Annotated in this window: 46 protein-coding genes (1 of these 46 running past the window's edge); 32 read left to right on the top strand and 14 right to left on the bottom strand. The window is 64.6% G+C overall.

Annotated features, from left to right (window positions below; all coding sequences use genetic code 11):
- Positions 1–60 precede the first annotated feature (60 nt).
- The 6 genes from cysG to ftsK form a co-directional block, all read right to left on the bottom strand.
- Positions 61–1,449, bottom strand: coding sequence for a siroheme synthase CysG (gene cysG, locus FIV02_RS11630; protein ID WP_152488677.1), 1,389 nt, complete (start codon positions 1,447–1,449; stop codon positions 61–63).
- A 108-nt stretch (positions 1,450–1,557) separates the two neighbouring features.
- On the bottom strand, positions 1,558–2,838 hold the full coding sequence (gene serS, locus FIV02_RS11625; RefSeq protein ID WP_047589197.1) for a serine--tRNA ligase: 1,281 nt from the start codon (positions 2,836–2,838) through the stop codon (positions 1,558–1,560).
- A gap of 79 nt (positions 2,839–2,917) precedes the next feature.
- Positions 2,918–3,298 carry a fluoride efflux transporter CrcB gene (gene crcB / locus FIV02_RS11620; protein ID WP_037055922.1) on the bottom strand — a complete coding sequence of 127 codons (381 nt, stop codon included), beginning with the start codon at positions 3,296–3,298 and terminating at the stop codon, positions 2,918–2,920.
- The gene (locus tag FIV02_RS11615) at positions 3,295–4,620 is read right to left on the bottom strand and encodes a replication-associated recombination protein A (protein WP_152488676.1); all 1,326 of its coding nucleotides are present in this window, start codon (positions 4,618–4,620) and stop codon (positions 3,295–3,297) included. Before FIV02_RS11615 ends, crcB begins: the two co-directional genes overlap by 4 nt.
- 3 nt (positions 4,621–4,623) lie before the next feature.
- Positions 4,624–5,250: an outer membrane lipoprotein chaperone LolA gene (gene lolA, locus FIV02_RS11610; protein ID WP_037055916.1), complete on the bottom strand. Its 627-nt coding sequence runs from the start codon at positions 5,248–5,250 to the stop codon at positions 4,624–4,626.
- Positions 5,251–5,374: 124 nt separating this feature from the next.
- Positions 5,375–7,783 (bottom strand): DNA translocase FtsK, encoded by a 2,409-nt coding sequence (ftsK, locus tag FIV02_RS11605; RefSeq protein ID WP_371923254.1) that lies wholly within the window; start codon positions 7,781–7,783, stop codon positions 5,375–5,377.
- 194 nt (positions 7,784–7,977) lie between these two features.
- Between ftsK and trxB the strand changes: the two genes are divergently transcribed.
- From trxB to infA, 4 genes are all read left to right on the top strand, one after another.
- Entirely contained in the window at positions 7,978–8,928 is a 951-nt protein-coding gene (gene trxB, locus FIV02_RS11600; protein ID WP_037055914.1) for a thioredoxin-disulfide reductase, read from the top strand.
- 54 nt (positions 8,929–8,982) lie between these two features.
- The gene (aat, locus tag FIV02_RS11595) at positions 8,983–9,663 is read left to right on the top strand and encodes a leucyl/phenylalanyl-tRNA--protein transferase (protein WP_152488675.1); all 681 of its coding nucleotides are present in this window, start codon (positions 8,983–8,985) and stop codon (positions 9,661–9,663) included.
- Positions 9,664–9,717: 54 nt separating this feature from the next.
- On the top strand, positions 9,718–10,425 hold the full coding sequence (locus FIV02_RS11590; RefSeq protein WP_152488674.1) for an arginyltransferase: 708 nt from the start codon (positions 9,718–9,720) through the stop codon (positions 10,423–10,425).
- Between the two features lie 138 nt (positions 10,426–10,563).
- Positions 10,564–10,782: a translation initiation factor IF-1 gene (gene infA / locus FIV02_RS11585; protein ID WP_002553999.1), complete on the top strand. Its 219-nt coding sequence runs from the start codon at positions 10,564–10,566 to the stop codon at positions 10,780–10,782.
- Between the two features lie 93 nt (positions 10,783–10,875).
- Here infA and clpA read toward each other — a convergent pair whose 3' ends face one another.
- Positions 10,876–13,146 (bottom strand): ATP-dependent Clp protease ATP-binding subunit ClpA, encoded by a 2,271-nt coding sequence (clpA, locus tag FIV02_RS11580; RefSeq protein WP_152488673.1) that lies wholly within the window; start codon positions 13,144–13,146, stop codon positions 10,876–10,878.
- A 29-nt stretch (positions 13,147–13,175) separates the two neighbouring features.
- Positions 13,176–13,538: an ATP-dependent Clp protease adapter ClpS gene (clpS, locus tag FIV02_RS11575; protein ID WP_037055907.1), complete on the bottom strand. Its 363-nt coding sequence runs from the start codon at positions 13,536–13,538 to the stop codon at positions 13,176–13,178.
- 231 nt (positions 13,539–13,769) lie between these two features.
- On the opposite strand from clpS, the gene cspD reads away from it, so the two are divergent.
- The gene (gene cspD / locus FIV02_RS11570; protein WP_037055906.1) at positions 13,770–14,039 is read left to right on the top strand and encodes a cold shock domain-containing protein CspD; all 270 of its coding nucleotides are present in this window, start codon (positions 13,770–13,772) and stop codon (positions 14,037–14,039) included.
- Between the two features lie 74 nt (positions 14,040–14,113).
- Here cspD and icd read toward each other — a convergent pair whose 3' ends face one another.
- Positions 14,114–15,370 (bottom strand): NADP-dependent isocitrate dehydrogenase, encoded by a 1,257-nt coding sequence (gene icd, locus FIV02_RS11565; RefSeq protein ID WP_037055905.1) that lies wholly within the window; start codon positions 15,368–15,370, stop codon positions 14,114–14,116.
- A gap of 360 nt (positions 15,371–15,730) precedes the next feature.
- Between icd and FIV02_RS11560 the strand changes: the two genes are divergently transcribed.
- From FIV02_RS11560 to FIV02_RS11500, 13 genes are all read left to right on the top strand, one after another.
- The gene (locus FIV02_RS11560; RefSeq protein WP_152488672.1) at positions 15,731–17,959 is read left to right on the top strand and encodes an NADP-dependent isocitrate dehydrogenase; all 2,229 of its coding nucleotides are present in this window, start codon (positions 15,731–15,733) and stop codon (positions 17,957–17,959) included.
- 95 nt (positions 17,960–18,054) lie between these two features.
- Positions 18,055–18,495, top strand: a complete 441-nt coding sequence (locus FIV02_RS11555; protein ID WP_152488671.1) for an NUDIX hydrolase — start codon at positions 18,055–18,057, stop codon at positions 18,493–18,495.
- A gap of 109 nt (positions 18,496–18,604) precedes the next feature.
- Positions 18,605–19,717, top strand: a complete 1,113-nt coding sequence (mnmA, locus tag FIV02_RS11550; protein WP_152488670.1) for a tRNA 2-thiouridine(34) synthase MnmA — start codon at positions 18,605–18,607, stop codon at positions 19,715–19,717.
- Complete coding sequence (hflD, locus tag FIV02_RS11545) at positions 19,714–20,334, top strand: high frequency lysogenization protein HflD (RefSeq protein ID WP_152488669.1); 621 nt, start codon at positions 19,714–19,716, stop codon at positions 20,332–20,334. The genes mnmA and hflD overlap by 4 nt, the downstream gene beginning before the upstream one ends.
- A 2-nt stretch (positions 20,335–20,336) precedes the next feature.
- Entirely contained in the window at positions 20,337–21,200 is an 864-nt protein-coding gene (locus FIV02_RS11540; RefSeq protein ID WP_152488668.1) for a DMT family transporter, read from the top strand.
- 149 nt (positions 21,201–21,349) lie between these two features.
- Positions 21,350–22,720, top strand: coding sequence for an adenylosuccinate lyase (gene purB / locus FIV02_RS11535; protein WP_150609537.1), 1,371 nt, complete (start codon positions 21,350–21,352; stop codon positions 22,718–22,720).
- Between the two features lie 78 nt (positions 22,721–22,798).
- Positions 22,799–23,965, top strand: a complete 1,167-nt coding sequence (locus FIV02_RS11530; RefSeq protein WP_150609535.1) for a cupin domain-containing protein — start codon at positions 22,799–22,801, stop codon at positions 23,963–23,965.
- A complete protein-coding gene (locus FIV02_RS11525) occupies positions 23,958–24,383 on the top strand; it encodes a GNAT family N-acetyltransferase (RefSeq protein ID WP_037055889.1) in 426 nt (141 codons plus the stop codon). Before FIV02_RS11530 ends, FIV02_RS11525 begins: the two co-directional genes overlap by 8 nt.
- Before the next feature lie 8 nt (positions 24,384–24,391).
- Positions 24,392–25,033: a hypothetical protein gene (locus tag FIV02_RS11520; protein ID WP_037055887.1), complete on the top strand. Its 642-nt coding sequence runs from the start codon at positions 24,392–24,394 to the stop codon at positions 25,031–25,033.
- Positions 25,030–25,839, top strand: a complete 810-nt coding sequence (locus FIV02_RS11515) for a secretin N-terminal domain-containing protein (protein ID WP_152488667.1) — start codon at positions 25,030–25,032, stop codon at positions 25,837–25,839. Before FIV02_RS11520 ends, FIV02_RS11515 begins: the two co-directional genes overlap by 4 nt.
- A gap of 559 nt (positions 25,840–26,398) precedes the next feature.
- Positions 26,399–27,994, top strand: coding sequence for an isocitrate lyase (locus tag FIV02_RS11510; RefSeq protein WP_152488666.1), 1,596 nt, complete (start codon positions 26,399–26,401; stop codon positions 27,992–27,994).
- 225 nt (positions 27,995–28,219) lie between these two features.
- Complete coding sequence (locus FIV02_RS11505; RefSeq protein WP_152488665.1) at positions 28,220–30,223, top strand: PhoX family phosphatase; 2,004 nt, start codon at positions 28,220–28,222, stop codon at positions 30,221–30,223.
- A 122-nt stretch (positions 30,224–30,345) separates the two neighbouring features.
- Complete coding sequence (locus FIV02_RS11500; RefSeq protein WP_152488664.1) at positions 30,346–31,002, top strand: hypothetical protein; 657 nt, start codon at positions 30,346–30,348, stop codon at positions 31,000–31,002.
- A 43-nt stretch (positions 31,003–31,045) separates the two neighbouring features.
- On the opposite strand, the gene FIV02_RS11495 is transcribed toward FIV02_RS11500, so the two are convergent.
- Positions 31,046–32,443 carry a pectin acetylesterase-family hydrolase gene (locus FIV02_RS11495; RefSeq protein ID WP_152488663.1) on the bottom strand — a complete coding sequence of 466 codons (1,398 nt, stop codon included), beginning with the start codon at positions 32,441–32,443 and terminating at the stop codon, positions 31,046–31,048.
- A 585-nt stretch (positions 32,444–33,028) separates the two neighbouring features.
- Between FIV02_RS11495 and FIV02_RS11490 the strand changes: the two genes are divergently transcribed.
- The 13 genes from FIV02_RS11490 to nuoN all read left to right on the top strand — a co-directional run bounded on the left by FIV02_RS11490 (position 33,029) and on the right by nuoN (position 47,903).
- Complete coding sequence (locus tag FIV02_RS11490; protein ID WP_037055877.1) at positions 33,029–33,442, top strand: NADH-quinone oxidoreductase subunit A; 414 nt, start codon at positions 33,029–33,031, stop codon at positions 33,440–33,442.
- A gap of 10 nt (positions 33,443–33,452) precedes the next feature.
- Positions 33,453–34,130 (top strand): NADH-quinone oxidoreductase subunit B family protein, encoded by a 678-nt coding sequence (locus FIV02_RS11485; RefSeq protein ID WP_037055875.1) that lies wholly within the window; start codon positions 33,453–33,455, stop codon positions 34,128–34,130.
- Positions 34,131–34,193: 63 nt separating this feature from the next.
- On the top strand, positions 34,194–35,975 hold the full coding sequence (gene nuoC / locus FIV02_RS11480; RefSeq protein WP_152488662.1) for an NADH-quinone oxidoreductase subunit C/D: 1,782 nt from the start codon (positions 34,194–34,196) through the stop codon (positions 35,973–35,975).
- A complete protein-coding gene (gene nuoE, locus FIV02_RS11475; RefSeq protein WP_172979214.1) occupies positions 35,972–36,472 on the top strand; it encodes an NADH-quinone oxidoreductase subunit NuoE in 501 nt (166 codons plus the stop codon). The genes nuoC and nuoE overlap by 4 nt, the downstream gene beginning before the upstream one ends.
- Positions 36,469–37,815 carry an NADH-quinone oxidoreductase subunit NuoF gene (nuoF, locus tag FIV02_RS11470; RefSeq protein WP_152488660.1) on the top strand — a complete coding sequence of 449 codons (1,347 nt, stop codon included), beginning with the start codon at positions 36,469–36,471 and terminating at the stop codon, positions 37,813–37,815. The genes nuoE and nuoF overlap by 4 nt, the downstream gene beginning before the upstream one ends.
- Before the next feature lie 58 nt (positions 37,816–37,873).
- On the top strand, positions 37,874–40,582 hold the full coding sequence (nuoG, locus tag FIV02_RS11465; RefSeq protein WP_152488659.1) for an NADH-quinone oxidoreductase subunit NuoG: 2,709 nt from the start codon (positions 37,874–37,876) through the stop codon (positions 40,580–40,582).
- Positions 40,579–41,571, top strand: coding sequence for an NADH-quinone oxidoreductase subunit NuoH (nuoH, locus tag FIV02_RS11460; RefSeq protein WP_037055871.1), 993 nt, complete (start codon positions 40,579–40,581; stop codon positions 41,569–41,571). Before nuoG ends, nuoH begins: the two co-directional genes overlap by 4 nt.
- Positions 41,572–41,582: 11 nt before the next feature.
- Positions 41,583–42,131 carry an NADH-quinone oxidoreductase subunit NuoI gene (nuoI, locus tag FIV02_RS11455; RefSeq protein ID WP_037055870.1) on the top strand — a complete coding sequence of 183 codons (549 nt, stop codon included), beginning with the start codon at positions 41,583–41,585 and terminating at the stop codon, positions 42,129–42,131.
- Positions 42,132–42,195: 64 nt separating this feature from the next.
- Entirely contained in the window at positions 42,196–42,705 is a 510-nt protein-coding gene (gene nuoJ, locus FIV02_RS11450) for an NADH-quinone oxidoreductase subunit J (protein WP_037055868.1), read from the top strand.
- Positions 42,702–43,010 carry an NADH-quinone oxidoreductase subunit NuoK gene (gene nuoK / locus FIV02_RS11445; RefSeq protein WP_037055867.1) on the top strand — a complete coding sequence of 103 codons (309 nt, stop codon included), beginning with the start codon at positions 42,702–42,704 and terminating at the stop codon, positions 43,008–43,010. Before nuoJ ends, nuoK begins: the two co-directional genes overlap by 4 nt.
- Complete coding sequence (gene nuoL, locus FIV02_RS11440; protein WP_150609524.1) at positions 43,007–44,857, top strand: NADH-quinone oxidoreductase subunit L; 1,851 nt, start codon at positions 43,007–43,009, stop codon at positions 44,855–44,857. Before nuoK ends, nuoL begins: the two co-directional genes overlap by 4 nt.
- Before the next feature lie 13 nt (positions 44,858–44,870).
- On the top strand, positions 44,871–46,400 hold the full coding sequence (nuoM, locus tag FIV02_RS11435; protein WP_037055864.1) for an NADH-quinone oxidoreductase subunit M: 1,530 nt from the start codon (positions 44,871–44,873) through the stop codon (positions 46,398–46,400).
- A gap of 18 nt (positions 46,401–46,418) precedes the next feature.
- Positions 46,419–47,903 carry an NADH-quinone oxidoreductase subunit NuoN gene (nuoN, locus tag FIV02_RS11430; RefSeq protein WP_152488658.1) on the top strand — a complete coding sequence of 495 codons (1,485 nt, stop codon included), beginning with the start codon at positions 46,419–46,421 and terminating at the stop codon, positions 47,901–47,903.
- Between the two features lie 93 nt (positions 47,904–47,996).
- Here the strand turns inward: nuoN and tam are convergent, their stop codons facing one another.
- Positions 47,997–48,758 carry a trans-aconitate 2-methyltransferase gene (tam, locus tag FIV02_RS11425; protein WP_134675887.1) on the bottom strand — a complete coding sequence of 254 codons (762 nt, stop codon included), beginning with the start codon at positions 48,756–48,758 and terminating at the stop codon, positions 47,997–47,999.
- 321 nt (positions 48,759–49,079) lie between these two features.
- On the opposite strand from tam, the gene FIV02_RS11420 reads away from it, so the two are divergent.
- The gene (locus tag FIV02_RS11420; RefSeq protein WP_152488657.1) at positions 49,080–50,087 is read left to right on the top strand and encodes a TRAP transporter substrate-binding protein; all 1,008 of its coding nucleotides are present in this window, start codon (positions 49,080–49,082) and stop codon (positions 50,085–50,087) included.
- Between the two features lie 48 nt (positions 50,088–50,135).
- On the opposite strand, the gene FIV02_RS11415 is transcribed toward FIV02_RS11420, so the two are convergent.
- The 3 genes from FIV02_RS11415 to FIV02_RS11405 all read right to left on the bottom strand — a co-directional run.
- Complete coding sequence (locus FIV02_RS11415; RefSeq protein WP_306085266.1) at positions 50,136–51,629, bottom strand: efflux transporter outer membrane subunit; 1,494 nt, start codon at positions 51,627–51,629, stop codon at positions 50,136–50,138.
- Positions 51,626–54,730, bottom strand: a complete 3,105-nt coding sequence (locus tag FIV02_RS11410; RefSeq protein WP_152488656.1) for a multidrug efflux RND transporter permease subunit — start codon at positions 54,728–54,730, stop codon at positions 51,626–51,628. Before FIV02_RS11410 ends, FIV02_RS11415 begins: the two co-directional genes overlap by 4 nt.
- Before the next feature lie 94 nt (positions 54,731–54,824).
- Positions 54,825–57,671, bottom strand: partial view of an MdtB/MuxB family multidrug efflux RND transporter permease subunit gene (locus FIV02_RS11405; RefSeq protein WP_152488655.1) — the 3' portion only. It continues 246 nt past the right edge of the window; the window shows 2,847 of its 3,093 coding nt (coding positions 247–3,093); its start codon lies beyond the right edge, outside the window; its stop codon occupies positions 54,825–54,827.

Raw genomic sequence — 57,671 nt, 5'->3', positions numbered from 1 at the left:
CTGTTTTCATCCACCGAAACCCAGCCACGGTGGATCGATGAAGCGCGATCCACCCCAGTATCAGACGTGGCCCTGCGCGCCCTCGAACCAGGCCAGCTTGTCACGCAAGGTGACCACCTCGCCGACGATGACCAGAGTCGGTGCATGCACTTCATGCTCGGCCACCAGTTGCGGCAAGCTGTCCAGGGTGCCGGTGAACACTCGCTGATTCTGCGTGGTGCCCTGCTGCACCAGAGCCGCCGGCGTTGCGCCCGAACGACCGTGGGCAATCAGTTGCTCGCAGATGGCGGGCAACCCCACCAGGCCCATGTAGAACACCAGCGTCTGCCCTGGGGCCACCAGGTCCTTCCATGGCAGATTGCTGCTGCCATCCTTGAGGTGCCCCGTGACGAAGCGGACCGACTGCGCATGATCGCGGTGGGTCAACGGAATGCCCGCATAGGCGGCGCAACCCGACGCGGCGGTGATGCCTGGCACCACCTGGAAGGGAATGTCCTCCGCGGCCAGTTGCTCGATTTCCTCGCCGCCACGGCCGAAGATGAACGGGTCGCCCCCTTTCAGGCGCAACACGCGCTTGCCCTGCCTGGCCAGGTCGATCAGCAGCTGGTTGATCTGCTCCTGCGGCACCGCATGATCGGCGCGGCGCTTGCCCACGTAGATGCGTTCGGCATCGCGGCGGCACAATTCGATGATGGCTGGCGCCACCAGGCGGTCGTAGAGCACCACATCGGCCTGCTGCATCAGGCGCAGCGCACGGAAGGTCAGCAGGTCCGGATCACCGGGGCCGGCACCGACCAGATAGACCTCGCCCAGCGCTCGCGGCGCGGCGCCAGCCAGGCGCTCCTGCAGAAGACGCTCGCCCGCCTCCGGTTTGCCAGCGAAGACGCTCTCGGCAATCGGCCCCTGGAAGACATCCTCCCAGAACACCCGGCGCTGCTGCACATCGGGAAACATCTGTTTGACCCGCTCGCGAAAGCGCTTGCCCAGGTTGGCCAGCAGCCCATAGCTGGCAGGAATCCAGGTCTCGATCTTGGCTCGGATCAGTCGCGCCAGTACCGGCGCATCACCACCACTGCTGACGGCAACGATCAGCGGCGAACGATCGACGATCGCCGGGAAGATCACACTGCACAGCGACGGCGCATCGACGACGTTGACCGGGATACCGAGCGCCTGGGCTTCGGCGGACACCTGCGCGTTGAGCGTTTCGTCGTCGGTCGCCGCGATGACCAGGGCCACGCCCTGCAGGTCGCTGCTCGCATAGCCACGCAGGAAGATGCCGGCCGAGCCAGCCAGCTCCTGCAGCTCGCTGCGCACCTCGGGCGCAACGACGCGCAGGCGCGCACCGGCATCACTGAGCAGGCGCGCCTTGCGCAGCGCGACCTCACCACCGCCGATCACCAGTACCGGGCGATCCTGCAGCTTGTGGAACAGCGGAAGAAATTGCATCAGGTCAGCCTCAGCGAAGGTCGGTTCGCAGAATGCGTCGTGCACACCCTGCCGCCATTGAAAACGGGGCAGCCGTGCCGCCCCGTTCCATGCATCGCGATGACCGGCTCAGCCGATCACTTCGATACCACCCATGTAGGGCTTGAGTACCTCAGGCACGCGAATGCTGCCGTCGGCCTGCTGGTAGTTCTCCAGCACCGCGACCAGGGTGCGGCCCACAGCCAGGCCGGAACCATTGAGCGTGTGCAGCAGCTCCGGCTTGCCGGTTTCCGGGTTGCGGTAACGCGCCTGCATGCGGCGCGCCTGGAAGTCGCCACAGTTGGAGCAGGAGGAAATCTCGCGGTACTTGTCCTGGCTCGGCACCCAGACTTCCAGGTCGTAGGTCTTGACCGCAGAGAAGCCCATGTCGCCGGTGCACAGTGCCAGCTTGCGATACGGCAGCTCGAGCAACTGCAGCACGCGCTCGGCATTGGCCGTCATGCCTTCCAGCGCTTCGAAGGAGGTCGACGGTTCCACGACCTGCACCATCTCGACCTTGTCGAACTGGTGCTGGCGAATCATGCCGCGCGTATCGCGGCCGGAGGCCCCTGCCTCGCTGCGGAAGCACGGCGTGTGGGCGACGAACTTCAGCGGCAGCTGCTTGGCGTCGAGGATTTCGCCGGCGACGATATTGGTCAGCGACACTTCGGCGGTCGGAATCAGGTACAGATCGGCCTGATCTTCACGGGCGATCTTGAACAGGTCTTCCTCGAACTTCGGCAGCTGGCCAGTGCCCTGCAGCGCCGGTGCCTGTACCAGATACGGGGTGTAGGCCTCTTCGTAGCCGTGCTCGCCGGTGTGCAGGTTGATCATGAACTGCGCCAGGGCACGGTGCAGGCGCGCGATGGGGCCGCGCAGCAGGGCGAAACGGGCACCGGAGAGCTTGGCGGCGGTCTCGAAGTCCAGCCAGCCGTGCTGCTCGCCCAGGGCGACGTGATCCTTGATCTCGAAGTCGAAGCTGCGCGGCGTACCCCAGCGCGCGACCTCGACGTTCTCGTCCTCGTCGGCGCCGACCGGCACGGATTCGTGCGGCAGGTTGGGGATGTTCAGCAGCAGGTTGTCCAGCTCGCTCTGGATCGCGTCCAGCTCGCGCTTGCCGGCTTCCAGGTCGCTGCCCATCTGGTCCACTTCCGCCAGCAGCGGCGCGATGTCTTCACCGCGCGCCTTGGCCTGGCCAATGGACTTGGAACGACTGTTACGCTCGGCCTGCAATTGTTCGGTGCGCACCTGCACCGACTTGCGCTGACTCTCCAGGGCCTCGAAGCGGGCGACGTCGAGTGCGAAGCCACGGGTGGCGAGGCGCTCGGCGATTTCGGTGAGTTGCGTGCGGACGAGTTTGGAGTCGAGCATGTTCGGGTCTCAATACATCGGCGAAATGGTTAATGACCAGCAAGCTGGCGCGGGTTGTGGAGTGTAAAGCCTTAACGGGTCAGGATGCCAATCGGGCCAGGCTCAGGCCGGCCCAGGCTGCCAGCAGACCGCCAAGGATGCTGAAGGCCAGATAGCCGAAGGCTTCGGGCGCGCGCCCACCCTCCATCAGCTTCATGATCTCCAGGCTGAAGGACGAAAACGTGGTGAAGCCACCCAGCACGCCGGTAATCAGCCCGGTGCGCAGCTCCAGTGGCAGATCGGTACGGGTGAGGAACAGGCCGGACAGCAGACCGATCAACAGGCAACCCAGCACGTTGACGGTGAGCGTGGCCAGGTAGAAGTGCCGCGGCCAGTTGCCGGCGACCCAACTGGCCACCAGAAAGCGCATCAGCGAACCGACAGCCCCCCCTGCCGCCACGGCAAGCGCCACACGAATCATCTCTTTCTCCTTTGTCGGGTGCTGCTGGAATCCAGGCTGCGCAGGTGCTTGAGCTTCTCGCGAATCTTCGACTCCAGACCTCGCGGCACCGGCTGGTAATACTCGCGCGGCTCCATTTCATCCGGGAAATACACTTCGCCAGCGGCGTAGGCATTGGGCTCATCGTGGGCGTAGCGGTATTCCTCGCCATAACCGAGCTGCTGCATCAGCTTGGTCGGCGCATTGCGCAGGTGCAGTGGCACCTCCAGCGAGCCGAACTCGGCGACATCCTGCTTGGCTGCCTTGATCCCCAGATACACCGCGTTGCTCTTGGCTGCGCAGGCGAGGTAAGTCACCGCCTGCGCCAGCGCCAGGTCACCCTCGGGACTGCCCAGGCGCTTGACCGCATCCCAGGCTGCCAGACACAACGGCAACGCACGCGGGTCGGCATTCCCGACGTCTTCACTGGCCATGGCGACAATGCGCCGGCAGATGTAGGCCGGGTCGCAGCCGCCGTCGAGCATGCGCGCCAACCAATACAGCGCGCCATCGGGGCTGGAGCCGCGGACGGACTTGTGCAGCGCGCTGATCTGGTCGTAGAAGGCTTCGCCGCCCTTGTCGAAACGCCGGCGGGTATCGCCCAGCAGGTTGTGCAGCGAGGCCACGGCGATCTCGCCACCATCCTCGGCCAGGTCGGCGGCGTTCTCGAGGAAGTTGAGCAGGCGCCGGCCATCGCCATCGGCGGCGGCCATGAGCATGGCGAAGCTTTCCTCGGGCAGGCTCAGGTGACGCTCGCCCAGGCCTTTCGGGTCGCTCAGCGCACGCGTCACCAGCTTGCGCATGGCTGCCTCGTCGAGGCTCTTGAGCACATAGACGCGGGCGCGCGACAGCAGCGCGTTGTTCAGTTCGAACGAAGGGTTCTCGGTGGTGGCGCCGATGAAGATCAGCGTGCCGTCTTCGACGTAGGGCAGGAAGGCATCCTGCTGGCTCTTGTTGAAGCGGTGCACCTCGTCGACGAAGAGGATGGTGCGACGGCCATATTGCGCGGCATGCTGCTGCGCCACCTCGACCGCCTGGCGAATCTCCTTGACCCCGGAGAGCACCGCCGAGATGGTCTCGAAGTGCGCATCGCTGACCTTGGCCAGCAGGCGCGCCAGGGTGGTCTTGCCCACCCCTGGCGGCCCCCAGAAGATCATCGAGTGCAAGGCGCCCTGTTCCAGCGCTTCGCGCAGCGGCTTGCCAGGCCCCAGCACATGCTCCTGGCCGACGTATTCATCCAGGCTGGTAGCACGCAAACGCGCAGCCAGGGGCTGCGCGACGGGTTGGCGAGCGAACAGGTCCACCACTTACTCCTGGATGACGTCCGCACCTTGCGGGATGTCGAAGCTGAACAGGCCGTCGTCGACCGGCTCGTTCATCTTCACATTGAGGAACAGGATATTGGTGCGCTGACCAATGCTGTCGATCAGCTGCATGTCGTTGAGCACGCGATTGCGGAACGACAGGCGCAGGCTGTCGAACAGGCTGTCCTTGGCCTTGGGCTTGAGGATGAAGTCGACCACGTTGCCGCCTTCCTTGTAGTCGATATCGAAGTTCTCGCGAATCTGCGACACGTCACCGGAGAGCAGCAGCGCCGGGGTGTGGGTCAGACGCTGGTCGAGGGTCTGCACGGTCACCTGCTCCAGGTCCGGGTCGTACAGCCAGACCTTCTTGCCGTTGGACACCAGCAGCTGCTCCATCGGCTGGTCGGTATGCCAGCGGAACAGCCCCGGGCGCTTGAGCACCAGTTGCCCGGCGGTTTCCTGCAACTGGGTGCCGCTGGCATCGAGCGTCAGTTGCGAAAAGCGCGCACTGATGGTCTGCGCCTGGTTGAGCAGCTCGGTCAGGCGCTGGGTGGCCGCCTCTTCGTCAGCCTGGGCAGTCAGCAGGGTAAAACTCAGAACAGCCAGCATCAGCAGGCGAATAACACGCATAGGAACCCCTTTAGTCCGTGTGAGGATGGCGAGGTGACTCCGCACCTCGCATTGCTCGGCCGCATGAACGACCGTGGAATCTTGTAGACCGCGAATCGGGCGGTTTGTCCGTGAGATGCCGAAGTCAGTCGCGCGACGGCCCGGGCGCAATGACCTCGCGTGAACCGTTGGTGTTCATCGAACTGACCACGCCGGCCATCTCCATCGCCTCGATCATCCGCGCCGCGCGGTTGTAGCCGATCTTCAGCTTGCGCTGCACTGCAGAGATGGAAGCACGACGGCTTTCCAGCACGAAGTTGACGGCTTCGTCGTACAGCGGATCTTCCTCGCTGCCCTCGCCGCCTTCGCCACCACCGCCTTCGAAGCCGCTGCCACCGCCCTCCTCGACGCCCGCGAGGATGTCCTCGATGTAGTCGGGCGAGCCGCGCTGCTTCCAGGCCTCGACCACACGGTGCACTTCATCGTCGGAGACGAAGGCGCCATGCACGCGGATCGGCAGGCCGGTGCCGGGCGGCAGATAGAGCATGTCACCATGCCCCAGCAGCTGCTCGGCGCCACCCTGGTCGAGAATGGTGCGCGAGTCGATCTTGCTCGACACCTGGAACGCCATGCGGGTCGGAATGTTGGCCTTGATCAGACCGGTGATCACGTCCACCGAAGGGCGCTGGGTCGCCAGGATCAGGTGAATGCCCGCGGCCCGCGCCTTCTGGGCGATACGCGCGATCAGCTCTTCCACCTTCTTGCCGACGATCATCATCATGTCGGCGAACTCGTCGACCACCACCACGATGGTGGGCAACGGCTTGAGCAGCGGCGGCTCGTCTTCCATGCTTTCGCGACGGAACAGTGGATCGGTCAGCGGCGTGCCGGCCTCGATGCCGTCCTTGACCTTGCGGTTGAAGCCCGCCAGGTTGCGCACGCCCATCGCCGCCATCAGCTTGTAACGGCGCTCCATCTCGGCCACCGACCAGCGCAGCGCATTGGCGGCCTCCTTCATGTCGGTCACGACCGGGCACAACAGGTGTGGAATGCCTTCGTAGATCGACAGCTCGAGCATCTTCGGGTCGATCATGATCATCCGCGCCTCTTCCGGCGTGGACTTGAACAGGACCGACAGGATCATCGCGTTGACCCCCACCGACTTACCGGAACCCGTGGTACCGGCCACCAGCAGGTGCGGCATCTTGGCCAGGTCGGCGATCACCGGACGTCCGCCGATGTCGTGCCCGAGGGCCAGGGTGACCGGCGACTTGGCATCGTCGTACTCGCTCGACGACAGCACTTCGGAGAAGCGCACGATCTGCCGGTCTTCGTTGGGTATCTCGATGCCCACGGTGGTCTTGCCGGGAATCACCTCGACCACGCGTACGCTGACCATGGCCATCGAGCGTGCCAGGTCCTTGGCCAGGTTGGAGATGCGGCTGACCTTGACGCCGGCAGCGGGCTGAATTTCGAAACGGGTGATCACCGGGCCCGGATGCACGGACTCCACCACCACCTCGACGCCGAATTCCTTGAGCTTGATTTCCAGCAGGCGCGACATGGCCTCGAGCGACTCGGGCGAATACTGCTTCTGCTTCTTCTCGGCGACATCGAGGATGGAAATCGGCGGCAGGCTACCCTCGATGGCGCTATCGACGAACAGCGGCGCCTGTTTCTCCTTGAGCACGCGCTTGCTCGGCTCCGCCGCCTTGGGCGGCGCAGGCGGCGTGATCACCGGTGCCGGGCGCTTGTCGCGCTCGCTCATGTGCTTGCTCAGCGACTCTTCGCGTTCGAGCAGGCGCTCCTTGACCTTGGCCTGTTCGCGGCGGTCAGCGACCACGGGCGCGGCCACTTCGATGACGCGGTCGTCCAGTTCACGCAGTTGCGCGACCATCTGCTTGCGTTCGCTGCGGGCATTCCACCAGCCGGTGATGGCGCCATGGATCAGCTCGATCAGATCGAGGGTGATCTTGCCGGTCAGGTCCATCACGCGGAACCAGGACAGGTCGGTGAACACGGTCAGGCCGAAGAGGAACAGGGCCAGGAATACCAGGGTGCTGCCTTGCACGTTCAGCGCATGCACGGCCAGATCGCCCAGGCTGGCGCCCAGCATGCCGCCACCGGAGCCCTGCATGCCGGCATCCGCCGCGAAATGGATGTCACCGAGCGCGGCGCCAGAGAGAATCAGGAACACCAGGCCGATGCTGTGCCAGGAAAACAGCCAGCCATTCCAATGCCAGGGTTGGTTACGGGTGCGGAACACCTGCCAGGTCTTGGCCGCCAGCAGCAACGGGAAGATGTAGGCGAAATAGCCCAGCGCACCGAACAGCGCGCTGGAGAGCCAGGCGCCGATGCTGCCACCTGCGTTGATGATGCGCTCGACCTGCACGCTGTTGTCCCAGGCCGGATCGGCGGCGTTGTAGGTCAACAGTGCCATCAGCAGGTACAGGCACATAGCGCCCAGGGCGATCAAGGCGCCTTCCTTCAGTCGATACTGAAGTTTCTGACGCCAATCGATAGTCTGGGTGGTGGAATTCTTCAAAACAGCCATTTCCTGCGCCCTGGGCGCGTCCATCTGATGATTGATCGCGGAAGCGGCCTATTGTAGGGCCTGCCTGGTGCTCAGGCCAATTGCCAAGCTCCCGCACTTGCCCTGCTTCGGTGTAGCATAGCCGCCAGCAGCTTCCATGCGGCTCAATTGGAGCACGCATTCTCTTTTGTGACAAAGGCTTATGGGGTTTTTTTATGAGCGAAGTCAAGCATTCACGCGTGATCATCCTGGGTTCCGGCCCTGCCGGTTATAGCGCCGCCGTGTACGCCGCGCGCGCCAATCTCAAACCCGTGGTCATTACCGGCATCCAGCCTGGCGGTCAGCTCACCACCACCACCGAAGTGGACAACTGGCCGGGTGACGTCGAAGGCCTCACCGGCCCGGCCCTGATGGAGCGCATGCAGAAGCATGCCGAGCGCTTCGACACCGAGATCATCTACGACCATATCCACACCGCAGAGTTGCAGAGCCGCCCCTTCGTCCTCAAGGGCGACAGCGGCACCTATAGCTGCGACGCACTGATCATCGCCACCGGTGCCAGCGCCCAGTACCTCGGCCTGCCGTCGGAAGAGGCATTCTCCGGCAAGGGCGTTTCCGCCTGCGCGACCTGCGACGGCTTCTTCTACCGCAACCAGGTGGTCGCAGTGATCGGCGGCGGCAACACCGCCGTGGAAGAGGCGTTGTACCTGTCGAACATCGCCAAGGAAGTGCACCTGGTGCACCGCCGCGACAAGCTGCGCTCGGAGAAGATCCTGCAGGACAAGCTGTTCGACAAGGTCGAGAACGGCAACATGCGCCTGCACTGGAACCACACCCTCGACGAAGTGCTGGGCGACCAGACCGGCGTGACCGGCGTGCGCCTGAAGAGCACCCAGGACGGCAGCACCCAGGACCTGGCCCTGGCCGGCGTGTTCATCGCCATTGGCCACAAGCCGAACACCGAGCTGTTCGTCGGCCAGCTGGACATGCATGACGGCTACCTGAAGATCAAGGGCGGCAGCGAAGGCAACGCCACCGCCACCAGCATCGAGGGCGTGTTCGCCGCCGGCGACGTGGCCGACCACGTCTACCGCCAGGCCATCACTTCGGCCGGCGCCGGCTGCATGGCCGCGCTGGACGTCGAGAAGTTCCTCGACAGCAACTGATGGCACCAGGGCGAGCACCCCGCTCGCCCTCCCCTGCCCCGCGGACGGACGCGCATGCTGACCTGGCTGCAACGTGATTCCCTGCAGTTCCCGCCACTGGCCAAGGCCATGCGCGAACCGAACGGCCTGCTGGCTGCGGGCGGCGACCTCAGCGCCGATCGCCTGATCAGCGCCTATCGCCACGGCTGCTTCCCCTGGTTCCAGGACGGCCAGCCGATCCTCTGGTGGTCACCGGATCCGCGCACCGTGCTGTTCCCCGACGAGCTGCATGTTTCGCGCAGCCTGGCCAAATTGCTGCGTCAGCAACGCTACCGCGTCAGCTTCGACCAGGATTTCGCCGCAGTGATCAACGCCTGCGCAGGGCCACGCAGCTACGCCGACGGCACCTGGATCACCCAGGGCATGCAGGATGCCTACCTGCAGTTGCATCAGCGCGGCATCGCCCACTCGGTCGAGGTCTGGCTCGACGACGAACTGGTCGGCGGCCTCTATGGCCTGGCCATGGGGCAGCTGTTCTTTGGCGAATCCATGTTCAGCCGCGCCGACAACGCCTCGAAAGTCGGTTTCGCCACCCTGGTGGGCAAGTTGCATGAATGGGGCTTCGCACTCATCGACTGCCAGATGCCCACGCAGCACCTGCACAACTTCGGCGCCAGGGCCATACCGCGCGCCACGTTCGCCGAATACCTGCAGCGCCACCTCGACCTGCCCAGTGCAGCGGACTGGCTCGCCTAGTCGACTGGCCAACCCTGACATACACTCTTAGTCAGGTTTTCCCGAGACACCGCCATGACCGAGCTGGCCCGCCTGAAGTTCTATGCCACTCAGCCACATCCATGCAGCTACCTGCCGGAAGAACAGGCGACGACCCTGTTTCTCGACCCCAGCCAGCCCATGGACGTGCTCGTCTACGCCGAACTTTCGGAAATGGGCTTTCGCCGCAGCGGCGATCACCTGTACCGCCCGCACTGCCAGCAGTGCACCGCCTGCATTCCGGCACGCATCCCGGCAGCGCTGTTCACGCCGAACCGCCAGCAGCGGCGCATCCTCAAGCGCAACGAGGACGTCAGCGTGCGCTCGGTGCGCCCGGCATTCACCGAAGAGTATTACGCCCTCTACGTTCGCTACATCGAGCAGCGCCATGCCGATGGTGACATGTACCCGCCCAGTCGCGACCAGTTCTCGACCTTTCTCGTCCGGGACCTGCCATTTTCTCGTTTCTATGAATTCCGCCTGCGCGGCAAACTGGTCGCCATCGCGGTCACCGACGTGCTGCCGAACGGCCTTTCGGCGGTCTACACCTTCTATGATCCGGATGAGGAGCGCCGCAGCCTCGGGCGCTTCGCCATTCTCTGGCAGATCGGCGAGACCGCGCGCCTGGGCCTCGAAGCCGTCTATCTGGGCTACTGGATCAAGAACTGCCGGAAGATGAACTACAAGACCCAGTACCGCCCGATTGAGCTGTTCGTCAATCAGCGCTGGACACAGCTGACCTAGCGCCCCTCCCGCCCCCTCAGCCCCGGGCAAAGCACCAAGCCACTTGGCGCAGCCCCCTGTTTTCGGGCACAATGCACGCCGCTTTTGCCTGGGGCCAGTCGCGCCGGGCCATTTCCTGGATACCGAGGGCTTTACTGCATGTCGAAAGAAGACAGCTTCGAAATGGAAGGCACTGTCGTCGACACCCTGCCCAACACCATGTTCCGCGTGGAGTTGGAAAACGGGCACGTCGTTACCGCGCACATCTCCGGCAAGATGCGCAAGAACTACATCCGCATTCTCACTGGTGACAAGGTGCGCGTCGAGCTGACACCTTATGACTTGAGCAAGGGCCGCATCACCTACCGCGCCCGCTAAGCCAAGCACCAAACGAAAACGCCCGGCGACTGCCGGGCGTTTTCGTTTGTGCGTGTGGCGCAGGCCTCCCTGGCCTGCGCCGGCGCATCTCGATCAAGCGACTTCCGCCGTCGTCTCGAACTCGAAGCTTGGCTCGCCATCGCGGATGTCGATGTGCACCACACCGCCATGCTCGGCCAGCTCGCCAAACAGGATTTCCTCCGCCAGCGGACGCTTGATCTTGTCCTGGATCAGTCGCGCCATCGGCCTGGCCCCCATCATCACATCGTAGCCACGTTCGGCCAGCCAGCTGCGCGCCGCGTCGCTGACTTCGAGCGTAACCCGCTTGTCCTCCAGCTGCGCCTGCAGTTCGGTGAGGAACTTGTCGACGATGCTCTTGATCACTTCGTGGCTCAGGCGGCCGAACTGGATGATGGTATCCAGCCGGTTGCGGAACTCCGGCGTGAAGCTCTTCTTGATGACTTCCATGGCATCGGTGGAGTGATCCTGCTGCGTGAAGCCGATCGACGCACGCGATGCGGTTTCCGCACCGGCATTGGTGGTCATGATCAGGATCACGTTGCGGAAATCCGCCTTGCGCCCGTTGTTGTCGGTCAGCGTGCCGTGGTCCATCACCTGCAGCAGCAGGTTGAAGACTTCCGGATGCGCCTTCTCGATCTCGTCGAGCAGCAGCACGCAATGCGGCTGCTTGGTGATCGCCTCGGTCAGCAGGCCACCCTGATCGAAACCGACGTAGCCGGGCGGCGCGCCAATCAGGCGCGACACGGTATGCCGCTCCATGTACTCGGACATGTCGAAGCGCACCAGCTCGATCCCCATGGCCTTGGCCAGTTGTCGCGCGGCCTCGGTCTTGCCCACCCCGGTGGGGCCGGCAAACAGGAAGGAGCCGACCGGTTTGTCCGGCGCCTTGAGGCCGGCCCGCGACAGCTTGATCGCGGTGGCCAGCGAGTCGATGGCAGCATCCTGACCGAATACGGTGAGCTTGAGGTCGCGCTCCAGGTTGCGCAGCAGCTCCTTGTCGGAGCTGGACACGTGCTTTGGCGGAATCCGCGCGATCTTGGCGACGATGTCCTCGACTTGCGCCACGTCGATACGCGCCACACGTTTGTCTTCCGGCTGCAGGCGCTGGTAGGCGCCCGCCTCGTCGATCACGTCGATGGCCTTGTCCGGCATGTGGCGGTCGTTGATGTAGCGCGCCGCCAGCTCGGCCGCCGCACGCAGCGCCTCATCGCTGTATTCGATGTGGTGATGCTGCTCGAAACGGGCCTTGAGCCCCTTGAGGATGCCGTAGGTGTCATCCACCGAGGGCTCGACCACGTCGACCTTCTGGAAGCGCCGCGCCAGTGCGCGATCCTTCTCGAAGATGCCGCGAAATTCCTGGAAGGTGGTCGAACCGATGCAACGGATCTCGCCGGAGGACAGCAGCGGCTTGAGCAGGTTGGAGGCATCCATCACCCCGCCGGATGCGGCCCCAGCACCGATGATGGTGTGGATCTCATCGATGAAGAGGATGGCGTGCGGACGCTTGCGCAGCTCGTTGAGCAGCGATTTGAAGCGCTTCTCGAAGTCACCACGGTACTTGGTGCCCGCGAGCAAGGCGCCCAGGTCCAGTGAGTAGACCACGCTGTCGGCGAGCAGGTCAGGCACCTGTTCGTCAACGATGCGCTTGGCCAGGCCCTCGGCGATGGCGGTCTTGCCGACGCCGGCCTCACCGACCAGCAGCGGGTTGTTCTTGCGCCGACGCGCAAGGATCTGCGCCACGCGCTCGACCTCGTGCTCGCGTCCCACCAGCGGATCGATCCGCCCCTGGCGCGCAAGCTCGTTGAGGTTGCTGGCATAGGCATCGAGCGGATTGCCGGAGGTGGCGGAATCACCGCCTTCCTCATCCTGCATGTCCTGATCGCTTTCGTGGTGATCACCATGTCCCGGCACCTTGGAAATGCCATGGGCGATGTAGTTGACCACGTCGATACGGGCAACGCTCTGCTGCTTGAGCAGGAACACGGCCTGGCTTTCCTGCTCGCTGAAAATCGCCACCAGCACATTGGCGCCGGTGACTTCACGCTTGCCGGAGCTCTGCACGTGGAACACCGCGCGCTGCAGCACGCGCTGGAAGCCCAGGGTCGGCTGAGTCTCGCGTTCCTCGTCGTGCTGAGGAATCAACGGAGTGGTGGAGTCGATGAATTCCTGCAGGTCATGGCGCAGCTTGTCGAGGTTGGCCCCACAGGCCCTTAGAACACTGGCGGCGGCCTCGTTATCCAGCAGGGCCAGCAGCAGGTGCTCGACCGTCATGAACTCATGACGTTTTGCACGGGCCTCCTTGAAAGCCAGATTGAGGGTGACTTCGAGCTCTCGATTCAACATAGCTTCACCTCATACCCAAGTGGCCGGCGTTAACCGTCCTTCTCTATTTCACAGAGTAGCGGATGCTGGCTCTCACGCGCATATTGGTTGACCTGCATGGCCTTGGTCTCCGCAATGTCGCGCGTGTAAACCCCACACACCGCACGTCCTTCTGTATGGACGGTCAGCATGATCTTGGTCGCCAGCTCCCGGTTCATGCCGAAAAAGGTTTCAAGTATTTCGACGACGAAGTCCATCGGTGTGTAGTCGTCATTGAATAGGACCACCTTGTACATCGGTGGTGCCTGCAGTGCTGGCTTGGATTCCTGAACAGCGATACCAGAGGAGTCATCCTCATGCTCTGCCGGGTGATCCTGATTGAATGTTAGTCGAATCTGGCTACTTGCATGCATGCTGAATTCAGAGGTTCAGGGCTGGGCGAACTGGGATGCTAGAGGGAGTTTGACTGAGTTCTCAGCCATCCGCCGTATAGCCTTGACTATCGGCAAAAGGGTGTTACAACCAATGAATACCCACTAGTGGGTATCAGGGGTTCCACGCCTTCGCCCAGCCTGGTCGGTTATCGCGCGGAATCGAAGTGGATGATACTCCAGAGATGGAGTCCTTTGCAGAGGGATATCAGCATGCTCAGCGGTAAGGTCAAGTGGTTCAACAACGCCAAAGGCTATGGATTCATCCTGGCCGACGGCCGAGATGAGGACCTGTTCGCCCACTACTCGGCCATCCAGATGGACGGTTATAAAACGCTCAAGGCCGGCCAGCCGGTCCGCTTCGAGATCGTGCAGGGTCCCAAAGGACTGCATGCCATCAATATCAGCGCGGTGACCGCCACTCAGGACGCCCCAGCGGCCGTACCCCAGGCGCAAGATATCGCGAGCACTGTCGAAGTCTGAGCATCCTGGCAAATCGCCACAAGAAGGCCGGTCATGTGACCGGCCTTTTTTTCATGCGCTGATCGAGTATCCAATCACATGTGGCTGATCATCGCGTCACCGAACTCGGAACACGACAGCAGGGTCGCGCCCTCCATCAGGCGCTCGAAGTCATAAGTGACAGTCCTGGCCGCGATCGCGCCATTGGTGCCCTTGATGATCAGGTCGGCGGCCTCGCCCCAGCCCATGTGGCGCAGCATCATCTCAGCCGAGAGGATGACCGAACCCGGGTTGACCTTGTCCTGGCCGGCGTACTTCGGCGCAGTACCGTGAGTGGCCTCGAACATTGCCACCGAATCCGACAGGTTGGCCCCCGGCGCGATGCCGATGCCCCCGACCTCGGCCGCCAGGGCGTCGGACAGGTAGTCACCGTTGAGGTTGAGCGTGGCGATCACGTCATACTCGGCCGGGCGCAGCAGGATCTGCTGCAGCATGGCGTCGGCAATCACGTCCTTGACCACGATGTTCTTGCCGGTCTTCGGATTCTTGAACTGCATCCACGGGCCGCCATCGAGCAGTTCGGCGCCGAACTCCTCACGGGCGATCTCGTAGCCCCACTCTTTAAAGGCCCCTTCGGTGAACTTCATGATGTTGCCCTTGTGCACCAGGGTCACCGAACCACGATCGTTGTCGACCGCATACTGCAGTGCCTTGCGCACCAGACGCTTGGTGCCCGCCTCGGAAACCGGCTTGATGCCGATGCCGCACATGTCGGTGAAGCGGATCTTCTTGACGCCCATTTCCTCGGTGAGGAACTTGATGACCTTCTCCGCCTCGGCGCTGCCGGCCTTCCATTCGACACCGGCATAGATGTCTTCGGAGTTCTCGCGGAAGATCACCATGTCCACGTCGCCCGGCTTCTTCACCGGGCTGGGCACGCCCTCGAACCAGCGCACCGGGCGCAGGCAGACGTACAGGTCGAGCTCCTGGCGCAGGGCCACGTTGAGCGAACGGATGCCGCCACCGACAGGCGTGGTCAGCGGCCCCTTGATCGAGACCACGTAATCACGCACGGCCTCCAGGGTTTCTTTCGGCAGCCAGGTGTCCTGGTCGTAGACCTGGGTGGCCTTCTCGCCGGCGTAAACTTCCATCCAGGAGATCTTGCGGGTGCCGCCATAGGCTTTCTCGACGGCCGCGTCGACGACCTTGATCATCACCGGAGAAATATCGACGCCGATGCCATCACCCTCGATGAACGGGATGATGGGGTTGTTCGGTACATTCAGTGACATATCGGCGTTGACGGTGATTTTGTCACCGCTGGCTGGCACCTGGATCTTTTGGTATCCCATGCTGGACTCCATCTTGTGGTTAGACAGTGTGCATCCCCGAGAGTAGCGCAAACCGCTTGGCGAGACACATGTGCGAAGGTCTTATTCAACTGGGCATTCTGCGGCGAGGTGCCGCAGTGGTATACTGCTTAGGTGACTAACGAGTCATAAGGGGCGACCTGACTGGAACCAGACAGCAGCCTCTTGCAACCGGTAGACGGCCACCACTGCCTGTCGGTTCGAAATGCTCGACACTCTACGGGTGCATCCAACATCACCGCGGCGAGTCCTCGACCCGGCCCCACCATCCTGGGGCTCAAGCGCCTACCCGCGCAGGTCGAGTTTCTATGCGCGCTCAGCAAAGAAGAGAGTTAACCCTAAATGTCCACCCCTTCGAAGATCATCTACACCTTCACCGACGAAGCTCCAGCCCTTGCCACCTACTCGCTTCTGCCCATTGTGGAAGCCTTTGCCGCCTCGGCTGACATCTCCGTTGAAACCCGCGACATCTCTCTTGCTGGACGGATCCTGGCAAGCTTTGCCGACCGCCTGGACGCCGACAAGCGCATCGACGACGACCTCGCCAAACTGGCCGAGCTGACCCTGCAGGCCGACGCCAACATCATCAAGCTGCCGAACATCAGCGCCTCCGTGCCGCAGCTCAAGGCTGCCATCGCCGAACTGCAGGCGCAGGGCTACGCCATCCCCAATTTCCCGGAAGACCCGCAGAGCGAAGAAGACAAAGAAGTTCGCGCGCGTTACGCCAAGGTCCTGGGCAGCGCCGTGAACCCGGTCCTGCGTGAAGGCAACTCCGACCGCCGCGCCCCGGCCGCCGTCAAGGCCTACGCCCGCAAGCACCCGCACAGCATGGGCAAGTGGAGCATGGCCTCGCAGTCCCACGCCGACTACATGCGCGGCGGCGACTTCTTCTCCAGCGAGCAATCGATCACCATGGCCAAGGCCGGTGACGTGCGCATCGAGTTCGTCGGCAAGGACGGCAAGGTCGAAGTCAAGAAGCAACTCGCCCTGCAGGAAGGCGAAGTGTTCGACAGCATGTTCATGAGCTGCCGCAAGCTGCGTGACTTCTTCGAGAAGACCCTGCAGGACTGCAAGGAGACCGGCGTGATGTGGTCCCTGCACGTCAAGGCGACCATGATGAAGGTCTCCCACCCGATCGTCTTCGGCCATGCCGTCAGCGTCTACTACAAGGACGTGTTCGACAAGTACGGCGACCTGTTCAAGGAACTGGGCGTCAACCCGAACAACGGCATCAGCAGCGTCTACGACAAGATCAAGTCGCTGCCGGCCTCGCAGCAGGAAGAAATCCTCCACGACATCCACGAGGTCTACGCCCATCGCCCGGAAATGGCCATGGTCGACTCGGTCAAGGGCATCACCAACCTGCACATCCCGAGCGACGTGATCGTCGACGCCTCGATGCCGGCGATGATCCGCAACTCTGGTCAGATGTGGGGCAAGGACGGCAAGCAGAAAGACACCAAGGCCGTCATGCCGGAGAGCACCTACGCGCGCATCTACCAGGAGATGATCAACTTCTGCAAAACCAACGGCGCGTTCGACCCGACCACCATGGGCACCGTACCGAACGTCGGCCTGATGGCGCAGAAAGCCGAAGAGTACGGCTCTCACGACAAGACCTTCGAAATGACCGCCGACGGCACCATGCGCGTCGTCGCTGCCGACGGCAGCGTGCTGATGCAGCACGAAGTCGAAGCCGGTGACATCTGGCGTGCCTGCCAGACCAAGGACGCACCGATCCGCGACTGGGTCAAACTGGCCGTCACCCGCGCCCGTCAATCCGCCACCCCGGCCATCTTCTGGCTGGACCCGGAGCGCGCCCACGACTGCGAACTGCGCAAGAAGGTCGAGCTGTACCTGCAGGACCACGACCTGACCGGCCTGGACATCAGCATCATGGGCTACAACGAAGCCATCCGCGCCAGCATGGAGCGCCAGATTCGCGGCCAGGACACCATCTCGGTGACCGGCAACGTCCTGCGTGACTATCTGACCGACCTGTTCCCGATCATGGAGCTGGGCACCTCGGCCAAGATGCTGTCCATCGTTCCGCTGATGGCGGGCGGCGGCATGTACGAAACCGGCGCCGGCGGCTCGGCACCCAAGCACGTGCAGCAGCTGGTCGAAGAGAACTACCTGCGCTGGGATTCGCTTGGCGAATTCCTGGCCCTGGCCGTGTCCCTGGAAGAAACCGGGATCAAGACCAGCAACGCCAAGGCCAAGGTTCTCGGCAAGACCCTGGACCAGGCCACTGGCAAGCTGCTGGACAACAACAAGTCCCCGGCGCGCAAGGTCGGTGAAATCGACAACCGCGGCAGCCACTTCTACCTGGCCCTGTACTGGGCCCAGGCCCTGGCTGCCCAGGACGACGACGCAGCCCTGAAGGCTCACTTCGCAGCGCTGGCCAAGCAGCTCACCGAGCAGGAAGCCACCATCGTTGCCGAACTGGCCGCCGTACAGGGCAAGCCGGCCGACATCGGCGGCTACTACCGCTCCAACCCCGAGCTGACCAGCAAGGTGATGCGCCCCAGCAACACCTTCAACGCCGCTCTGGCCTCGCTGAACGCCTGATAAGGCTTGAGCGTGAAAAGAACCCCGGCCCCGTGCCGGGGTTCTTTTTTACAGCGCCCCCCTGCCCCTCAACACTTCCCTGTGGAGCCAACGACATGCAGTGGCAACCCCATATCACCGTGGCCACGGTCATCGAAGACCAGGGCCGCTTCCTCTTAGTCGAAGAGTTCAAGGCCGGGCGCCTGGTGCTCAACCAGCCTGCCGGACACCTGGAAGCCAACGAATCGCTGCGCGAAGCCGCGCTGCGTGAAACGCTCGAGGAAACCGGCTGGGACGTTGAGCTGACCGGCCTTCTGGGCATCTACCTCTACACCGCGCCAAGCAACGGAGTGACCTACCAGCGCGTATGCTTCTGCGCCCGTCCGCTACACCATGACCCCGCGCGCGAACTGGACAGCGACATCAGCGGCATCACCTGGCTGAGCCGTGACGAACTGGCCGCACAACCCGAGCGCTGGCGCAGCGAGCTGGTACTGCGCTGCGTGGACGATTATCTGCAGGGTGTCAGCGGTTCACTGGAGCTGCTGCGCGACTGACCGTCGCGGCGGCAACGCCAATCCCGCGCACGCGGCGCGTCGTCGTGTGGGGCGGGCCAAGGCTTTCTGGTAGACTCGGCAGCTTTTCAGGCTTCACTCGCAGATTCCCATGCAAGCACCTAGCACCCAACGCGTGATCGTCGGCATGTCCGGCGGCGTCGATTCGTCCGTTTCCGCCCTGCTGCTGATGGAACAGGGCTACCAGGTCGAAGGCCTGTTCATGAAGAACTGGGACGAAGACGACGGTACCGAGTACTGCACCGCCATGGACGACCTGGCCGACGCCCAGGCCGTATGCGAGCGCATCGGCATCAAGCTGCACACCGCCAACTTCGCCGCCGAGTACTGGGACAACGTGTTCGAGCATTTCCTCGCCGAATACAAGGCCGGACGCACGCCGAACCCGGACATCCTGTGCAACCGCGAGATCAAGTTCAAGGCCTTCCTCGACTACGCCCTGTCGCTCGGCGCCGACCTGATCGCCACCGGGCACTATGTGCGCCGCCGCGATATCGACGGCCGCACCGAGCTGCTCAAGGGACTGGACCCGAACAAGGACCAGAGCTATTTCCTGCATGCCGTCGGCGGCGAGCAGATCGCCAAGACCCTGTTCCCGGTTGGCGAACTGGAAAAACCGCAGGTACGCGCCATTGCCGAGAAGTACGAGCTGGCCACGGCGAAGAAAAAGGATTCCACCGGCATCTGCTTCATCGGTGAGCGCCGTTTCAGCGACTTCCTCAAGCAGTACCTGCCTGCCCAGCCGGGCGACATCGAAACCACCGACGGCCAGGTGATCGGGCGCCATCACGGCCTGATGTACCACACCATCGGCCAGCGCCAGGGCCTCGGCATCGGCGGCATGAAGGACGCTGGCGATGATCCCTGGTACGTGCTGCGCAAGGACCTGACGCGCAACGTGCTGATCGTCGGTCAGGGCAACGAACACCCCTGGCTGTTCTCCCGCGCCCTGCTCGCCTCGGAAATCTACTGGGTCAACCCGGTGGACCTGAGCAGCCCGCGTCGCCTGACCGCCAAGGTGCGCTATCGCCAGCGCGACCAGTTCTGCACCCTGGAGCAGAGCGAGAACGGCTACCGCGCCGTCTTCGACGAGCCGCAGCGCGCCGTCACCCCGGGGCAGTCCGTGGTGTTCTACGACGGCGAGGTGTGCCTCGGCGGCGGCGTGATCGAAAGCGCAGAAGCCTGGCACGAGGACGCCCGATGACCCCGCTTCAGGAGCAACTGGTTGCACTCGGCGCCGTGTTCGAAGCGGCCGTGCTGGCGGACAAGATCGCCCGCACCGGCCAGGTCAGCGAAGCCTCGATGAGCTGCATGCTCGGCAGCCTGCTGGTACGCGACCCGAAGAGCACGCTGGACGTGTATGGCGGCGACGACCTCAACCTGCGTGACGGCTATCGCGCCCTGATCAGCTCGCTGGAGCGCAATCCGGCCGCCTTGCAGCGCGAGCCGCTGCGCTATTCCCTGGCCCTCATCGGCCTGGAGCGGCAACTCGACAAGCGCGACGACATGCTGCAGATCATGGGCAGCCGTCTCGACCAGATCCAGCAGCAGGTGGAGCATTTCGGCCTGGTGCACGACAACGTCATCGCGGCCTGCGGCGGCCTGTATCATGACACCATCAGCACCTTCCGCCAGCGCATTCAGGTGCATGGTGACATGCGCTTCCTGCAGCAGCCGAACAATGCCGCGAAGATTCGCTCCCTGCTGCTGGCCGGCATCCGCTCGGCACGCCTGTGGCGACAACTGGGCGGACACCGCTGGCAGCTGGTATTCAGCCGCGGCAAGCTGCTCAAAGAACTCTATGAACTGATGCGCACCTGACCATGAGCCCAGCCAGCCGCAGCGTCAAACCCCTCCAGGGTGCCCTGCTGCTGGCGCTCTCGGCCCTGTTGTTCGCCTTTACCGGCGTCGGCATTCGCGAGATATCCGTCAGCGTCAACAACGAGTCGGTGGTGTTCTTCCGCAACCTGGTCGGCGTGCTGTTCTTCCTGCCCCTGGTCCTGGTCCGCGGCGTCGCGCCGATGCGCACCACTCGCCTCAAGTCCCACCTGTGGCGCACCACCTACGGCCTGGCGGCGATGTACTGCTTCTTCTACGCCATCGCCCACCTGCCCCTGGCTGACGCCATGCTGTTCACCTACTCGGCACCGGTCTTCACCCCGCTGATCGCCCATCTCTGGCTGAAGGAGCCACTGACCAGGCGCATGCTGGTCAGCAGCCTCGTCGGCCTGTGCGGCGTGCTGCTGGTGGCCAAGCCCAGTGCCTCGCTGTTCGAGGGGGCCGCCCTGATCGGCCTGGCCGCCAGCCTGCTGGCAGCCTTCGCCTTCGTTTCCATCCGTGAAATGAGCGACAGCGAGCCGGCCACCCGCATCGTTTTCTACTTCTCGCTGTTCAGCGCACTGTTTTCCGCCATTCCGCTGACCTGGAGCTGGCAGCCGCTGGACGCCACCCAACTGGGCTGGCTCGTCGGCATCGGCCTGCTGGCCACCGCCAGCCAGATCATCATGTCCCGCGCCTACGGCCTCGCGCCGCCAGGACTGATCGGCCCCTTCGCCTACCTGGCCATCGTCTTCGGCGGCATCATCGCCTGGCTGCTCTGGGACGAGACGCCGGACACCCTGTCGCTGCTCGGCGCGGCGCTGATTTTCGCCGCCAGCCTGCTATCGGTCGCCAGACGCAGCGCATAGGCGGCGAAGCGTTGGTTTTCATGTATGATATGCGCCCTTTTCTTCAGAGGTCGTCCTGGCGCACGAGCCAAGGCCCGTTTCACCCAAACAGGCCCGACGCAACGCGGCACCCGGACGACTGATCAGCCCGACAGCCCGAGAACGCCCACATGCAGCTTTCCTCGCTCACCGCGGTTTCCCCCGTCGACGGCCGCTATGCCGGCAAAACCAGCGCCCTGCGCCCCATCTTCAGCGAATACGGCCTGATCCGTAGCCGCGTACTGGTCGAAGTGCGCTGGCTGCAGCGCCTCGCCGCGCACGAAGGCATTCCGGAAGTGGCGCCCTTCTCCGCCGAAGCCAACGCCCTGCTCAACGAGCTGGCGGAAAACTTCGCCGTCGAGCACGCGGAGCGTGTGAAGGAAATCGAACGCACCACCAACCACGACGTCAAGGCCGTGGAATACCTGCTCAAGGAGCAGGCCGCCAAGCTGCCGGAACTGGACAAGGTCAGCGAGTTCATCCACTTCGCCTGCACCAGCGAGGACATCAACAACCTGTCCCACGCGCTGATGTTGCGTGAAGGTCGCGACGACGTGCTGCTGCCGCTGATGAAGCAGCTGGCCGGCGCCATTCGCGAGCTGTCGGTGAAGTTCGCCGACGTGCCGATGCTGTCGCGCACCCACGGCCAGCCGGCCTCGCCGACCACCCTGGGCAAGGAACTGGCCAACGTCGTCTACCGCCTCGAGCGGCAGATCGCACAAGTCGCCGCCGTGCCACTGCTGGGCAAGATCAACGGCGCCGTGGGCAACTACAACGCGCACCTGTCGGCCTACCCGAGCATCGACTGGGAAGCCAACGCCCGCCAGTTCATCGAAGGTGACCTGGGCCTGACCTGGAACCCCTACACCACCCAGATCGAGCCGCACGACTACATCGCCGAACTGTTCGACGCCATTGCCCGCTTCAACACCATCCTGATCGACTTCGATCGCGACGTGTGGGGCTACATCTCCCTCGGCTACTTCAAGCAGAAGACCATCGCGGGCGAGATCGGCTCCTCGACCATGCCGCACAAGGTCAACCCGATCGACTTCGAGAACTCCGAAGGCAACCTGGGCATCGCCAATGCGATCTTCCAGCACCTGGCCAGCAAGCTGCCGATCTCCCGCTGGCAGCGTGACCTGACCGACTCCACCGTGCTGCGCAACCTCGGCGTCGGTTTCGCCCACAGCGTCATCGCCTATGAAGCAAGCCTCAAGGGAATCAGCAAGTTAGAGCTCAATGCTCAACGTATTGCTGAAGACCTGGATGCCTGCTGGGAAGTGCTCGCCGAGCCGATCCAGACCGTGATGCGCCGCTACGCCATCGAGAACCCCTACGAGAAGCTCAAGGAGCTGACCCGCGGCAAGGGCATCAGCCCCGAGGCCCTGCTGGCCTTCATCGACGGCCTGGACATGCCGACCGCCGCCAAGGAAGAGCTCAAGCAACTGACCCCGGCGCGCTACATCGGTAACGCCGTGGCCCAGGCCAAGCGCATCTGAGCGACACCAGCCTCGAGGACGCCCGGCTGAGCCGGGCGTTTTTGTTTAAAGGTTTTTATCCATTTCAAGGGCTTACCGATGAATCCTGATACTCCGCTGCAATTGCTGGGTGGCCTCACAGCCCGCGAGTTCCTGCGCGACTACTGGCAGAAGAAACCGCTGCTGGTGCGCCAGGCCATCCCCGATTTCGAGAGTCCGATCAGCCCGGACGAACTGGCGGGGCTGGCGCTGGAAGAGGAAGTCGAATCGCGCCTGGTGATCGAGCATGGCGAGCGCCCCTGGGAACTGCAGCGCGGCCCGTTCAACGAAGACACCTTCCAGGACCTGCCGGAACGCGACTGGACCCTGCTGATTCAGGCGGTCGACCAGTTCGTGCCCGAGGTCGCCGAGCTGCTGGAGGACTTCAAGTTCCTGCCCAAGTGGCGCATCGACGACCTGATGATCAGCTTCGCCGCCCCCGGTGGCGGCGTCGGCCCGCATTTCGACAACTACGACGTATTCCTGCTGCAGGCCCATGGCCATCGCCGCTGGCAAGTGGGCCAGATGTGCGATTCCGACAGCCCGCTGCTCCCCCACGCCGATCTGAAGATCCTGGCCGAATTCGAACCAACTGAAGAGTGGGTGCTGGAGCCCGGCGATATGCTCTATCTGCCGCCGTGCCTGGCCCACAACGGCATTGCCGAGGATGATTGCATGACCTATTCCGTGGGCTTCCGCGCGCCAAGCGCTGCCGAAGTACTGACCCATTTCACCGATTTCCTCGGCCAGTTCCTGCCCGACGAAGAGCGCTACAGCGACGCCGACATCCAGCCGAGCGAAGATCCGCACCAGATCCAGCGCGACGCCCTGGAGCGCCTCAAGGCCCTGCTCAACGAGCACATGAGTGACGAGCGCCTGCTGATGACCTGGTTCGGCCAGTTCATGACCGAGCCCAAGTACCCGGAGCTGGTCGCTGGCATCGAGATCGGTGAAGAGGATTTCCTCGGCGCCCTGGAAGATGGCGCGATCATCATCCGCAACCCCAGCGCACGCATGGCCTGGTCGGAAGTTGGCGAAGACCTGGTACTGTTCGCCAGCGGCCAGAGCCGCCTGGTCACGGCTCGCCTGCGCGAACTGCTGAAGCTGATCTGTAGCGCCGACGCGCTGCATGTCGAGAACCTTGGCGCCTGGCTGGCCGACGACGAAGGGCGTACCCTGCTCTGGGAACTGGTCAAACAGGGAAGCCTGGGGTTCGCCGATGAGTGAGATCACTGTCCGCGTGGCGGACTGGCATAAGGACAATGCCGAGCTGCGGCGGATTCGGGACACCGTTTTCGTCGCCGAACAGTCCGTTCCGCCGGAACTGGAGTGGGACGCCGAGGACGCCGATGCCGTGCATTTTCTCGTCGAGGAAGGCGACTACGCGGTCGGCACGGCGCGCCTGCTGCCCGACGGCCATATCGGCCGCGTCTCGGTGCTCAAGGACTGGCGCGGCCTCAAGGTGGGCGAGACGCTGATGCAAGCGGTGATCGCCGAGGCGGAAAAGCGCGGCCTGCGTCAGCAAATGCTCACCGCTCAGGTGCATGCCACGCCGTTCTATGAAAGGCTAGGCTTCAGGATAGTCAGCGACGAATATCTCGACGCCGGCATCCCGCACGTGGACATGGTGCGCACCAGCCAGTAGAGGAAGCGATGGACAACGAAGACGCCCCGGTCGATACGGACGATACGCAAGCGCCCAGCGAGCTGGCGGCTATCGAATTCGAGTCGCCGGGGCGTTTTGCCGTGCACAATCCCGAGCCCGTCACGCCAGATGCCGCGCAGTGGGAGCCGGCGCCCTTCATCCTCGGCCAGCACGAACGCCTGGAGCGCTTCAGCCAGCCACAGGAGGCCCGCGCCCACGTCCTGGCGCTGATCCAGCAGGCGCAGCGCAGCCTGTGCCTGTACAGCGACGACCTGGAGCCATGGCTGTATCACCACAGCAGCGTGCAGCAGGCCTGCACCCGCTTCCTGCTCTCCAGTCCGCGTGCGCGCCTGCGCATCCTGTTGCGCGACCCGACGCGCGCGGTGAAGGATGGCCACCGCCTGCTCACCCTGTCACGGCGGCTGTCGTCCAATCTGCATATCCGCAAGCTCAACCCCGATTACCCCAGTGACGAACTGGCCTACCTGATCGCCGACGACAGAGGCCTGCTGCTGCGCCCCGAGCTCGACCAGCAGGCCGGCTACGCGCTGTATGCCGACCCGGCACGCGTGCGCCAGCGCCAGGCTCAGTTCGATCAGGCCTGGGATACCAGCATCACCGATCCTGACCTGCGGAGCTTTCTGCTATGACCCTGCGCACGCTGCTCGCCACCCTGCTCCTTGGTCTGTGCCTGCCCCTGCATGCGGCGACGGAAGTGATCCCACTGAACTACCGCACCGCCGACGACGTGCTCGGCGTGGTGCAGTCGATGCTGGGCAACGAAGGCCGGGTCAGCGCCTATGGCAATCAACTGATCGTCAACGCATCGCCGGGCAAGATCAGCGAAGTTCGCCTGCTTCTGCAGCAGCTCGACACCCAGCCTCGCCGGCTGCTGATCACCGTGGAGAGCAGCGACAGCAATTACCAGAACGATCGCGGCTACCGCGTCGACGGCACGCTCAGCGCCGGCAACGCCGAGGTCCAGGTGGGGCGCGGCGAGGTGAATGGTCGTGACCAGGTGCGCATCATCCGCCGCAGCACCGACAGCCGTGGTGGCGGCACCCAGCAGGTGCAGGCGACCGAAGGCTATCCGGCATTGATCCAGGTGGGCCAGAGCGTGCCGCTGACCACCACCAGCACCGGCCCCTACGGCCAGGTCTATCAGGACACCCAGTATCGCGACGTGACGCGCGGCTTCTACGTGACGGCCAGCCTGTCCGGCGAACTGGTGCACGTGACCATCAGCAGCCAGCGTGACCGCGTCAGCAGCAACCGCTCCAACGTGATCGACGTGCAGAGCACCGACACCCGCGTCAGCGGTCGGCTCGGCGAGTGGATCACCCTGGGTGGCGTCAGCGAGGAAACCAGCTCCGACGGCCGCGACGTGCTGCGCCGTCACACCACGCAAGGCCGCGAAGACATGTCGCTGCGCCTCAAGGTCGAAGCCCTCGACTGACCCCCGACCAAAGTCGCATGCCCCTTTCGCCCTGCGTAGCATGGACAGTGCGCGCAGCCCGCGAAATGCCTGAAACGCCCGCCCCATGGGCCGCCATCAATGACCAACCGGTCATCTACTGAATATGTAGTAGTTTTAAAAAACCACTACAAAACGTTTGACGAAGCATTTCACCAGAGGCATGATGGCCTCGCTCCCGCTAGCCAGGGGTCCTGAAAAGGATCTCCAGATCGCCCGCGAAGTACTTCGCGACGATCCGTGTCCCAACAGCCCACAAGGCCGTACGACGAGGTTGCGACTGGAACGTAGTTGTCCTGAGGGACGGGGAAGCGTTTAGCGTCAGACAGATCGAAAGCCCAGCAGGTGCCCAAGGTTTCCACGAGCCGACCCGCACTGGCGACGTCACCGAACTGTTAGCTGCATCTCCCCTCCTCGCGGTACATCCTCGCCCCAGCCGTTTTCTCGCCGTTCAAGTGGAAGCCTCCCGCAGCCGCTGCATCCGTGCGCGCATTGAGTGGGTAGTCGGTGCTCAACCAACACATTTTCTGAAGGATTGACCATGTCCGCATATCAAAACGACATCAAGGCTGTAGCCGCTCTGAAAGAGAAATTCGGCAGCAGCTGGAGCGCTATCAACCCAGAGTCCGTCGCCCGTATGCGCGCTCAGAACCGCTTCAAGACCGGTCTGGAAATCGCTCAGTACACCGCTGACATCATGCGCAAGGACATGGCCGAGTACGACGCCGATTCGTCCGTCTACACCCAGTCCCTGGGCTGCTGGCACGGCTTCATCGGTCAGCAGAAGCTGATCTCGATCAAGAAGCACCTGAAGACCACCAACAAGCGCTACCTGTACCTGTCCGGCTGGATGGTCGCGGCCCTGCGTTCCGACTTCGGCCCGCTGCCGGACCAGTCGATGCACGAGAAGACTGCCGTCTCCGACCTGATCGAAGAGCTGTACACCTTCCTGCGCCAGGCTGACAGCCGCGAGCTGGACCTGCTGTTCACCGCCCTGGACGCCGCCCGTGACGCTGGCGACCACGCCAAGGCTGCCGAGATCCAGGCGCAGATCGACAACCACGAGACCCACATCGTCCCGATCATCGCCGACATCGACGCTGGCTTCGGTAACCCGGAAGCCACCTACCTGCTGGCCAAGCGCATGATCGAAGCCGGTGCCTGCTGCATCCAGATCGAGAACCAGGTTTCCGACGAGAAGCAGTGCGGCCACCAGGACGGCAAAGTGACCGTTCCGCACGCCGACTTCCTCGCCAAGATCGCTGCCGTTCGCTACGCGTTCCTCGAACTGGGTATCGACAACGGCGTGATCGTCGCTCGTACCGACTCCCTGGGTGCCGGCCTGACCAAGCAGATCGCCGTGACCAAAGAGCCGGGCGACCTGGGCGACCTGTACAACTCCTTCCTCGACTGCGACGAAATCTCCGACGCCGAGCTGGGCAACGGTGATGTCGTGATCAAGCGCGAAGGCAAGCTGCTGCGTCCGAAGCGTCTGCCGTCCAACCTGTTCCAGTTCCGCAAGGGCACTGGCGAAGACCGCTGCGTACTGGACTGCATCACCAGCCTGCAGAACGGCGCCGACATGCTGTGGATCGAAACCGAGAAACCGCACGTTGGCCAGATCAAGGGCATGGTTGACCGCATCCGCGAAGTCATCCCGAACGCCAAGCTGGTTTACAACAACAGCCCGTCCTTCAACTGGACCCTGAACTTCCGCCAGCAGGTGTTCGACGCCATGGCCGCCGAAGGCAAGGATGTTTCCGCCTACGACCGCGCCAAGCTGATGAGCGTCGAGTACGACGAGACCGAACTGGCTCAGGTTGCCGACGAGAAGATCCGCACCTTCCAGCGCGATGGTTCCGCTCAGGCCGGCATCTTCCACCACCTGATCACCCTGCCGACCTACCACACCGCCGCGCTGTCCACCGACAACCTGGCCAAGGGCTACTTCGCCGACCAGGGCATGCTGGCCTACGTGAAAGGCGTTCAGCGTCAGGAGCTGCGTCAGGGCATCGCCTGCGTCAAGCACCAGAACATGGCTGGCTCCGACATCGGCGACAACCACAAGGAGTACTTCGCTGGCGAAGCTGCTCTGAAGGCAAGCGGTAAAGACAACACCATGAACCAGTTCCACTAAGAACGGTTCTCTGCTGCGGACCACGCATCCGCAGCAGTTCTTTTGCCTAATCCGCCCCGGCCCTGCCGGGGCTTTTTTTATCCCCTGCGTTCAACCTGCCGGGCAGGCGCATGAGCGCCCTCTTCTGGCAGATTTGTGCGGCAGTGCGCAGGCACTGTCACGATTCCGTCGTTTTCCTTGATTAGCGTCATAGCTCCGTCGATCAGCCCAATCAAGGAGCCCACCGTGCGTATCGAACAAGAGCAAGACGTGCTATTCGGCAATGGCGATGAACCCCTCAGCAACGCCTCCAGCAACCCCCATATCAATGCCCTGATCGAGGCCGGACTGAGCCGCCGCCAGGTGGTTGCAGGCGGTGCGGCACTCGGCGTCATGGGCTTCCTCGGCGTCGCCCTGCCCGGCAGTGCCGAAGCCGCCGGGAATCCGCTCAAGGACTTGCTCGAACGCCTGAAGAAGCGCGGCAAGCGACTGCCGTTCACGGCGGTGGCGGCCAGCCGTGCCGATACCATCAGCGTACCGGCCGGCTACAAGGCCACGCCCTTCATTCCCTGGGGCACGCCCATTCGCGGCAGCTTCCCGGCATTCCTCGACAATGCCGGCAACAGCGCCGCCGATCAGGCCGATCAGGTGGGCATGCACCACGACGGCATGCACTTCTTCCCCATCGATGGTCAGCGCGGTGGCGGCCACAAGAGCGACCACGGCCTGCTGGTCCTCAACCACGAGTACATCGACGCCCCGCTACTGCACCCCAACGGCCCGACGCTGGTCGACGGCAAGCGCAGCAGCGCCGACGAGGTCCGCAAGGAAATCAACGCCCACGGGGTTTCGGTGGTGGAAGTTCGTCGCAACCGCGGCCAGTGGGAGGTACTGCCCAGTGCCCGCAATCGCCGCATCACCGGCGCGACACCGATGCAGATCAGCGGCCCGGCGCGCGGCCACGCCCTGCTCAGCACCCGCTACAGCCCGGACGGCACCGCCACGCGCGGCACGCTGAACAACTGCTCCAACGGCTTCACACCCTGGGGCACCTACCTGACCTGCGAGGAAAACTGGGCCGGCTACTTTGCCAGCGCCGACGCCGAGCGTCCGCGCGAAATGACGCGCTACGGGGTCGGCAGTGCCAGCCGCTACGGTTGGGATCACCTGGCCGGTGACGAATTTCAGCGCTTCAACGCCACCCGCCTGGCCGCCAACGCCAGTGGCGACTACCGCAACGAGCCCAACCACTTCGGCTGGATCGTCGAGATCGATCCCTTCGCCCCCGAAGCCGCGCCGGTCAAACGCACCGCCCTGGGCCGCTTCGCCCACGAGGGTCTGGTGTTCGCCCCGACCAAGCCGGGGCGCCCGGTGGTCTGCTACTCCGGCGACGACTCGCAGAACGAGTACATCTACAAGTTCGTCAGCCGTGGCAAGTACATCCCGGGGCGCAGCAACGGCAGTCTGCTCGACGAGGGCACACTCTACGTGGCGCGCTTCAAGGCCAATGGCAAGGGCGAATGGTTGGCGCTGGACATCCGCAACAAGGCCTTCCAGGCGGCCTGCAGGGCTGCCGGGGTCAGCTTCGCCGACCAGGGCGAGGTGCTGATCAACACCCGCCTGGCGGCCGACATCGTGGGCGCCACCAAGATGGACCGGCCGGAATGGGGGGCGATGAACCCGCAGAACGGCGACATCTATTTCACCCTGACCAACAACACCTCGCGCACCGTCGTGGACGCCGCCAACCCGCGCCCGGCCAACGCCTATGGTCACATCATCCGCTGGCGCGAGCAGAGCCGCGACCATGCCGGCCGCGAGTTCGTCTGGAGCCTGTTCCTGCTGGCCGGGCCGGAAGACGACAGCCTCGACCCCAACGGCAGGCCGCTGACCGCCGACAATCGCCTGGCCAGCCCGGACGGCCTCTGGTTCGATAACGACGGTCGCCTGTGGATCCAGACCGACATGAGCGGCAGCCAGCTGGCCAGCGGCCCGTTCGGCAACAACCAGATGCTGGTGGCCGAGCCCGTCACCGGCGAGGTCAAGCGCTTCCTGGTCGGCCCGGTTGGCTGCGAGGTCACCGGCATCACCGCCACGCCGGACTTCCGCACGCTGTTCGTCAACATCCAGCACCCGGGTGAAGGCTCGACCTCGACGAACTTCCGCAGTACCTGGCCGGACGGAGCCGGTCGCCGCCCACGCTCGGCCACCGTGATCGTCACCCGCGACGACGGCAAGCCGCTGCTCTGACCCAGCCGCGCCCCTCTCGCGCCACCGCGCGAGGGGCGGTGCATGCAATCGACGCATGGAACAGGCAAGGCGCAGTCGCGGCTTCTAAGCTGGAACACACTCGACTCGCGCAAGGACCGCCCATGCCTCGTTCTTCCCTGCTGCTCGGCAGCTGCCTCGTATTGGGCAGCGTGACACTCGCCTGGTACTGGCAGCGTCCTGATACCCCGCACTCCGCCATCCCGCAGCCCGTGCAGGCGCGCGCAGCGCAAGCCGCGCAAGGCAGCCCCGCGCCGCCCCCCGCCGACCTCAGCGAGGAGCAGCTGCAACTGCTGGCGAAACCCGAAGTTCAGCAGCAGGAACGGCGTCTGGAGTTCCATCGGCGTTACCGGGGTTTCATCGAGCACGCCAGCGAACTCGACGCTGACGGCCGCGAGGCGCAAGCGCAGCAACTGAGTGAAGGCGTCGACGCACTGGAACGCAGGGGCGAGCTGGCGCTGAGCGAAGCCTTGCTGCTGCAGATCGGCCTGATCAGGGCCGTCAGCACAGACGAGCAGGAACAGAAGCGCCGCGCCGAAGCCCTGATCAGGCGTTACCAGGCCCTCAGTGCAGAGCGCGAGGCCAGGCAGGCGCAACGGGTCGACCCGAACTTCGCACGCTACAAGGCCGAGGAGAAGCGCATCGTCGAGGAAGTGCTGGCCCTGCAGAGCATTCCCGACGGTCTGTCCCGCGATCAGTACCTGCGCCAGCGCCTGCAGGAGGCGCGCGAACGCAACTATCGACAACGCCCGGACAGCTAGCGCCGCGGCAGAGGCGCCGCCGCAGCACTAGCCGATCACCCGTTCAGAGCAGTTGGTCGAGCAGGTAATACAGCAGATTGAACGGCTTGTTGCGGTCGGCCACGTCACTGCTTTCCGATGCTTCCAGCACTTGCCCGCTGCCGTCGAGCACGCTGCTGACGAAATTGTCCAGTTGCAGGTTCTGCTCCTGGATATCGGCATTGGCGAACTCGATGATGCTGGTGCAGTGGCTTTCGTTGACGTCGCGAAACTGCGGGAAGTAGCCCCCGACATTCCCCAGGCTGGCCAGCTGGCTGCGCAGGCGCGACGTATCGGTCGCCCAGCGTTGCTTGATCAGCGCTTCCTTGGTCGCCTGGTCCGGCGCGTTGACGATCTCCGGATAGAAGCGCTCGTAGGAATAGGCGGAGTAGTTCAGGTCCTGCCAGAAGTGCGTATGGCCCATGCGATCACCCGGCAGGTTGCTCGAGAGCGCCGGGTAGAGGCTGCCCAGGTCGCTCCTGTCGAAGCCGGGCAGGCGCGCCTGCAGGTACTGCAGTGGTCCCTGCTCGGCATCCAGGCCCCAGGCCTGACGAATGAAGGTTTGCAGCGGATAGGACGGATAGCGCTGGTTGTCCCCCGCCAGGGCGGTGTAGACCGGCCCGGAGTCGTTGATCAGGTAGCCGCGACTGGGCGCCATGTCCTGGCGCAGGTTGGCATAGTTGGTCAGGCTGCCGGCGCCGCCGGCGCTGCACCCTGTGGTCAGCATCTGCGTGGGGCGCGGCAGGTTGTCCTTGAGCCACCCCACCACGGCGCGCATGTTGCGCAGGCCGTTGTGATGCCAGACCAGGGGCTGCTGCTGCCCCTGCGGGTCGTCATACACCGCCACCTTGTCGCCGGAATAGATGTCACCGGTGCAGTACGGCACGTAGACCATGTTCCAGTTCTGCGTCTTCACCCGCGTCCAGGGATGCAGGCGCACCACGAACGGGCTGACCAGGCTCGCCCCCGGATTGAGCAGCGACATGTAGTCGTCGGCGATCCCGTCGGGGTTGCGCGCACCGCGAATGCCGGCCTGCCCGCTGCAACTGGCGTAGTCCCAGCAGGCACCGCCACCCTCCAGGTAGACGATGGTGTTGCGGGTATTCGGCACCCGGTTGATGAAGAACTTGTAGGGCGAGCCATTGCCGCACACCGCGCCGGTTTCCGGCGCCATCTGGATGGTCTGCCAGCCGTAGTAGTTGCCAGCATTGAAGCCACTGTTGAAGCCGCTCGGATTGGCCAGCAGCGGATAAGGCCCGACGCGCTGCGCCGGCGTGACCGGATTGTCGGCCCCAGGTGGGGAGACCAGATTGCTCAAGGTCTGCCAGAAGCTGTAGTCGCCCTGCTCGGCGCTGGCAGGCGCACTCAGGGCGAGTAGCAGAACGACAGGAACGACACGCGACAGGGACTGGGCGACAGGCATGGCAAAACCCCTCATCTTGTTATTCGTACGAAGGGTCGGCATACCCAGGCAGGGGCAACAGCGCAGACCCAGCGGTTGGTGGGCACTGCTCGATCAATGATGCATCGCGCTCCGGCGATTCATGCACGCTAGTACAAGATTGCGGGTGCAACACCCGGGAAGGCATATCGTTTAGTGATAATCGCGGCTTATGCTTATACCTTTGCCCATGACACGGGCCTGCACCTGCTGCTTTCGCCCCAACACCAAAGTGGCAATGAATTGCTCATTTCGCGGCGGCTCATCCGGGACGGAAACAAGGCAGATTAGTCAGCTGAATTTGCTGCGCAAAGTTGCCAGCGAGGGGTTGCCAGCTATAGTTGCGGGGACGACGGGACGAGCGAAAGGCTCAAGAACGGCACTGCGGGCGCCTGTCAATCACAAGCTCGACAGAAATGATCAAACTGCGAGAATAATTTTTCTCTGAAAAATTTACTTACAGTTGGCGTGCACATAGTATTGTATACACACTTTGCGTCAGCGCCCTCGATGGCGTTAGGCGACTACTAAATTAAAAGCCGTTCCTTAATTTCAAGGAGTACCGGCATGCCTGATGCGGTAACGACCATGTCCCAGAACTGGGCTTTCGCTGTTTTCTTGCTGGGTGTCTGCGGGCTCATCGCCTTCATGCTCGGCGTCTCCAGCCTGCTTGGCAGCAAGGCGTGGGGCCGCAGCAAGAACGAGCCGTTCGAGTCCGGCATGCTTCCCACCGGCAGCGCGCGTCTGCGCCTGTCAGCCAAGTTCTATCTGGTCGCGATGCTCTTCGTGATCTTCGACGTTGAAGCCCTCTATCTCTTCGCTTGGGCTGTCTCGGTGCGCGAAAGCGGCTGGGCGGGCCTGATCGAAGCTACAGTTTTCATAGCAATTCTGTTGGCAGGTCTTGTCTATCTTTGGCGTATCGGCGCGCTCGATTGGGCACCGCAGGGACGTCGTGAACGGCAGGCGAAGCTAAAACAATGAGGCTTTGGCGATGCAATACAAACTTACTCGGGTCGACCCGGATGCGCCCAATGAGGCGTATCCGATCGGCCAGCGGGAGGTCGTCTCCGACCCGCTGCTAGAGGACCAGGTTCACAAGAACATCTACATGGGCAAGCTCTCGGACGTGCTGAACGGCGCGGTCAACTGGGGGCGCAAGAATTCCCTGTGGCCGTACAACTTCGGCCTCTCTTGCTGCTATGTGGAAATGACCACCGCCTTCACCGCGCCGCACGACGTCGCACGCTTCGGCGCCGAAGTCATTCGTGCGTCACCGCGTCAGGCCGACTTCATGGTCATCGCCGGCACCTGCTTCATCAAGATGGCGCCGGTCATCCAGCGTCTCTACGAGCAGATGCTGGAGCCCAAGTGGGTCATCTCCATGGGTTCATGCGCCAACTCCGGCGGCATGTACGACATCTACTCGGTCGTTCAGGGCGTGGACAAGTTCCTCCCCGTGGACGTCTACATTCCCGGCTGCCCGCCCCGTCCGGAGGCGTTCCTGCAAGGCTTGATGCTGCTGCAGGAATCCATCGGCCAGGAGCGCCGCCCGCTATCCTGGGTCGTAGGCGACCAAGGCATCTACCGTGCCGAAATGCCTTCGCAAAAGGAACAGCGCCGCGAGCAGCGAATCGCCGTTACCAACCTGCGTAGCCCTGACGAAGTCTGAGCCGATGCTTGCCTGCGCAAGCCTCACGCCCACTTTCTACGTTGTTCGATAGCGACCGAGACCATGACTGCAGACACCGTTGTGTCCATACCGCCATACAAGGCTGACGACCAGGACGTCGTCGCCGAACTGCGCGCCCAATTCGGCGACGACAGTTTCACCCTGCAAAGCACCCGCACCGGCATGCCGGTTCTCTGGGTCGCCCGCGAGCACCTGATCGAGATGCTCACCTGCCTGCGCAAGCTGCCACGCCCTTACGTGATGCTCTATGACCTGCACGGCGTCGACGAGCGCCTGCGCACCCAGCGTCGCGGCCTGCCGGATGCCGACTTCACCGTGTTCTACCACCTGATGTCGCTGGAGCGTAACAGTGACGTGATGATCAAGGTGGCGCTGCGCGAGGGCGACCTCAACCTGCCGAGCGCCACCGGCATCTGGCCCAACGCCAACTGGTACGAGCGTGAGGTCTGGGACCTGTACGGCATCACCTTCACCGGCCACCCGCACCTGAGCCGCATCATGATGCCGCCGACCTGGGAAGGCCACCCGCTGCGCAAGGACTACCCGGCGCGCGCCACCGAGTTCGACCCCTTCAGCCTGACCCTGGCCAAGCAGCAGCTCGAGGAAGAAGCCGCGCGCTTCCGCCCGGAGGACTGGGGCATGAAACGCGGCGGCGAGCACGAGGACTACATGTTCCTCAACCTCGGCCCCAACCACCCTTCCGCGCACGGTGCCTTCCGCATCATCCTGCAGCTCGACGGTGAAGAGATCGTCGACTGCGTGCCGGAGATCGGCTACCACCACCGTGGCGCCGAGAAGATGGCCGAGCGCCAGAGCTGGCACAGCTTCATCCCCTATACCGACCGCATCGACTACCTCGGCGGGGTGATGAACAACCTGCCCTACGTGCTGGCCGTGGAGAAGCTGGCCGGCATCAAGGTGCCGCAGAAGGTCGACACCATCCGCGTGATGCTCGCCGAATTCTTCCGCATCACCAGCCACCTGCTGTTCCTGGGGACCTACATTCAGGACGTCGGCGCCATGACCCCGGTGTTCTTCACCTTCACCGACCGCCAGCGCGCCTACAAGGTGATCGAGGCCATCACCGGCTTCCGCCTGCATCCGGCCTGGTACCGCATCGGCGGCGTCGCCCACGACCTGCCTCGTGGCTGGGACAAGCTGGTCAAGGAGTTCGTCGACTGGCTGCCCAAGCGCCTCGACGAGTACGAGAAGGCGGCACTGAAGAACAGCATCCTCAAGGCGCGCACCATCGGCGTGGCGCAGTACAACACCAGGGAAGCGCTGGAATGGGGCACCACCGGTGCCGGTCTGCGCGCCACCGGCTGCGACTTCGACCTGCGCAAGGCGCGCCCCTACTCCGGCTACGAGAACTTCGAGTTCGAGGTGCCGCTGGCCGCCAACGGCGACGCTTACGACCGCTGCATGGTCCGCGTGGAAGAGATGCGTCAGAGCATCCGCATCATCGACCAGTGCCTGAAGAACATGCCGGAAGGCCCGTACAAGGCGGACCATCCGCTGACCACGCCGCCACCGAAAGAGCGCACGCTGCAGCACATCGAGACCCTGATCACGCACTTCCTGCAGGTTTCCTGGGGGCCGGTCATGCCGGCCAACGAAGCCTTCCAGATGATCGAGGCGACCAAGGGCATCAACAGCTATTACCTGACGAGCGACGGCAGCACCATGAGCTACCGCACCCGGATTCGCACCCCCAGCTTCGCCCACCTGCAGCAGATCCCCGCAGTGATTCGCGGCAGCATGGTGGCGGACCTGATTGCCTATCTGGGCAGTATCGACTTCGTCATGGCCGACGTGGACCGCTGATCATGAGCACGCTAATCCAGACAGACCGTTTCGTCCTCAGCGAAACCGAACGCTCGGCCATCGAGCACGAGATGCATCACTACGAAGACCCGCGCGCCGCCAGCATCGAGGCGCTGAAGATCGTGCAGAAGGAGCGCGGCTGGGTGCCGGACGGCGCCGCCGATGCCATTGGCGCGATCCTCGGCATCCCCGCCAGCGACGTCGAGGGCGTCGCCACCTTCTACAGCCAGATCTTCCGTCAACCGGTCGGCCGCCATGTCATCCGCGTATGCGACAGCATGACCTGCTACATCGGTGGCCATGAGTCGGTGCTCGCCGAGCTGCAGCAACAGCTCGGCATCGGCCTCGGTCAGACCACCGCCGACGAGCGTTTCACTCTGCTGCCGGTGTGCTGCCTGGGCAATTGCGACAAGGCCCCGGCCGTGATGATCGACGACGACACCTTCGGCGACGTTCGAGCGGACGGCGTAGCCAAGCTGCTGGAGGACTACAAATGAAGACCCTCACCTCCATCGGCCCGGCCAACCGCATCGCCCGCAGCGAAGAGACCCACCCGCTGACCTGGCGCCTGCGCGACGACGCCCAGCCAGTATGGCTGGCCGAGTACCAGGCGAAGAACGGCTATGCCGCCGCACGCAAGGCGCTGACCGAGATGGCCCAGGCCGACATCGTGCAGACCGTCAAGGAATCCGGCCTCAAGGGCCGCGGCGGCGCAGGCTTCCCCACGGGCGTGAAGTGGGGCCTGATGCCGGCCGACGAATCCCTGAACATCCGCTACCTGCTGTGCAACGCGGACGAGATGGAGCCCAACACCTGGAAGGACCGCATGCTCATGGAGCAGCTGCCGCACCTGCTGGTGGAAGGCATGCTGATCTCGGCTCGCGCGCTCAAGGCCTACCGTGGCTACATCTTCCTGCGCGGCGAATACGTCGACGCCGCCGCCAACCTCAACCGCGCCATCGAGGAAGCCAAGGCCGCCGGCCTGCTGGGCAAGAACATCTTCGGCTCAGGTTTCGACTTCGAGCTGTTCGTGCACACCGGCGCCGGGCGCTACATCTGTGGCGAAGAAACCGCGCTGATCAACTCGCTCGAAGGCCGCCGCGCCAACCCGCGCGCCAAGCCGCCCTTCCCCGCTGCCGTCGGCGTGTGGGGCAAGCCGACCTGCGTCAACAACGTCGAGACCCTGTGCAACGTGCCCGCCATCGTTTCTGGCGGTGTCGACTGGTACAAGAGCCTCGCCCGTCCGGGCAGCGAAGACCATGGCACCAAGCTGATGGGCTTCTCCGGCAAGGTGAAGAACCCCGGCCTGTGGGAGCTGCCGTTCGGCGTCAGCGCGCGCGAACTGTTCGAGGAGCATGCCGGCGGCATGCGCGACGGCTACCGGCTCAAGTGCTGGCAGCCGGGCGGCGCCGGTACCGGTTTCCTGCTGCCCGAGCACCTCGAGGCGCAGATGTACGCTGGCGGCATCGCCAAGGTCGGTACGCGCATGGGCACCGGCCTGGCGCTGGCGGTGGACGACTCGATCAGCATGGTCTCCCTGCTGCGCAACATGGAAGAGTTCTTCGCCCGCGAGTCCTGTGGCTGGTGCACGCCGTGCCGCGATGGTCTGCCGTGGAGCGTGAAGATTCTCCGCGCCCTGGAGCGCAAGCAGGGTACCGCCGAAGACATCCAGACCCTGCTCGGGCTGGTCAACTTCCTCGGCCCGGGCAAGACCTTCTGCGCCCACGCACCCGGTGCGGTGGAGCCGCTGGGCAGCGCCATCAAGTATTTCCGTGAAGAGTTCGAGGCCGGTGTGGCCCAGGTGGCGAGCACGCCCCGCACGCCGGCGACCGCGAGCTGAACAGACGAATTCCCTTAGCCAGCCGCTTTAGCAAGCGGGTAAACGAAGACTCAAAGAAATGGCCACTATCCACGTAGACGGCAAAGATTTCGAAGTCGATGGAGCGGACAACCTGCTGCAGGCCTGCCTGTCCCTCGGCCTCGATATCCCCTACTTCTGCTGGCACCCCGCGCTTGGCAGCGTCGGGGCCTGCCGGCAGTGTGCGGTCAAGCAGTACAACGACGAGAACGACACCCGTGGTCGTATCGTCATGTCCTGCATGACGCCTGCCACCGACAACACCTGGATCAGCATCGACGACGAGGAATCCAAGGCGTTCCGCGCCAGCGTCGTCGAATGGCTGATGACCAACCACCCGCACGACTGTCCGGTGTGCGAGGAAGGCGGTCACTGCCACCTGCAGGACATGACGGTGATGACCGGGCACAACGCCCGTCGCTATCGCTTCACCAAGCGCACCCACCAGAACCAGGAGCTTGGCCCGTTCATCGCCCATGAGATGAACCGCTGCATCGCCTGCTACCGCTGCGTGCGCTACTACAAGGACTACGCCGGCGGCACCGACCTGGGCGTGTATGGCGCGCACGACAACGTGTACTTCGGTCGCGTCGAGGACGGCACGCTGGAAAGCGAGTTCTCCGGCAACCTGGTCGAGGTCTGCCCGACCGGCGTGTTCACCGACAAGACCCATTCCGAGCGCTACAACCGCAAGTGGGACATGCAGTTCGCCCCGAGCATCTGCCATGGCTGCTCCAGCGGCTGCAACATCAGTCCCGGTGAGCGCTACGGCGAACTGCGCCGGATCGAGAACCGCTTCAACGGCTCGGTCAACCAGTACTTCCTCTGCGACCGTGGCCGTTTCGGCTACGGCTACGTCAACCGCGAGGATCGCCCGCGCCAGCCATTGCTGGGGGGGCAGGCGCTGGGCATCGATGCCGCGCTGGACAAGGCCGCCGAGCTGCTCAAGGGCAAGCGCGTGATCGGCATCGGCTCGCCGCGCGCCAGCCTCGAAGCCAACTTCGCCCTGCGCGAACTGGTCGGCGCCGAGCACTACTACAGTGGCATCGCGGCCGCCGAGCTGGACAACATTCGCCTGATCCGCGACATCCTGCGCAACGGCCCGCTGCCGACGCCGACGCTGCGCGATGTCGAGCTTCACGACGCCATCTTCGTCCTCGGCGAAGACCTGACCCAGACCGCCGCGCGCCTGGCCCTGGCCCTGCGCCAGGCCGTCAAGGGCAAGGCCACCGAGATCGCCGCTGGCGCACGCATCCAGGACTGGCACATGGCAGCCGTGCAGAACGTCGCCCAGCACGCCCGGCATCCCCTGTTCATCGCCAGCGTCGGCGAGACCCGCCTGGATGACGTCGCCGCCGAGAGCGTGCATGCCGCGCCGGCCGATCTGGCCCGTATCGGTTTCGCCGTGGCCCACGCCATCGACCCCAGCGCCCCGGCCGTGGACGGCCTGGAAGCGGAGGCGCGCGAGCTGGTACAGCGCATCGCCGCTGCGCTGACCAACGCCAGTCGCCCGCTGATCGTGTCCGGTGCCTCGCTGGGCGACAAGGCCCTGATCGAAGCGGCCGCCAACATCGCCAGCGCCCTGAAGAACCGTGAGAAGAACGGCTCGCTGAGCCTGGTGGTGCCCGAGGCCAACAGCCTGGGCCTGGCCCTGCTCGGCGGCGAATCCGTCGACGCCGCGCTGCAGGCCCTGAGCAGCGGCCAGGCCGATGCCGTGATCGTGCTGGAGAACGACCTGTACCGCCGCGCCGATGCCGCCAAGGTCGATGCCGCGCTGGCTGCCGCGCAGAGCGTGATCGTCGCCGACCACCAGCGCACCGCGACCAGCGAACGCGCCCACCTGCTGCTGCCGGTGGCCAGCTTCGCCGAGGGCGACGGCACCCTGGTCAGCCTCGAGGGCCGCGCCCAGCGTTTCTTCCAGGTCTATGAGCCGAGCTACTACGACAGCAACATCCTGATCCGCGAGGGCTGGCGCTGGCTGCACGCACTGCACAGCACCCTGCAGGGCAAGGCCGTGGACTGGACGCAGCTGGACCAGGTCACCGACGCCTGCGCCGCCAGCAACCCGCTGCTGGCCGGCATCAGGGACGCCGCGCCGAGCGCCGCGTTCCGCATCAAGGGCCTCAAGCTGGCGCGCGAACCGCATCGCTACAGCGGTCGCACCGCCATGCGCGCCAACATCAGCGTGCACGAGCCGCGTCAGCCGCAGGATCAGGATTCGGCCTTCGCCTTCTCCATGGAAGGCTACGCCGGCAGCAAGGAAGACCGGCAGCAGATTCCGTTCGCCTGGTCGCCGGGCTGGAACTCGCCGCAGGCCTGGAACAAGTTCCAGGACGAGGTCGGTGGTCACCTGCGCGCCGGCGACCCCGGCGTGCGTCTGCTCGAGGCCGCTGGCAACGCGTTGCCCTGGTTCGCGGTGAACGCAGCGTTCAACCCGGCGCCCGGTACCTGGCAGGTAGCGCCACTGCACCACCTGTTCGGCAGCGAGGAAAACTCCGCGCGTGCCAAGCCCATCCAGGAACGCATGCCCGAGCCCTATGTGGCCCTGGCCCGCGACGAGGCGGCTCGCCTGGGGGTGAACGACGGTGCGCTGCTGGCTCTGCGCGTCAACGGCCAGGCCCTGCGCCTGCCGCTGCAGGTGCGTGACGACCTGGGCGTCGGCCTGGTCGGCCTGCCGGTCGGCTTGCCGGGCATTCCGGCGACGCTCGCCGGTGCCAGCGTGACCCTGCTGCAGGAGGCCGCACAATGAGCTGGTTGACGCCCGAACTGATCGAGATCGTCATCGCCGTACTCAAGGCCATCGTCATCCTGCTGGTGGTGGTGGTCTGCGGTGCGCTGCTGAGCTTCATCGAGCGGCGCCTGCTCGGCTGGTGGCAGGACCGCTACGGCCCCAACCGCGTCGGGCCGTTCGGCATGTTCCAGATCGCCGCCGACATGATCAAGATGTTCTTCAAGGAGGACTGGACGCCGCCGTTCGCCGACAGGTTCATCTTCATCCTGGCACCGATGATCGCCTTCTCGGCGATGCTGATGGCCTTCGCCATCATCCCCATCACCCCGACCTGGGGGGTGGCGGACCTGAACATCGGCATCCTGTTCTTCTTCGCCATGGCCGGCCTTTCGGTCTACGCGGTGCTGTTCGCCGGCTGGTCGAGCAACAACAAGTTCGCCCTGCTCGGCAGCCTGCGCGCGTCGGCCCAGACCATCTCCTACGAGGTGTTCCTGGCCCTGGCACTGATGGGTGTGGTGGCGCAGGTCGGCTCGTTCAACATGCGCGACATCGTCGATTACCAGGCGCAGAACCTGTGGTTCATCATTCCGCAGTTCTTCGGCTTCTGTACCTTCTTCATCGCTGCCGTCGCCGTGACCCACCGTCACCCGTTCGACCAGCCGGAAGCCGAACAGGAGCTGGCCGACGGTTACCACATCGAATACGCCGGGATGAAGTGGGGCATGTTCTTCGTTGGCGAGTACGTCGCCATCGTCACCGTCTCGGCCCTGCTGGTGACGCTCTTCTTCGGTGGCTGGCACGGCCCGTTCGGCATCCTGCCGCAGATCCCGTTCTTCTGGTTCGCGCTGAAGACGGCCTTCTTCATCATGATCTTCATCCTGCTGCGCGCGTCGATCCCACGCCCGCGCTATGACCAGGTCATGGCCTTCAGCTGGAAGTTCTGCCTGCCGCTGACCCTGATCAACCTGCTGGTGACCGGCGCATTCGTGCTGGCCGCGGCCCAGTAAGGAGAAACGCAATGTTCAAATACATCTGGGACGTGCTGGTCGGCACCGCCACCCAGCTACGCAGCCTGGCCATGGTCTTCAGCCATGGTTTTCGCAAGCGTGACACCCTGCAATACCCGGAAGAGCCGGTCTACCTGCCGCCGCGCTACCGTGGCCGTATCGTCCTCACCCGCGACCCCGACGGCGAAGAGCGCTGCGTGGCGTGCAACCTGTGCGCCGTGGCCTGCCCGGTAGGCTGCATCTCGCTGCAGAAGGCCGAGACCGATGACGGTCGCTGGTACCCGGAGTTCTTCCGCATCAACTTCTCGCGCTGCATCTTCTGTGGCCTGTGCGAGGAAGCCTGCCCGACCACGGCGATCCAGCTCACCCCCGACTTCGAGATGGGCGAGTTCAAGCGCCAGGATCTGGTGTACGAGAAGGAAGACCTGCTGATCAGCGGCCCCGGCAAGAACCCGGACTACAACTTCTACCGCGTCGCCGGCATGGCCATCGCCGGCAAGCCCAAGGGCGCCGCGCAGGACGAGGCCGAGCCGATCAACGTCAAGGGACTGCTGCCATGATGCTGATAACACTCTCCCTGCCCCTCGCCCGCCACCGTGCGCGGGCTACCGTGAGGAGCCTGTAATGGAATTCGCGTTCTACTTCGCCGCCGGCGTGGCGGTGGCATCGACGGTGGGGGTGATCACCAACACCAATCCGGTGCATGCCCTGCTCTACCTGATCGTCTCGCTGCTGGCGGTGTCGATGGTGTTCTTCGCCCTTGGCGCGCCCTTCGCCGGCGCGCTGGAAATCATCGTCTACGCCGGCGCCATCATGGTGCTGTTCGTCTTCGTGGTGATGATGCTCAACCTCGGCCCGGCCGCTGCCGATCAGGAGCGCAGGTGGCTGACGCCCGGCATCTGGGTCGGTCCGGCCATTCTCAGCGCCCTGCTGCTCGGGCAGTTGCTCTACGTGCTGCTCAGCCATGTCAGCGATGCCCAGATCGGCCATACCACGGTCGAAGCCAAGGCCGTCGGCATCAGCCTGTTCGGCCCCTACCTGCTGGTGGTGGAGCTGGCCTCGATGCTGCTGCTCGCCGCCCTGGTCGCCGCCTACCACCTGGGCCGCCATGACGCCAAGGAGCCCACAGCATGACCGGTATACCCCTGGAGCACGGCCTGGCCCTGGCCGGCGTGCTGTTCTGCATCGGCCTGGTCGGGCTGATGGTGCGGCGCAACATCCTGTTCATCCTGATGAGCCTGGAAGTGATGATGAACGCCGCAGCGCTCGCCTTCATCGTCGCCGGCGCCCGCTGGGGTGCGGCTGACGGCCAGGTGATGTTCATTCTGGTGATCACCCTGGCAGCCGCCGAGGCCAGCATCGGCCTTGCGATCCTGCTGCAGCTGTATCGCCGCTTCAACACCCTGGATATCGACGCTGCCAGCGAGATGCGCGGATGAACCTTCTAGCCCTGACTCTATTCTTTCCGCTGCTCGGCTGGCTGCTGCTGGCCTTCTCGCGCGGACGCCTGTCGGAAAACACCAGCGCAGTGATCGGCGTCGGCTCCATCGGCCTGGCGGCTGCCAGCGCCGCCTGGGTGATCGCCGCCTTCCTCGGCAACCCACCGGCTTCAGGCGCCTACAGCCTGACCCTGTGGCAATGGATGAGCGTCGAAGGCCTGGCGCCGAGCTTCACCCTGTACCTGGACGGCCTGTCCGTGACCATGCTCGGCGTGGTCACCGGCGTGGGTTTTCTGATCCACCTGTTCGCCAGCTGGTACATGCGTGGCGAGGAAGGCTACTCGCGCTTCTTCGCCTACACCAACCTGTTCATCTTCAGCATGTTGCTGCTGGTGCTCGGCGACAACCTGCTGGTGCTGTTCTTCGGCTGGGAAGGCGTGGGTCTGTGCTCGTACCTGCTGATCGGCTTCTACTACAAGCACGTGCCCAACGGTAACGCCGCGCTCAAGGCCTTCATCGTCACCCGCATCGGCGACGTGTTCCTGATGATCGGCCTGTTCCTGCTGTTCCTCAACCTCGGCACCCTGAACATCCAGGAGCTGATGGTGCTGGCACCGCAGCGCTACGTCGCGGGCGACACCTGGCTGTGGCTGGCCACGCTGATGCTGCTCGGCGGCGCGGTGGGCAAGTCGGCGCAGTTGCCGCTGCAGACCTGGCTGGCCGACGCCATGGCCGGTCCGACCCCGGTGTCGGCGCTGATCCACGCGGCGACCATGGTCACCGCCGGCGTCTACCTGATCGCGCGCACCCACGGCCTGTTCCTGCTGACCCCGGAGATTCTCGAACTGGTCGGCATCGTCGGCGGCGTGACCCTGGTGCTGGCCGGTTTCGCCGCGCTGGTGCAGACCGACATCAAGCGCATCCTCGCCTACTCGACCATGAGCCAGATCGGCTACATGTTCCTCGCCCTGGGCGTCGGTGCCTGGGATGCGGCGATCTTCCACCTGATGACCCATGCCTTCTTCAAGGCCCTGCTGTTCCTGGCGTCCGGTGCGGTGATCCATGCCTGCCACCACGAGCAGAACATCTTCAGGATGGGCGGCCTGTGGAAGAAACTGCCACTGGCCTACGCCAGCTTCGTCGTTGGCGGCGCAGCCCTGGCCGCGCTGCCGCTGCTGACGGCCGGCTTCTACTCCAAGGACGAGATCCTCTGGGAAGCCTTCGCCAGTGGCCACGGCGGCCTGCTCTACGCGGGGCTGACCGGCGCTTTCCTGACTTCGATCTACACCTTCCGCCTGATCTTCATCGCCTTCCACGGCGAGCAGAAGACCGAGGCCCATGCCGGCCATGGCATCGCCCACAACCTGCCGCTGCTGGTGCTGATCGTGCTGTCGACCTTCATCGGCGCCTGGATCACCCCGCCGCTGGCCGGCGTCCTGCCGGAAAGCGCCGGGCATGCCGGTGGCGAGGCCAAGCACAGCCTGGAGTTGCTATCCGGGCTGATCGCGGTCAGCGGCATCGTCATCGCCGCCCTGCTCTTCCTCGGCCAGCGCCGCTTCGCCAGTGCCGTGGCGCAGAGCGCGCCGGGTCGCCTGCTGAGCGCCTGGTGGTTCGCCGCCTGGGGCTTCGACTGGCTCTACGACAAGCTGTTCGTGCGTCCCTACCTGCTGCTCTGCCACCTGCTACGCCGCGACCCGATCGACCGCAGCATCGGCCTGATCCCGCTGCTCGCGCGCGGCGGCAATGCCGCGCTGGTACGCAGCGAAACCGGTCAGGTGCGCTGGTACGCCGCCTCGATCGCCGGGGGCGCCGTGCTGGTGCTCGCCGCCATCCTATTTTTGAGTTAAGGAAAACAGCCTGATGATTCTGCCCTGGCTAATCCTGATCCCCTTCATCGGCGGCCTGCTGTGCTGGCAAGGCGAGCGCTTCGGCCACGTCCTGCCACGCTGGATCGCCCTGATCACCATGGGCCTGCTGTTCGGCCTGAGCCTGTGGCTGTGGGTCAGCGGTGATTTCACCCTGGCGCCAGCCCCGGACGGCGGCCCGCGCTGGGCCCATGAATTCGTCATCGACTGGATCCCGCGCCTGGGGATAACCATCCACCTGGCGATGGACGGCCTGTCGGTGCTGATGGTGACGCTCACCGGCCTGCTCGGCGTGCTCTCGGTGCTCTGCTCGTGGAACGAGATCCAGAACCGCGTCGGCTTCTTCCACCTCAACCTGATGTGGATTCTCGGCGGCGTGGTCGGCGTGTTCCTCGCCGTCGACCTGTTCCTGTTCTTCTTCTTCTGGGAAATGATGCTGGTGCCGATGTACTTCCTCATCGCGCTCTGGGGGCACAGCGGCAGCGACGGCCGCACCCGCATCACCGCCGCCACCAAGTTTTTCATCTTCACCCAGGCCAGCGGCCTGGTCATGCTGGTGTCGATCCTCGCCCTGGTGTTCGTGCACTTCAACCAGACCGGCGTGCTCAGCTTCAACTACGCCGACCTGCTGCAGACCGAACTGGCGCCTGGCACCGAATACCTGCTGATGCTCGGCTTCTTCGTCGCCTTCGCGGTGAAGTTCCCGGTGGTACCGGTGCACTCCTGGCTGCCCGACGCCCACGCCCAGGCACCGACCGCAGGCTCCGTGGACCTCGCCGGCATCCTGCTGAAAACCGCCGCCTACGGCCTGCTGCGCTTCGCCCTGCCGCTGTTCCCCAATGCCTCGGCGGAGTTCGCGCCGATCGCTCAGTGGCTCGGCGTGTTCGCCATCGTCTACGGCGCCCTGCTGTCCTTCGCGCAGACCGACATCAAGCGCCTGGTGGCCTACTCCAGCGTCTCGCACATGGGCTTCGTGCTCATCGCCATCTACTCCGGCAGCCAGATCGCGCTGCAGGGCGCGGTGGTGCAGATGGTCGCTCATGGCCTGTCCGCCGCGGCGCTGTTCATCCTCTGCGGCCAGCTCTACGAGCGCCTGCATACCCGTGACCTGAGCCAGATGGGCGGCATCTGGGCGCGCATGCCCTGGTTGCCGGCCATCAGCCTGTTCTTCGCCGCTGCGGCGCTGGGCCTGCCGGGCACCGGCAACTTCGTCGGCGAGTTCCTCATCCTGATCGGCAGTTTCCCGAGTGCGCCCTGGGTCGTGGTACTGGCCGCCTGTGGCCTGGTGCTCGGCTCGGTGTATGCCCTGGCGATGATTCACCGCGCGTACTTCGGCCCGGTGCGGCAGGAGGCGGCATTGCCCGGTCTGAAAGCCCGCGAGCTGTCCATGGTACTTGGCCTCGGGGCGTTGCTGATTCTGCTTGGCGTCTACCCGCAACCGGTGCTCGACACCTCCGCTGCCAGCATGCATGGCGTGCAGCAGTGGCTGGCTGGCGCCCTCGATCAACTCGCCTCGGGCCGGTAGGGTAAGGATTAGAGACTCATGGAACATCACGCTGTCGAATTCACCCTGCAACACCTGATTGCCCTGCTGCCGCTGCTGGTGACCAGCCTCACCGTGGTGGTGGTGATGCTGGCCATCGCCGCCAAGCGCAATCACACCCTGACCTTCATCCTTTCGGTGGTGGGCCTGAACCTGGCGCTGCTGTCGCTGATTCCGACCCTGGAAGTCACACCGCTGGCGGTCACTCCCCTGCTGCTGATCGATAACTTCGCCTGCTACTACATGGCGCTGGTGCTGGCCGCCAGCCTGGCCTGCATCACCCTGATCCACGCCTACCTGGGCGGCGAGTCGGGCAAGGGTTACCCGGGCAACCGCGAGGAGCTGTACCTGCTGGTGCTGCTGTCCGCTGCCGGCGGCCTGGTGCTGGTCAGCGCGCAACACCTGGCCGGGCTGTTCATCGGCCTGGAGCTGCTGTCGGTGCCGACCTACGGCATGATCGCCTACGCCTTCTTCAACAAGCGCTCGCTGGAAGCCGGGATCAAGTACATGGTGCTGTCGGCGGCAGGCAGCGCCTTCCTGCTGTTCGGCATGGCGCTGCTGTACGCCGAGTCCGGCAACCTGGCCTTCGCCGACCTCGGCGTCAGCCTGGCACGGGAAAGCACCCTGCTGGTCCAGATCGGCATCGGCATGATGCTCATCGGCCTGGCGTTCAAGCTGTCGCTGGTGCCCTTCCACCTGTGGACGCCGGACGTCTACGAAGGCGCGCCGGCGCCGGTAGCGGCGTTCCTCGCCACCGCCAGCAAGGTGGCGGTGTTCGCCGTGCTGCTGCGCCTGTACCAGATCTCGCCGGCCACCGCTGGCGGCTGGTTGAACGAGCTGCTGACGCTGATCGCCATCGCCTCGATCCTGTTCGGCAACCTGCTGGCGCTGCTGCAGAACAACCTCAAGCGTCTGCTCGGTTATTCCTCCATCGCCCACTTCGGCTACCTGCTGGTGGCGCTGGTCGCCAGCCAGGGTCTGGCCGTGGAAGCCATCGGCGTGTACCTGGCCACCTATGTGCTGACCAGCCTCGGCGCGTTCGGCGTGATCACCCTGATGTCCACGCCCTACAGCGGCCGCGATGCCGATGCGCTGTACGAGTACCGGGGCCTGTTCTGGCGCCGTCCGTACCTGACCGCCGTGCTCACGGTGATGATGCTGTCGCTGGCCGGCATTCCGCTGACCGCTGGCTTCATCGGCAAGTTCTACGTGATCGCCGCCGGTGTCGAGGCGCAGCTGTGGTGGCTGCTCGGTGCCATGGTGCTGGGCAGTGCCATCGGCGTGTTCTACTACCTGCGGGTGATGGTCACGCTGTTCATGCGCGAACCCAACCTGCATCGCCACGACGCCCCCTTCGACTGGGGCCAGCGCGCTGGCGGCATCATGCTGCTGGTGGTCGCCCTGCTCGCCTTCTTCCTCGGCGTGTATCCGCAGCCGTTGCTGGAACTGGTGCAACAGGCCGGACTGGTCGCCCTGGTGCAGTAAGCCAAAGCCCCGCAGATGCGGGGCTTTTTCTTCTCAGGCTCGCGGGTAAACGTCGCTGCGACACTGCGGGCTTAGCCGTGACGGCCTGTAGCGCTAGCGCCGGGCCACCAGGAACAGACGCGGGAACGGCAACAGCACGCGGCCATCGGCCTGCTGCGGGTAGGCCTCGGCAATCGCCGCCTGGTAGCGCTGCAGGAAGGCGGCCTGCTGCTCGGCATCCAGCGGCTGCAGGAACGGCCGCAGCGCAGTGGACTTGAACCACTCGACCACCGCCCTGGCGTCGTCCAGCACATGGAAGTAGGTGGTGCGCCAGATATCCAGCTCGCTGGCATGCGCGCCGAGGATGTCGTAATAGGCCTGCGCAGTGTGCCGCTCGGGGTGCTGCACATGACCGATACGCGCCGCCCATGGACCGTCGGCCGCCACTTCCCTGGCCAGGCGATGCGCCGGCTCCTGCAGGTTGTCCGGCGTCTGGATCGCCAGCCAGCCGCCCGGCGCCAGCTGGGCCAGCAGACGCGGGTAGAGCTGCGCGTGATCGTCCAGCCACTGCAGCGAGGCGTTGGCCAGGATCAGCTGCGGCGCGATGTCGGCCTGCCAGTGCTGGATATCCGCCAGCTGCACGCTGACCTGCGGCAGCCGTTCACGCGCCGCGCGCAGCATGTCCTCGCTGCTGTCGATGGCGACGATGCGCGCCTCGGGGGCATGCGCCTGCAGCACCGCGGTGGAATTGCCGGGGCCGCATCCCAGATCCACAGCCTGCTCGATGCCCTCGCGGGGCACAGCCGCCAGGAGGTCCTGGACAGGACGGGTACGCTGGCGTTCGAACAGGGAATACTGCGTGGCGGACCAACTCATCGGGGCGCTCCTGGATGACAGAGGGAGCGGCAGAGAATAGCAGGGCTGCTGGATACGTTGCGCACCGGCAAGTTTCCGCTGTGTCTTCCCGAGTACATGGCGGTTATCCGCCACCTAATGTGCGCTGGATCACAGCCTTTTCACCATCCCAGGCACTCTGGCGGATATTCGCCACACTGGCATAAGCCTTGCCATGCAGGACTTCAACTCTGGTCGGGTATCGGGTACTGCCGCACCCCTTGCCGTCATTGCGTGCCAGAGTCGACCAACACAGGGCTGCCGAAACGAGCGCCCAAACCGACAAGAAGAAAAGGAAGCAGTATGTTCAATCCAGTCCGCGCCCTGGCCACCTGCGCCCTGGCGTTAGCCGCCTTCAGTGCCAACCCGGCACTGGCCGATGAACCTATCCTGATCAAGTTCTCCCACGTCGTTGCCGATGGCACGCCCAAAGGCCAGGGCGCACTGCTGTTCAAGCAACTGGTCGAGGAACGCCTGGCTGGCAAGGTAACGGTCGAGGTCTACCCCAATTCCAGCCTCTATGGAGACGCCAACGAGCTCGAAGCCCTGCAGAAGGACGAAGTCCAGCTGCTGGCACCGTCGCTGGCCAAGTTCGAGCAGTACACCAAGCAGCTGCAGGTCTTCGACCTGCCGTTCCTGTTCGACGACATCGAGGCGGTCAACCGCTTCCAGAAGCGCTCCAAGGGCCGCCAGCTACTGCGCTCCATGGAAGATCACAACATCGTCGGCCTGGCCTACTGGCACAACGGCATGAAGCAGCTCTCGGCAACCCGCGCGCTGCACTCGCCAGGCGATGCCAACGGCCTGAGCTTCCGCATTCAGCCTTCGGCGGTGCTGGAGGCGCAATTCCGCCAGATCGGCGCGAGCAGCCAGAAACTGCCCTTCGCCGAAGTCTTCAACGCGCTCAAGAGTGGCCAGGTACAAGGCGCCGAGAACCCCTGGTCGAACATCTACAGCAAGCAGCTGCACGAGGTGCAACCCTTCATCAGCGAAACCAACCATGGCGTGCTGGACTACATGCTGGTGAGCAACTCGCGCTTCTGGTACAGCATTCCGCACCACATCCGCACCGAACTGGAAGCCATCATCGACGAAGTGACCTACGTGGTGAACCAGCAGGCGGAGGCCGCCAACCAGACCGATCGCCAGCGCATCATCGACTCCGGCCGCAGCCAGGTGATCACCCTCACCGGCGAGGAACGCGAAGCCTGGCGCAACGCCATGCGCCCGGTGTGGCAGCAGTTCGAATCGGTGATCGGCAGCGACGTGATCAAGGCCGCACAGACCGTGAATCGCAAGCAGCACAAGTGATGCGAAAGTGGCGTGGCGGGTTTCCGCCACGCCCACTGCTGCGCCTCGTCAGTCCGCCGAGGACGTCTGCTCCTGCAACTGCTCGACCTGCCAGCCACCGCCCAGTGCCGCGATCAGTTGCACGCTGGCCAGCAGGCGATTGCCCAGTAGCGTGAGGTTCGAGCGTTCGTTGCTCAATGCCGTCGCCTGCACGGTGACCACGCTGTTGTAATCCACCGTACCGGCACGGTACTGGTTCTCGATCAGGCGCAGCGCTTCGCGCGCGGCATCCAGCGCCTCCTGCTGCACCCCGCTCTCCTGCTCCAGCACGCGCAGCTGCACCAGGTAGTCCTCCACTTCTCGGAAGCTGTCCAGCACGGCCTGGCGGTACTCGGCCACGGTCTGGTCGTAGGCGGCCTCGGTGCGTTCCAGTTCGGCCTGCCGTGCGCCGCCGTCGAACAGGGTCAGTGCCAGCTGTGGGCCAAGCGACCAGAAGCGGTTGGGCACCTCGATCCAGTCGGCGAAGCTGCTACCGCGATAACCGCCCGTGGCGGAGAGGCTCAGATCGGGAAACCAGGCTGCTTCGGCTACGCCGATCTGCGCGTTGGCGGCCATCACCCGGCGCTCGGCGGCCGCCACGTCCGGACGACGCTCCAGCAGTTGCGAGGGCAGTGCCAGCGGTATCGCCGGCAAGGCCGGCAGGCTTTCGCGCGGCGCGATCGACAACTGCGCCGGGCTGACACCCACCAGCACGGCGATCGCATGCTCCAGCTGCGCGCGCTGCCATTGCAGGTCGATGGCCTGGGCCTGGGTACTCTTGAGCTGGGTGGTGGCCTGGCTCACGTCGGATTTTGGCACGATGCCGGCGCGGTACTGGTTCTCGGTCAGGCGCAACGAGCGCGCATAGGCGGCGACCGTGGCATCGAGCAGGCGCGACTGCTCGTCGAGTACCCGCAGTTGCAGGTAGTTCTGCACCAGCTCGCTCTGCAGGCTCAGGCGCGCGGCGGCGAGATCCGCTGCACTGGCCTCGAACTCGGCGCGGCTGGCCTCCAGGCCACGGCGCAGTTTGCCCCAGATATCCAGCTCCCACGCCGCGCTGAGGCTCAGGTCATAGCTCTTGCTGATGCCCGATGCGCTGGTGCTGCTGTTCGTCCCCGAGGCGCCCTGCCCCGAACGCGTGACCCCGGCGCTGCCGGACAGCGTCGGGTAGAAGCTGGCCCGGGCGCCGCGCACCAGCGCGCGCGCCTGGCGGTACTGAGCCTCGGCCGCCGCCAGGTTCTGGTTGGACAGCTGCAGGCGCTCGACCAGCGCGTTCAGCTCGGCATCGCCGTACAGGGCCCACCATTTGCCGCGCGCCAGGGCATCGGCCGGGGCCGCCGAGGTCCAGCCCTCGACCTGCTTGAACTGTACCGGTGTGGTCAGTTCGGGGCGCTGATAGTCCGGGCCGAGGGCGCAGCCCGCCAGCAACCCGAGCAGCAGGATCAGGCTGCAGGAACGCGGCAGGCGCCCGGCCCGGAGCGCACGAGCAGGAGGAAAAGCATCTGGGAACTGGACGGGTTTCATAGCGGATTATCCAACGAAGCATCGGTGCGCACGCCGCGCCAGTGATTGACGCGATGGCGCAGGCGGTCGAAATAGAGGTAAACCACCGGGGTGGTGTAGAGCGTCAGCAACTGGCTGAGAACCAGGCCGCCGACGATGGTGATGCCCAGCGGCTGGCGCATCTCCGAGCCTTCGGCGCTGCCGAGCACCAGGGGCAAGGCACCGAGAATGGCAGCGAGCGTGGTCATCAGGATCGGCCTGAAGCGCAGCAGGCAGGCCCGGCGGATGGATTCCTGCGGGCCGAGCCGTTCGCCGCGCTCGAGCTGCAGCGCCAGGTCGACCATCAGAATGGCATTCTTCTTGACGATACCGATCAGCAGGAACAGCCCCAGCAGGGAGATCAGGCTGAATTCCATCCCCACCAGCTGCAACGCCAGCAAGGCCCCGACACCGGCCGAAGGCAGCGTGGAGAGGATGGTCAGCGGATGCACGTAGCTCTCATAGAGCACGCCGAGGACGATGTACACCACCACCAGCGCCAGCAGGATCATCAACGGCTGGTTGCCCTGGGTCTGCTGGAAGGCGGCGCCCGTGCCACCCATGGTGCCCTGCACCTCGGTGGGCAGGCCGAGCCGCGCCACCGCATCGTCGATCGCCCGGCTGGCCTGGTCCAGGCTCACACCTTCGCTCAGGGCGAAACCGATGTTCTCGGAGGCGAACTGGCCCTGGTGGTTGACCCGGTCTTCCTCCAGGCTGCGTTCCCAGTGGGCGAAGGTGGACAACGGCACGCGCGCGCCGTCGGCGGTGATCAGCTGGATCTGATCCAGCGCCTCGGGGTACTGCGCATAGCGCGGGTCGATTTCCATGACCACGCTGTACTGGTTGAGCGCTTCGTAGATGGTCGACACCTGGCGCTGGCTGAAGGCATTGTTGAGCACCGAGGTGATCATGACCATGTTCACGCCCAGGCGTTTAGCCGTCTCACGGTCGACTACCAGGCGGATCTGCTGCGCGCCGTCGTTCTCGCTGGCATCGATGTCGGTCAGCTCGGGCAGCGCCCGCAACGCATCGCGCACCTTGGGCAACCACTCGCGCAGCGCATCGAGGTCATCGGAGAGGAGCATGTATTCGGTCTCCGAACTGCGCCCTTCCCGACCGCCGATTTGCAGGTCCTGATCCGACATGAGGAACATGCGGCCACCCGGCACCTTGGGCACTTCCCTGCGCAGGCGGTTGATCACCTCCTGCGACGACAGCCCGCGTTCACCGATGGCCTTGAGCCGCACGATCATGAAGGCGTTGTTGATGCCACCGCTGCCGCCGATGAAGCCCGCCACGCTGTCCACCGCCGGGTCGGCCAGCACGGCCTTGCGGAAGGCCTCCATCTTCGGCTGCATGACCTGGAACGACAGGCCGTCGTCGCCACGGATGAAACCGATCAGCTGGCCGGTGTCCTGCTGCGGCATGAAGGTCTTGGGAATGCTGACGAACAGGTAGACGTTGAGCGCGATGGTGGCGATGAAGCTCAGCAGCATCAGCAGCGAATGGCGCAGGGCCCAGTCCAGCGTACGCCCGTAGACGGCCAGCACCCGGCTCTGCACGCGGTCGCCCCATTGCTGCAGGCGGCTGCGCGACTGTTCGTCCTCGGCCCTGAGCCAGCGCGCGCAGAGCATCGGCGTCAGGGTCAGCGACACCAGCAGGGAGATCACCACCGCCACCGCGAGGGTGATGGAGAACTCGCGGAACAGGCGCTCGACGATGCCGCCCATGAACAGGATGGAAATGAACACCGCCACCAGCGACAGGTTCATCGACAGCAGGGTGAAACCGACCTCGCGCGTGCCCTTCAGGGCCGCCGCCATGGGTGTTTCGCCATCGTGGATGTGGCGGGCGATGTTCTCCAGCACCACGATGGCATCGTCCACCACCAGGCCGGTGGCGATGATCAGCGCCATCAGCGACAGGTTGTTGAGCGAGAACCCCAGCAGGTACATCGCGGCGAAGCTGCCGATCAGCGAAACCGGTACCGCCAGCGCCGGGATCAGCGCCGCCCGCCAGCGCCCGAGAAACGCCAGCACCACCAGGATCACCAGGCCGACGGCGATCAGCAGGGTCTGCTCGGCTTCATGCAGGGTCGCGCGAATCACCGGCGAACGGTCCATCGCCACCTGCAGTTCGACACTGGCGGGGATCACCTCGCGCAACGCCGGCAGTTGCTCGCGGATATCGCTGATGGTCTGCAGGATGTTCGCCCCGCTCTGCCGGTTGATCACCAGCAGCACGGACTCGCGGTCATTGTAGAAGCCGCTGTTGTAGCGGTCCTCGACGCCATCGGTCACCGTGGCCACGTCGCCGAGGCGCACGGCGGCGCCATCCTGATAGCGAATGATCATCGGGATGTAGTCGGCGGCCTTGGCCAGCTGGTCGCTGGCCTGCACCTGCCAGCGACGCTGCTCGTCCTCCACCGCCCCCTTGGGGCGCAGCGCGTTGCTGGAGGCGATGGTCTGGCGCACTTCGTCGAGGGCGATGCCGTAGTGATCGAGCAGGCGCGGCTCCAGCGACACGCGCACGGCAGGCAGAGAGCTGCCGCCGACCTGGACTTCGCCCACGCCACCGACCTGCGCCAGCTTCTGCGCGAGGATGGTCGAGGCCACATCGTACAGCTGGCCCTTGTCGAGGTTCGGGCTGGTCAGCGAAAGCACCATGATCGGTGCCTGCGACGGGTTGATCTTGCGGTAGGTGGGCATGGTGCGCATGCCGCTGGGCAGCAGGTCGCGGGCCGCGTTGATCGCTGCCTGTACTTCGCGGGCCGCGGTATTGATGTCCTTGTCCAGGTCGAACTGCACCATGATCCGCGTGCTGCCCTGGCTGCTGCGGCTGTTCATCTGGCTGATGCCGGAAATGCTGCCGAGCGAGCGTTCCAGCGGCGTGGCCACGGTGGAGGCCATGATCTGCGGGCTGGCACCAGGCAGACTGGCCTGCACGGTGATGGTCGGAAAGTCCATCTGCGGCAGCGGCGCCACCGGCAGCAGGCCGAAGCTGACGCCACCGAGCAGCATGATCGCCAGGCTCAGCAGCAAGGTCGCCACCGGGCGACGGATGAAGGGGGCCGAGAGATTCATAGCACGAAGCCACACGCTTCAAGCTGCAAGCGAGAAGCAAACGCCTGGCAGCGGACCGTCTTCAACGTGCGGCTTGCCGCTTGAAGCTTGTCGCTCATACCGACACCCCGGCGCCGCTGCGCCCGCTGACGCGGCGCGACAGCCGATCGAAGTACAGATAGATCACCGGCGTGGTGAACAGCGTCAGCACCTGGCTGAGCAGCAGGCCGCCGACCATCACCAGGCCCAGCGGCTGGCGCAGCTCGGCACCGGAGCCCGAGGCCAGCATCAGCGGAATGGCACCGAACAGCGCCGCCAGGGTAGTCATCAGGATCGGCCGGAAACGCAGCAGGGCCGCCTGGTAGATGGCGTCCTGCGGCGCCATGCCCTGATTGCGTTCGGCCTCCAGGGCGAAGTCGATCATCATGATCGCGTTCTTCTTGACGATGCCGATCAGCAGGATGATGCCGATGATCGCGATCAGCCCCAGGTCGTTGCCGGTGAGCAGCAGGGCCAGCAAGGCGCCGACCCCGGCCGACGGCAGCGTGGAGAGAATGGTGATCGGGTGGATGTAGCTCTCGTAGAGCACGCCGAGCACGATGTACATGGTGACGATGGCCGCCAGGATCAGCAGCAGGGTCGATGACAGCGACGCACGGAACGCCTCGGCTGCCCCCTGGAACTGGGTGTTGATGCCACCCGGCAGGCCGATGTCCTGCTCGACGCGCTCGATCACCGCCACGGCTTCGCCGAGCGAAACACCGGGCGCCAGGTTGAACGACAGGGTCACGGCGGGGAACTGACCGATGTGGTTGACCAGCAGGCTGGCCGGACGCTCCTCGATGTGCGCCAGGGACGACAGCGGCACCTGCAGGCCATCCGTGGTGGGCACATGGATCTGGCGCAGCGCGGCCAGGCCGATACGCCCGCCGTCACGGCTTTCCAGGACCACGCGGTACTGGCTGGCCTGGGTATAGATGGTGCTGATCTGGCGCTGGCCGAAGGCGTCGTACAGCGCATCGTCGATATCGCCGACGCTGATGCCGAGGCGCGCGGCGGCGTCGCGGTCGATATCCAGGTACACCTGCAGGCCACGGTTCTGCAGGTCGCTGGCAACGTCGGTCAGCGCTTCCTCTTCACGCAGCGCCTCGACCAGGCGCGGTGTCCAGGTTTCCAGCAGGTCGTTGTCCGGCGACTCCAGGGTGAACTGGAACTGGGTCCGGCTGATGCGATCCTCGATGGTCAGGTCCTGCACCGGCTGCATGTACAGCTCGATACCGGGGACCTTCGCCAGCTCCGGACGCAGCCGCTCGATCACCTCGCTGGCGGTGACATCGCGCTCGGCATGGGTCTTCAGGTTGATCAGCAGACGCCCGCTGTTGAGCGTCGGGTTATCGCCGTCCACGCCGATCGACGACGACAGGCTGGCCACCGCCGGATCACGCAGGATCACATCGGCCAGGCGCTGCTGGCGCTCGCTCATGGCAGTGAAGGACACCGACTGCGGCGCCTCGGAGATGCCCTGGATCACGCCGGTGTCCTGCACCGGGAAGAAGCCCTTGGGCACCGCCAGGTAGAGCAGCACGGTCAGGCCCAGGGTCGCCACGGCCACCAAGAGGGTCAGCGCCTGATGCCGCAAGACCCAGGACAGGCCCACCCCGTAGCGCTCGATCATGGCATCGATGAAGCCACCCGCCAGGTGGTAGAAGCGCCCTTCCTGCTCGGGCCGCTCCACCTTGAGCAGGCGCGCGCACATCATCGGCGTCAGGGTCAGCGACACCACCAGGGAAATCAGAATCGCCACCGCCAGGGTGATGGCGAACTCGCGGAACAGGCGGCCGACGACATCGGCCATGAACAGCAGCGGAATCAGCACGGCGATCAGCGACAGGGTCAGCGAGACCAGGGTGAAACCGATCTGCCGGGCCCCCTTGAGCGCGGCGTTCAGCGGCGTCTCGCCCTCCTCCAGATGGCGGGCGATGTTCTCCAGCATGACGATGGCATCGTCGACCACGAAACCGGTGGCGATGGTCAGCGCCATCAGCGTCAGGTTGTTGATGGTGAAGCCGGCCAGGTACATCACCGCGAAGGTGCCGATCAGCGACAGCGGCACGACGATGGACGGGATGATGGTCGCCGACAGCTTGCGCAGGAACAGGAAGGTCACCATCACCACCAGCGCGATGGCCAGCAGCAGTTCGTGCTGCACGTCGCGCACGGCGGCGCGGATGGTTTGCGTGCGGTCGGTGAGCACCTTGACCTCGACGCTCGCCGGCAGGCCTTCGGTGAGGTGTGGCAGCAGCGTCTGGATGCGGTCGACCACGTCGATCACGTTCGCGCCGGGCTGGCGCTGGACGTTGACCAGCACCGCCTGGTTGCGATTGGCCCAGGCCGCCAGGCGCTCGTTCTCGGCGCCATCGACGATCTCGGCGACGTCCTTCAGGCGCAGCGCGGCGCCGTCCTGGTAGGTGAGGATCAGCTCGCGGTACTCGTCCACCGACTTCAGCTGGTCGTTGGCGTCGAGCTGCGAAACCCGCGTCGGCCCGTCGAAGTTGCCCTTGGGCTGGTTGACGTTGCTGGCGGTGATCAGCGTGCGCACGTCGGCCAGGCTCAGGCCATAGGCCGCCAGCGCCTCGGGATTGACCCGGATGCGCACCGCCGGACGCTGCCCGCCGGCCAGGGTCACCAGGCCCACGCCGCTGGTCTGCGCCAGTTTCTGCGCCAGGCGGGTATCGACCAGGTCGTTGATCTGCGGCAGCGGCAGCGTGGTCGAACTGACCGCCAGGGTCAGCACCGGGGTATCAGCGGGGTTGACCTTGTTGTACACCGGAGGCGCCGGCAGATCGCTGGGCAGCAGGTTGCTCGCCGCGTTGATCGCCGCCTGCACCTCCTGCTCCGCCACCGCCAGCGACACTTCCAGGTTGAAGCGCAAGGTGATCACCGAGGCGCCGCCGGAGCTGGT

It is taken from the genome of Pseudomonas sp. THAF187a, assembly GCF_009363395.1.
GTDB classification, from domain to species: domain Bacteria; phylum Pseudomonadota; class Gammaproteobacteria; order Pseudomonadales; family Pseudomonadaceae; genus Aquipseudomonas; species Aquipseudomonas khazarica.
Note: the sequence above shows the minus strand (reverse complement) of the source record. Positions and strands in the feature narration are given on the sequence as shown.

Bases quoted from the DNA above. Each gene is read 5' to 3' on its own strand.
- FIV02_RS11410 (WP_152488656.1), bottom strand. From the start codon at position 54,730: ATGAATCTCTCGGCCCCCTTCATCCGTCGCCCGGTGGCGACCTTGCTG.
- cysG (WP_152488677.1), bottom strand. From the start codon at position 1,449: ATGCAATTTCTTCCGCTGTTCCACAAGCTGCAGGATCGCCCGGTACTG.
- nuoC (WP_152488662.1), top strand. From the start codon at position 34,194: ATGACTGCAGACACCGTTGTGTCCATACCGCCATACAAGGCTGACGAC.
- FIV02_RS11495 (WP_152488663.1), bottom strand. From the start codon at position 32,443: ATGCCTGTCGCCCAGTCCCTGTCGCGTGTCGTTCCTGTCGTTCTGCTA.
- serS (WP_047589197.1), bottom strand. From the start codon at position 2,838: ATGCTCGACTCCAAACTCGTCCGCACGCAACTCACCGAAATCGCCGAG.
- FIV02_RS11415 (WP_306085266.1), bottom strand. From the start codon at position 51,629: ATGAAACCCGTCCAGTTCCCAGATGCTTTTCCTCCTGCTCGTGCGCTC.
- FIV02_RS11510 (WP_152488666.1), top strand. From the start codon at position 26,399: ATGTCCGCATATCAAAACGACATCAAGGCTGTAGCCGCTCTGAAAGAG.
- nuoL (WP_150609524.1), top strand. From the start codon at position 43,007: ATGAACCTTCTAGCCCTGACTCTATTCTTTCCGCTGCTCGGCTGGCTG.
- aat (WP_152488675.1), top strand. From the start codon at position 8,983: ATGCTGACCTGGCTGCAACGTGATTCCCTGCAGTTCCCGCCACTGGCC.
- FIV02_RS11530 (WP_150609535.1), top strand. From the start codon at position 22,799: ATGAATCCTGATACTCCGCTGCAATTGCTGGGTGGCCTCACAGCCCGC.
- FIV02_RS11540 (WP_152488668.1), top strand. From the start codon at position 20,337: ATGAGCCCAGCCAGCCGCAGCGTCAAACCCCTCCAGGGTGCCCTGCTG.
- purB (WP_150609537.1), top strand. From the start codon at position 21,350: ATGCAGCTTTCCTCGCTCACCGCGGTTTCCCCCGTCGACGGCCGCTAT.
- lolA (WP_037055916.1), bottom strand. From the start codon at position 5,250: ATGCGTGTTATTCGCCTGCTGATGCTGGCTGTTCTGAGTTTTACCCTG.
- nuoN (WP_152488658.1), top strand. From the start codon at position 46,419: ATGGAACATCACGCTGTCGAATTCACCCTGCAACACCTGATTGCCCTG.
- nuoJ (WP_037055868.1), top strand. From the start codon at position 42,196: ATGGAATTCGCGTTCTACTTCGCCGCCGGCGTGGCGGTGGCATCGACG.
- nuoH (WP_037055871.1), top strand. From the start codon at position 40,579: ATGAGCTGGTTGACGCCCGAACTGATCGAGATCGTCATCGCCGTACTC.
- clpA (WP_152488673.1), bottom strand. From the start codon at position 13,146: ATGTTGAATCGAGAGCTCGAAGTCACCCTCAATCTGGCTTTCAAGGAG.
- tam (WP_134675887.1), bottom strand. From the start codon at position 48,758: ATGAGTTGGTCCGCCACGCAGTATTCCCTGTTCGAACGCCAGCGTACC.
- mnmA (WP_152488670.1), top strand. From the start codon at position 18,605: ATGCAAGCACCTAGCACCCAACGCGTGATCGTCGGCATGTCCGGCGGC.
- FIV02_RS11555 (WP_152488671.1), top strand. From the start codon at position 18,055: ATGCAGTGGCAACCCCATATCACCGTGGCCACGGTCATCGAAGACCAG.
- hflD (WP_152488669.1), top strand. From the start codon at position 19,714: ATGACCCCGCTTCAGGAGCAACTGGTTGCACTCGGCGCCGTGTTCGAA.
- FIV02_RS11525 (WP_037055889.1), top strand. From the start codon at position 23,958: ATGAGTGAGATCACTGTCCGCGTGGCGGACTGGCATAAGGACAATGCC.
- crcB (WP_037055922.1), bottom strand. From the start codon at position 3,298: ATGATTCGTGTGGCGCTTGCCGTGGCGGCAGGGGGGGCTGTCGGTTCG.
- nuoG (WP_152488659.1), top strand. From the start codon at position 37,874: ATGGCCACTATCCACGTAGACGGCAAAGATTTCGAAGTCGATGGAGCG.
- ftsK (WP_371923254.1), bottom strand. From the start codon at position 7,783: ATGGCTGTTTTGAAGAATTCCACCACCCAGACTATCGATTGGCGTCAG.
- nuoM (WP_037055864.1), top strand. From the start codon at position 44,871: ATGATTCTGCCCTGGCTAATCCTGATCCCCTTCATCGGCGGCCTGCTG.
- FIV02_RS11515 (WP_152488667.1), top strand. From the start codon at position 25,030: ATGACCCTGCGCACGCTGCTCGCCACCCTGCTCCTTGGTCTGTGCCTG.
- FIV02_RS11560 (WP_152488672.1), top strand. From the start codon at position 15,731: ATGTCCACCCCTTCGAAGATCATCTACACCTTCACCGACGAAGCTCCA.
- FIV02_RS11590 (WP_152488674.1), top strand. From the start codon at position 9,718: ATGACCGAGCTGGCCCGCCTGAAGTTCTATGCCACTCAGCCACATCCA.
- nuoI (WP_037055870.1), top strand. From the start codon at position 41,583: ATGTTCAAATACATCTGGGACGTGCTGGTCGGCACCGCCACCCAGCTA.
- trxB (WP_037055914.1), top strand. From the start codon at position 7,978: ATGAGCGAAGTCAAGCATTCACGCGTGATCATCCTGGGTTCCGGCCCT.
- FIV02_RS11500 (WP_152488664.1), top strand. From the start codon at position 30,346: ATGCCTCGTTCTTCCCTGCTGCTCGGCAGCTGCCTCGTATTGGGCAGC.
- FIV02_RS11490 (WP_037055877.1), top strand. From the start codon at position 33,029: ATGCCTGATGCGGTAACGACCATGTCCCAGAACTGGGCTTTCGCTGTT.
- FIV02_RS11520 (WP_037055887.1), top strand. From the start codon at position 24,392: ATGGACAACGAAGACGCCCCGGTCGATACGGACGATACGCAAGCGCCC.
- FIV02_RS11485 (WP_037055875.1), top strand. From the start codon at position 33,453: ATGCAATACAAACTTACTCGGGTCGACCCGGATGCGCCCAATGAGGCG.
- nuoF (WP_152488660.1), top strand. From the start codon at position 36,469: ATGAAGACCCTCACCTCCATCGGCCCGGCCAACCGCATCGCCCGCAGC.
- icd (WP_037055905.1), bottom strand. From the start codon at position 15,370: ATGGGATACCAAAAGATCCAGGTGCCAGCCAGCGGTGACAAAATCACC.
- FIV02_RS11420 (WP_152488657.1), top strand. From the start codon at position 49,080: ATGTTCAATCCAGTCCGCGCCCTGGCCACCTGCGCCCTGGCGTTAGCC.
- nuoK (WP_037055867.1), top strand. From the start codon at position 42,702: ATGACCGGTATACCCCTGGAGCACGGCCTGGCCCTGGCCGGCGTGCTG.
- infA (WP_002553999.1), top strand. From the start codon at position 10,564: ATGTCGAAAGAAGACAGCTTCGAAATGGAAGGCACTGTCGTCGACACC.
- cspD (WP_037055906.1), top strand. From the start codon at position 13,770: ATGCTCAGCGGTAAGGTCAAGTGGTTCAACAACGCCAAAGGCTATGGA.
- clpS (WP_037055907.1), bottom strand. From the start codon at position 13,538: ATGCATGCAAGTAGCCAGATTCGACTAACATTCAATCAGGATCACCCG.